The 57,220-nt window shown below is 68.0% G+C and carries 54 protein-coding genes (2 of these 54 running past the window's edge); 14 read left to right on the forward strand and 40 right to left on the reverse strand.

Features of this window, described 5'->3' with window-relative positions; all coding sequences use genetic code 11:
• The 8 genes from RMCN_RS15305 to mqo form a co-directional block, all read right to left on the reverse strand.
• On the reverse strand, positions 1–201 hold the start of the coding sequence (locus RMCN_RS15305; RefSeq protein WP_064414965.1) for an MFS transporter. 1,317 nt of this gene lie to the left of the window's left edge; 201 of the gene's 1,518 nt are visible here — the first part of the coding sequence; its start codon is at positions 199–201; its stop codon lies beyond the left edge, outside the window.
• 125 nt (positions 202–326) lie between these two features.
• Entirely contained in the window at positions 327–1,919 is a 1,593-nt protein-coding gene (locus RMCN_RS15310) for an MFS transporter (protein WP_064349871.1), read from the reverse strand.
• A 32-nt stretch (positions 1,920–1,951) separates the two neighbouring features.
• Positions 1,952–3,157, reverse strand: coding sequence for a uroporphyrinogen-III C-methyltransferase (gene cobA, locus RMCN_RS15315; protein WP_067390547.1), 1,206 nt, complete (start codon positions 3,155–3,157; stop codon positions 1,952–1,954).
• On the reverse strand, positions 3,154–4,557 hold the full coding sequence (locus RMCN_RS15320) for a cobyrinic acid a,c-diamide synthase CobB (RefSeq protein WP_067390550.1): 1,404 nt from the start codon (positions 4,555–4,557) through the stop codon (positions 3,154–3,156). Before RMCN_RS15320 ends, cobA begins: the two co-directional genes overlap by 4 nt.
• 103 nt (positions 4,558–4,660) lie before the next feature.
• The gene (gene cobO, locus RMCN_RS15325; protein ID WP_067390553.1) at positions 4,661–5,275 is read right to left on the reverse strand and encodes a cob(I)yrinic acid a,c-diamide adenosyltransferase; all 615 of its coding nucleotides are present in this window, start codon (positions 5,273–5,275) and stop codon (positions 4,661–4,663) included.
• A gap of 13 nt (positions 5,276–5,288) precedes the next feature.
• Positions 5,289–7,136, reverse strand: a complete 1,848-nt coding sequence (locus RMCN_RS15330) for a magnesium chelatase subunit D family protein (RefSeq protein ID WP_067390556.1) — start codon at positions 7,134–7,136, stop codon at positions 5,289–5,291.
• Positions 7,133–7,579 carry a GNAT family N-acetyltransferase gene (locus RMCN_RS15335; protein ID WP_064414959.1) on the reverse strand — a complete coding sequence of 149 codons (447 nt, stop codon included), beginning with the start codon at positions 7,577–7,579 and terminating at the stop codon, positions 7,133–7,135. Before RMCN_RS15335 ends, RMCN_RS15330 begins: the two co-directional genes overlap by 4 nt.
• Positions 7,576–9,075, reverse strand: coding sequence for a malate dehydrogenase (quinone) (gene mqo / locus RMCN_RS15340; protein WP_067390559.1), 1,500 nt, complete (start codon positions 9,073–9,075; stop codon positions 7,576–7,578). The genes RMCN_RS15335 and mqo overlap by 4 nt, the downstream gene beginning before the upstream one ends.
• A gap of 180 nt (positions 9,076–9,255) precedes the next feature.
• Here mqo and RMCN_RS15345 point away from each other — a divergent pair, with 180 nt between their 5' ends.
• On the forward strand, positions 9,256–10,281 hold the full coding sequence (locus tag RMCN_RS15345; RefSeq protein ID WP_110765842.1) for an alpha/beta hydrolase: 1,026 nt from the start codon (positions 9,256–9,258) through the stop codon (positions 10,279–10,281).
• Positions 10,278–11,693: a mycothione reductase gene (mtr, locus tag RMCN_RS15350; RefSeq protein WP_067390562.1), complete on the forward strand. Its 1,416-nt coding sequence runs from the start codon at positions 10,278–10,280 to the stop codon at positions 11,691–11,693. Before RMCN_RS15345 ends, mtr begins: the two co-directional genes overlap by 4 nt.
• 3 nt (positions 11,694–11,696) lie before the next feature.
• Here the strand turns inward: mtr and RMCN_RS15355 are convergent, their stop codons facing one another.
• The 5 genes from RMCN_RS15355 to RMCN_RS15375 form a co-directional block, all read right to left on the reverse strand.
• Complete coding sequence (locus RMCN_RS15355; RefSeq protein ID WP_067390565.1) at positions 11,697–12,431, reverse strand: energy-coupling factor ABC transporter ATP-binding protein; 735 nt, start codon at positions 12,429–12,431, stop codon at positions 11,697–11,699.
• Positions 12,431–13,201 (reverse strand): cobalt ECF transporter T component CbiQ, encoded by a 771-nt coding sequence (cbiQ, locus tag RMCN_RS15360; protein WP_067390567.1) that lies wholly within the window; start codon positions 13,199–13,201, stop codon positions 12,431–12,433. The genes RMCN_RS15355 and cbiQ overlap by 1 nt, the downstream gene beginning before the upstream one ends.
• Before the next feature lie 2 nt (positions 13,202–13,203).
• Positions 13,204–13,560, reverse strand: a complete 357-nt coding sequence (locus tag RMCN_RS15365) for a PDGLE domain-containing protein (RefSeq protein WP_067390570.1) — start codon at positions 13,558–13,560, stop codon at positions 13,204–13,206.
• A complete protein-coding gene (locus RMCN_RS15370; RefSeq protein WP_067391180.1) occupies positions 13,557–14,234 on the reverse strand; it encodes an energy-coupling factor ABC transporter permease in 678 nt (225 codons plus the stop codon). Before RMCN_RS15370 ends, RMCN_RS15365 begins: the two co-directional genes overlap by 4 nt.
• A 120-nt stretch (positions 14,235–14,354) precedes the next feature.
• A complete protein-coding gene (locus RMCN_RS15375; RefSeq protein ID WP_067391183.1) occupies positions 14,355–15,137 on the reverse strand; it encodes a class I SAM-dependent methyltransferase in 783 nt (260 codons plus the stop codon).
• Between the two features lie 389 nt (positions 15,138–15,526).
• Here RMCN_RS15375 and RMCN_RS15380 point away from each other — a divergent pair, with 389 nt between their 5' ends.
• Complete coding sequence (locus tag RMCN_RS15380; RefSeq protein WP_131808553.1) at positions 15,527–15,931, forward strand: hypothetical protein; 405 nt, start codon at positions 15,527–15,529, stop codon at positions 15,929–15,931.
• Positions 15,932–15,973: 42 nt separating this feature from the next.
• Here RMCN_RS15380 and RMCN_RS15385 read toward each other — a convergent pair whose 3' ends face one another.
• The 7 genes from RMCN_RS15385 to RMCN_RS15415 form a co-directional block, all read right to left on the reverse strand.
• Positions 15,974–18,850 (reverse strand): ATP-binding protein, encoded by a 2,877-nt coding sequence (locus tag RMCN_RS15385; protein WP_067390577.1) that lies wholly within the window; start codon positions 18,848–18,850, stop codon positions 15,974–15,976.
• 197 nt (positions 18,851–19,047) lie between these two features.
• Positions 19,048–19,377, reverse strand: a complete 330-nt coding sequence (locus RMCN_RS15390) for an ArsR/SmtB family transcription factor (RefSeq protein WP_165604444.1) — start codon at positions 19,375–19,377, stop codon at positions 19,048–19,050.
• Between the two features lie 118 nt (positions 19,378–19,495).
• The gene (locus tag RMCN_RS15395; protein ID WP_067390583.1) at positions 19,496–20,245 is read right to left on the reverse strand and encodes a FadR/GntR family transcriptional regulator; all 750 of its coding nucleotides are present in this window, start codon (positions 20,243–20,245) and stop codon (positions 19,496–19,498) included.
• Positions 20,246–20,247: 2 nt separating this feature from the next.
• Entirely contained in the window at positions 20,248–21,021 is a 774-nt protein-coding gene (locus tag RMCN_RS15400; protein ID WP_067390586.1) for a 3-oxoacyl-ACP reductase, read from the reverse strand.
• Positions 21,022–22,389 carry an aldehyde dehydrogenase family protein gene (locus RMCN_RS15405; protein WP_067390589.1) on the reverse strand — a complete coding sequence of 456 codons (1,368 nt, stop codon included), beginning with the start codon at positions 22,387–22,389 and terminating at the stop codon, positions 21,022–21,024. It abuts the gene before it with no gap.
• Positions 22,386–23,144 (reverse strand): gamma-glutamyl-gamma-aminobutyrate hydrolase family protein, encoded by a 759-nt coding sequence (locus RMCN_RS15410; RefSeq protein ID WP_067390592.1) that lies wholly within the window; start codon positions 23,142–23,144, stop codon positions 22,386–22,388. The genes RMCN_RS15405 and RMCN_RS15410 overlap by 4 nt, the downstream gene beginning before the upstream one ends.
• Positions 23,131–24,510 carry a glutamine synthetase family protein gene (locus RMCN_RS15415; RefSeq protein WP_067390595.1) on the reverse strand — a complete coding sequence of 460 codons (1,380 nt, stop codon included), beginning with the start codon at positions 24,508–24,510 and terminating at the stop codon, positions 23,131–23,133. Before RMCN_RS15415 ends, RMCN_RS15410 begins: the two co-directional genes overlap by 14 nt.
• Before the next feature lie 189 nt (positions 24,511–24,699).
• Here RMCN_RS15415 and RMCN_RS15420 point away from each other — a divergent pair, with 189 nt between their 5' ends.
• From RMCN_RS15420 to ngg, 3 genes are all read left to right on the forward strand, one after another.
• On the forward strand, positions 24,700–26,217 hold the full coding sequence (locus tag RMCN_RS15420; protein ID WP_110765864.1) for an amino acid permease: 1,518 nt from the start codon (positions 24,700–24,702) through the stop codon (positions 26,215–26,217).
• A 131-nt stretch (positions 26,218–26,348) separates the two neighbouring features.
• The gene (locus RMCN_RS15425; protein WP_067390598.1) at positions 26,349–28,154 is read left to right on the forward strand and encodes an N-acetylglutaminylglutamine amidotransferase; all 1,806 of its coding nucleotides are present in this window, start codon (positions 26,349–26,351) and stop codon (positions 28,152–28,154) included.
• Positions 28,151–29,920: an N-acetylglutaminylglutamine synthetase gene (ngg, locus tag RMCN_RS15430; RefSeq protein ID WP_067390601.1), complete on the forward strand. Its 1,770-nt coding sequence runs from the start codon at positions 28,151–28,153 to the stop codon at positions 29,918–29,920. The genes RMCN_RS15425 and ngg overlap by 4 nt, the downstream gene beginning before the upstream one ends.
• Position 29,921: 1 nt before the next feature.
• Here ngg and RMCN_RS15435 read toward each other — a convergent pair whose 3' ends face one another.
• From RMCN_RS15435 to dxr, 11 genes are all read right to left on the reverse strand, one after another.
• On the reverse strand, positions 29,922–30,485 hold the full coding sequence (locus RMCN_RS15435; RefSeq protein ID WP_064351009.1) for an alpha/beta fold hydrolase: 564 nt from the start codon (positions 30,483–30,485) through the stop codon (positions 29,922–29,924).
• A gap of 62 nt (positions 30,486–30,547) precedes the next feature.
• A complete protein-coding gene (locus RMCN_RS15440; protein WP_067390604.1) occupies positions 30,548–31,213 on the reverse strand; it encodes a hypothetical protein in 666 nt (221 codons plus the stop codon).
• The gene (locus RMCN_RS15445; RefSeq protein ID WP_263987558.1) at positions 31,210–32,748 is read right to left on the reverse strand and encodes a cobyric acid synthase; all 1,539 of its coding nucleotides are present in this window, start codon (positions 32,746–32,748) and stop codon (positions 31,210–31,212) included. Before RMCN_RS15445 ends, RMCN_RS15440 begins: the two co-directional genes overlap by 4 nt.
• 11 nt (positions 32,749–32,759) lie before the next feature.
• Entirely contained in the window at positions 32,760–33,620 is an 861-nt protein-coding gene (gene map, locus RMCN_RS15450) for a type I methionyl aminopeptidase (RefSeq protein WP_064414944.1), read from the reverse strand.
• A 19-nt stretch (positions 33,621–33,639) separates the two neighbouring features.
• Positions 33,640–34,224 (reverse strand): DUF1707 SHOCT-like domain-containing protein, encoded by a 585-nt coding sequence (locus RMCN_RS15455; protein WP_067390607.1) that lies wholly within the window; start codon positions 34,222–34,224, stop codon positions 33,640–33,642.
• 32 nt (positions 34,225–34,256) lie between these two features.
• Positions 34,257–36,065 (reverse strand): penicillin-binding transpeptidase domain-containing protein, encoded by a 1,809-nt coding sequence (locus RMCN_RS15460; protein WP_067390610.1) that lies wholly within the window; start codon positions 36,063–36,065, stop codon positions 34,257–34,259.
• Between the two features lie 231 nt (positions 36,066–36,296).
• Positions 36,297–36,953 carry a GNAT family N-acetyltransferase gene (locus tag RMCN_RS15465; protein WP_064414941.1) on the reverse strand — a complete coding sequence of 219 codons (657 nt, stop codon included), beginning with the start codon at positions 36,951–36,953 and terminating at the stop codon, positions 36,297–36,299.
• 35 nt (positions 36,954–36,988) lie between these two features.
• Positions 36,989–37,843: a GNAT family N-acetyltransferase gene (locus tag RMCN_RS15470; protein ID WP_067390613.1), complete on the reverse strand. Its 855-nt coding sequence runs from the start codon at positions 37,841–37,843 to the stop codon at positions 36,989–36,991.
• 53 nt (positions 37,844–37,896) lie between these two features.
• Positions 37,897–39,069 carry a flavodoxin-dependent (E)-4-hydroxy-3-methylbut-2-enyl-diphosphate synthase gene (ispG, locus tag RMCN_RS15475; protein ID WP_067390616.1) on the reverse strand — a complete coding sequence of 391 codons (1,173 nt, stop codon included), beginning with the start codon at positions 39,067–39,069 and terminating at the stop codon, positions 37,897–37,899.
• A 15-nt stretch (positions 39,070–39,084) separates the two neighbouring features.
• Positions 39,085–40,308 carry a M50 family metallopeptidase gene (locus RMCN_RS15480; protein WP_064351016.1) on the reverse strand — a complete coding sequence of 408 codons (1,224 nt, stop codon included), beginning with the start codon at positions 40,306–40,308 and terminating at the stop codon, positions 39,085–39,087.
• Positions 40,305–41,501 carry a 1-deoxy-D-xylulose-5-phosphate reductoisomerase gene (gene dxr, locus RMCN_RS15485; protein ID WP_234787672.1) on the reverse strand — a complete coding sequence of 399 codons (1,197 nt, stop codon included), beginning with the start codon at positions 41,499–41,501 and terminating at the stop codon, positions 40,305–40,307. Before dxr ends, RMCN_RS15480 begins: the two co-directional genes overlap by 4 nt.
• A gap of 175 nt (positions 41,502–41,676) precedes the next feature.
• Here dxr and RMCN_RS15490 point away from each other — a divergent pair, with 175 nt between their 5' ends.
• The 3 genes from RMCN_RS15490 (at position 41,677) to RMCN_RS15500 (ending at position 44,851) form a co-directional block, all read left to right on the forward strand.
• The gene (locus tag RMCN_RS15490) at positions 41,677–42,345 is read left to right on the forward strand and encodes a fasciclin domain-containing protein (RefSeq protein ID WP_067390619.1); all 669 of its coding nucleotides are present in this window, start codon (positions 41,677–41,679) and stop codon (positions 42,343–42,345) included.
• Between the two features lie 83 nt (positions 42,346–42,428).
• Positions 42,429–44,177 (forward strand): cytochrome c biogenesis protein DipZ, encoded by a 1,749-nt coding sequence (locus RMCN_RS15495; RefSeq protein ID WP_067390623.1) that lies wholly within the window; start codon positions 42,429–42,431, stop codon positions 44,175–44,177.
• A gap of 155 nt (positions 44,178–44,332) precedes the next feature.
• Entirely contained in the window at positions 44,333–44,851 is a 519-nt protein-coding gene (locus RMCN_RS15500; RefSeq protein ID WP_234787682.1) for a fasciclin domain-containing protein, read from the forward strand.
• 63 nt (positions 44,852–44,914) lie between these two features.
• Here RMCN_RS15500 and RMCN_RS15505 read toward each other — a convergent pair whose 3' ends face one another.
• Positions 44,915–45,325, reverse strand: a complete 411-nt coding sequence (locus RMCN_RS15505; protein WP_067390630.1) for an ester cyclase — start codon at positions 45,323–45,325, stop codon at positions 44,915–44,917.
• Positions 45,322–46,194, reverse strand: coding sequence for a TIGR03619 family F420-dependent LLM class oxidoreductase (locus RMCN_RS15510; protein ID WP_067390633.1), 873 nt, complete (start codon positions 46,192–46,194; stop codon positions 45,322–45,324). Before RMCN_RS15510 ends, RMCN_RS15505 begins: the two co-directional genes overlap by 4 nt.
• Before the next feature lie 39 nt (positions 46,195–46,233).
• Between RMCN_RS15510 and RMCN_RS15515 the strand changes: the two genes are divergently transcribed.
• Positions 46,234–47,526, forward strand: a complete 1,293-nt coding sequence (locus RMCN_RS15515; RefSeq protein ID WP_067390636.1) for a cryptochrome/photolyase family protein — start codon at positions 46,234–46,236, stop codon at positions 47,524–47,526.
• Here the strand turns inward: RMCN_RS15515 and RMCN_RS15520 are convergent.
• Entirely contained in the window at positions 47,519–48,346 is an 828-nt protein-coding gene (locus tag RMCN_RS15520; RefSeq protein ID WP_067390639.1) for a mycofactocin-coupled SDR family oxidoreductase, read from the reverse strand. The genes RMCN_RS15515 and RMCN_RS15520 overlap by 8 nt on opposite strands.
• Before the next feature lie 126 nt (positions 48,347–48,472).
• Between RMCN_RS15520 and RMCN_RS15525 the strand changes: the two genes are divergently transcribed.
• On the forward strand, positions 48,473–48,727 hold the full coding sequence (locus RMCN_RS15525; RefSeq protein WP_064351024.1) for a DUF2631 domain-containing protein: 255 nt from the start codon (positions 48,473–48,475) through the stop codon (positions 48,725–48,727).
• On the opposite strand, the gene RMCN_RS15530 is transcribed toward RMCN_RS15525, so the two are convergent.
• The gene (locus RMCN_RS15530) at positions 48,724–49,278 is read right to left on the reverse strand and encodes a hypothetical protein (RefSeq protein WP_084377424.1); all 555 of its coding nucleotides are present in this window, start codon (positions 49,276–49,278) and stop codon (positions 48,724–48,726) included. The genes RMCN_RS15525 and RMCN_RS15530 overlap by 4 nt on opposite strands.
• Before the next feature lie 105 nt (positions 49,279–49,383).
• Positions 49,384–50,805, reverse strand: a complete 1,422-nt coding sequence (locus tag RMCN_RS15535) for a WS/DGAT/MGAT family O-acyltransferase (protein ID WP_067390642.1) — start codon at positions 50,803–50,805, stop codon at positions 49,384–49,386.
• A gap of 114 nt (positions 50,806–50,919) precedes the next feature.
• Between RMCN_RS15535 and RMCN_RS15540 the strand changes: the two genes are divergently transcribed.
• Positions 50,920–51,609 (forward strand): DUF427 domain-containing protein, encoded by a 690-nt coding sequence (locus RMCN_RS15540; RefSeq protein ID WP_067390645.1) that lies wholly within the window; start codon positions 50,920–50,922, stop codon positions 51,607–51,609.
• A gap of 48 nt (positions 51,610–51,657) precedes the next feature.
• On the opposite strand, the gene RMCN_RS15545 is transcribed toward RMCN_RS15540, so the two are convergent.
• Positions 51,658–52,575 carry an LLM class F420-dependent oxidoreductase gene (locus RMCN_RS15545; RefSeq protein WP_067390649.1) on the reverse strand — a complete coding sequence of 306 codons (918 nt, stop codon included), beginning with the start codon at positions 52,573–52,575 and terminating at the stop codon, positions 51,658–51,660.
• Between the two features lie 99 nt (positions 52,576–52,674).
• On the opposite strand from RMCN_RS15545, the gene RMCN_RS15550 reads away from it, so the two are divergent.
• Positions 52,675–53,601: an LLM class flavin-dependent oxidoreductase gene (locus RMCN_RS15550; protein WP_067390652.1), complete on the forward strand. Its 927-nt coding sequence runs from the start codon at positions 52,675–52,677 to the stop codon at positions 53,599–53,601.
• Here the strand turns inward: RMCN_RS15550 and RMCN_RS15555 are convergent.
• Complete coding sequence (locus RMCN_RS15555; RefSeq protein WP_067390656.1) at positions 53,598–54,761, reverse strand: acyl-CoA dehydrogenase family protein; 1,164 nt, start codon at positions 54,759–54,761, stop codon at positions 53,598–53,600. The two genes, RMCN_RS15550 and RMCN_RS15555, sit on opposite strands and share 4 nt — an antisense overlap.
• A 68-nt stretch (positions 54,762–54,829) precedes the next feature.
• On the opposite strand from RMCN_RS15555, the gene RMCN_RS15560 reads away from it, so the two are divergent.
• Complete coding sequence (locus RMCN_RS15560; RefSeq protein ID WP_067390659.1) at positions 54,830–55,303, forward strand: SRPBCC family protein; 474 nt, start codon at positions 54,830–54,832, stop codon at positions 55,301–55,303.
• A gap of 102 nt (positions 55,304–55,405) precedes the next feature.
• Here RMCN_RS15560 and RMCN_RS15565 read toward each other — a convergent pair whose 3' ends face one another.
• Both RMCN_RS15565 and RMCN_RS15570 read right to left on the reverse strand, forming a co-directional pair.
• Positions 55,406–56,320: an alpha/beta hydrolase gene (locus RMCN_RS15565; protein WP_067390662.1), complete on the reverse strand. Its 915-nt coding sequence runs from the start codon at positions 56,318–56,320 to the stop codon at positions 55,406–55,408.
• 4 nt (positions 56,321–56,324) lie between these two features.
• Positions 56,325–57,220 carry the 3' portion of a flavin-containing monooxygenase gene (locus RMCN_RS15570; protein ID WP_067390665.1) on the reverse strand. It continues 628 nt past the right edge of the window, so 896 of the gene's 1,524 nt are visible here — the last part of the coding sequence; the start codon falls outside the window, past its right edge — the gene reads right to left on this strand; its stop codon occupies positions 56,325–56,327.

The raw sequence follows: 57,220 nt of genomic DNA on the forward strand, positions 1-57,220 counted from the left end.
GCTCTTGCTGGCGTCGGTGAGGCCGAGGTCGGCCTGCATGCGGGGCAGCGCGACGATCACGATGGTGCCGTCGAGCGTCGACATCAGCTGCATGCCGGTGATCGCGATGATCGCCGGGCCCAGAACCGACTTCGCGAGCGGCAGCGCCGCGGGCGGCACGGGTCGGTCCGTCGACTCGGAGGAACCACCGACGGCAGACATGGAAGGCCACCCTACCGAGTGCGATTTCGGTGTAGTCGGTCGCGGCGGATGCGACAGACCGATGTCGAGCTGAAGCTCTCCGGAGTTGGATGTCGAGCTAAAGCTCTCCGGAGTGGGATGTCGAGCTAAAGCTCTCCGGCGTCGATCGCGTCCTTGACTTCCTGGGCATGCGCAACCTGCGACGCGCTGTAGCCGATGAACAGCGACGCGATCCCGACCATCACCGCGACCGCGGCCACCCACAGCAGCCCGTACGTGTAGCCCTGGTCAAGGGCGTGCAGCTGTGCGGCGCTCATATCGTTGACGGGGCCGGTGGTGCCACCCAGATACAGCGTGCGCGACGTGATCACCGCCTGGATGATGGCCAGCACGACGGGCCCGCCGAGGTTCTGCAGCATCAGGGCGATGGCCGACACCGGGCCGATCTGGTCGAAGCCCACCCCGGCGATCGCCGACAGCATCAGCGGCACCACGATCATTCCGATGCCCAGCCCGCCGACGGTGATCGGCAGCACCAGGTTCGGGAAGTACGGGATGTTCGCGTCGAGCGTGGAGCCGTAGATCATCGCACCGAGCACCAGCACGCCGCCAGCGATGACCAGCATCCGCGGCGGGAACATCTGCACCAGCTGCGACGAGAGCCCGAGTCCGATCCCGAGCGCGATCACGAACGGAATGAACCCGATGCCCGCCCGCAGCGGGCTGTAGCCCATGATGTCCTGCACGTACAGCCCGATCAGCACGGTCAGCGTGAACATCACGCCGCCGGCCAGGAACACCGCGGCAAAGGTCGCGACCCGGTTGCGGTCCTTGAACAGGTCGAACGGCATGACGGGGTTGGCGGCGGTGCGCTCGACGTAGAGGAACGCCAGGAAAGCGGCGCACGCGGCGAGACCCGAACCCAGCGTGATCGGCGACAGCCAGCCCTGTTCGGGACCCATCGAGAACCCGAACACCGCTGCGGTACAGCCGAGCGTGGCCAGGATCGCACCCGCCGCGTCCAGCTTGAGCCGTTCGCGGTTCGTCTCCCGCAGCGTCTTGCGGGCCAGGTGGATCATCACCAAGCCGATCGGCACGTTGATCAGGAACGCCCAGCGCCACGACACCTCGGTCAGCGCTCCGCCGACGATCAGGCCCATCACCGAACCGATACCGGTCATCGCGGCGAAGATCGCGGTGGCCGCGTTGCGGGCCGGACCCTTCGGGAACGTCGTCGCGATCAGCGCCAGTGCGGTGGGTGACGCGATCGCCGCGCCGACACCCTGCAGCAGGCGAGCGACCACCAGCGTCGCCTCGTTCCACGCGAGGCCACACAGGATCGAGGCGATGGTGAACAGCGCCACGCCGACGATGAAGGTGCGCTTGCGGCCGATCGTGTCGCCGAGTCGCCCGCCCAGCAGCATCAACCCACCGAAGGTCAGCACGTAGGCGGTGATCACCCAGCTGCGACCGGCGTCGGAGAGGCTCAGCTCGTCCTGGATCTTAGGAAGCGCGACGATCGCGATCGTGCTGTCCATGGTCGCGAGGAGCTGCATACCGCCGATCGCGATGACCGCCGCGATGAACCTCGGCGACGGAAGCCACGTCGCGGACCTGCCGGTTTGCCCGAGCGCAGACCGAATAGAGGTCTTCTGGGAATGGGGTGGAACCGCTCGATTTGCCCCGCCCTCGGCGTCACGGCGCATGGCAGCACGCTCTGCGTCATTGAGAGCCGTCATACGGGTTACCTTACAGTAATCTTAAGAATCCTTTATCCGCCGAAGGCGGCCACGGGCCCGATGACGATGATCGCAGGGGGCCGAATTCCGTCCTCCCGGATGCGTTCTGCCACATCGGCGAGCGTCGCGCGCAAAGTCCGTTGTGCGGCTGTCGTGCCGTGCTGGACCACCAGAACCGGCGTATCCGCAGGTCGTCCGCCTTCCAAAAGAGCCGTGGCGAACAGTTCGATGCGTTCGACCGCCATCAGCAACACGATCGTGCCGGAGAGCGCGGCCAAGGCATTCCAATTCACTAACGATTCGGGATGCCCGGGCGCGACATGCCCGCTGACCACGACGAATTCGTGCGTGACGTGCCGGTGGGTGACGGGCACGCCGGCGAGCGCGGGAACCCCTATGGCACTGGTCACACCCGGTACGACGGTGACCGGGATGCCGGCTTCGGCGCATGCGAGCACCTCTTCGTATCCGCGCGCGAACACGAACGGGTCCCCACCCTTGAGTCGCACGACGAACTTGCCCGCTCTCGCGCGGTCGATCAGCAGGCCGTTGATCGCGTCCTGAGCCATGGCCCGGCCGTACGGGATCTTCGACGCGTCGATGACCTCAACATGCGGTGGCATCTCGGCCAACAGTTCCTGCGGTGCCAGTCGATCGGCGACGACGACGTCGGCATGGGCCAACAGCCGGCGACCGCGAACGGTGATCAACTCGGGGTCGCCTGGTCCCCCGCCCACGAGCGCGACGCCGCCGTGCACGACGTCGGTGGTCGCCGAACTGTCGGGTGCGATGAGCCCGCGCTGCATGGCCTCGCGGATCGCCGACCTGATCGCCGCCGAGCGGCGGTGCTCACCGCCGGCGAGCACACCGACCGACAGCCCCTCGTACTCGAACGATGCCGGGGTGACGGCCGTGCCCTCGACGGCCACGTCCGCACGGACACAGAAGATGTGGCGGTCCTCGGCTTCGGCGACGACGGCGGCGTTGACGGCCGGGTCGTCGGTGGCCGCGATCGCGTACCAGGCGTCCTCGAGGTCGCCGGCTGCAAACGCGCGTAGCTGCAGGGTGATTCCGCTCATCGCCTCGACCGCGGGGGTGGCTTCGCGCGCGATCACCACCACGTCGGCGCCGTTGGCCACCAGGAGCGGCAAACGACGCTGCGCCACGCTGCCGCCGCCGACGACGACAACCTTCCTGCCGGTCAGGCGCAGACCGACGAGATAGGCGTTCTCGGTCACTGCTCCGGATCCTCTTCGCGCGAACTCATCGGCGCGAGCTTAGAGGTTGCGGCCGCGGCCACGAAGCGGCTGATCGCCCGCGGGTGTGCAGCGGGGTGGGTGTGCAGATAGCCGGCATGCACGGCGCCGTCCACGACACCGTCCCTCCTTCGACCGATCGCGTGGCCGGTGAAGATCCACGCCGGTGCGTAGTCGTCTTTGAAAGTGACTGCGGTGCGGTGAAATTCGTGCCCCATCATCCGGTCGCCGATCGAGTGCAACGGCGAGTCGGCCACCACGACGGCTTCTCGGTAGCCGAGTGTGAGGCGGTCGGTGAACGTCGCCGAGCCGGCGATCACCCCACACATCGGATGACCGTCGAGGTCGTCGACGAGGTAGGTCAACCCCGCGCACTCGGCGTGCACGGGTGCCCCCGACGCCGCGAGTTGCCTGATCTGCGTGCGCGCGACCTCGTTGGCCGAGAGTTCGGCGACGAACTCCTCCGGGAAACCACCGGGTACGACGAGGGCGTCGGCGTCCGGTGGCAACGGGTCGGTCAGCGGGTCGAACTCGACGACCTCGGCACCCGCAGCGGCGAGGACCTCGCGATGTTCGGCGTAGCCGAAGCTGAAGGCCCTGCCCGACGCCAGCGCCACCGTAGCGTTTCCGCCGACCGGCGTTGTCTCCTCGGCGTCCCAGGGGTCGTCCATCACCCGGCTGTCGGCCAACGCCGCGATCCCCACCAGATCGACATGGCGGCCGACGAGTGCGGTCATCGCCTCCACGGCTTCGCGCGCCCTGTCCCCGTGTTCGACTGCGGTGACCAGACCCAGATGCCGTGAGGGAACGGACAATTCGTCGCTGCGCGGAATCGAGCCGAAGACCGGGACGCCGGCGTGTTCGCAGGCCTGACGCAACACCTCCTCGTGGCGCAGCGAGCCGACGCGGTTGAGGATCACCCCCGCCACGCGAACCGATGGGTCGAACGTCGAAAAGCCGTGCAGCAGTGCGGCGATGCTGTGACTCTGTCCGCGGGCGTCGACGACCATGACGACCGGCGCGCCGAGCAGCGCGGCGACGTGTGCGGTGGATCCGAACGCGTTGCCGCGCGACTCCTCGGTGATGCGCCCGTCGAACAAGCCCATCACGCCTTCGATCACCGCGATGTCGGCCCGGGCGCTGCCGTGCCGGTACAGCGGGCCGATCAGGTGCTCTCCCATCAGGACGGGGTCGAGGTTGCGGCCGGGCCGCAGCGAGGCCAGCGCGTGATAGCCGGGGTCGATGTAGTCGGGGCCGACCTTGAACGGCGCGACCGCCCGGCCCGCCCGCCGCAGCGCCCCCATCAAACCCGTTGCCACGGTGGTCTTTCCGCTACCCGACGCGGGCGCGGCGATCACCACCGCCGGCGTCGCCCTGCTCACGTCACCCTCCGCGCCGGCCTACACCACAGCTGCGAGCGACCGTGTTTGCACGCCGACACACCGCAAATAGTGTCATTCCGCGGTCGCTCGCGCCGACCGAGAGTCACCACTCGATGCCCTTCTGGCCCTTGCGGCCGACGTCCATCGGGTGCTTGACCTTGGTCATCTCGGTGACCAGATCCGCGGCATCGAGCAACTGCTGCGGGGCGTCGCGCCCGGTGATGACGACGTGCTGCATCCCGGATCGCGAACGGATCGTCTCGACCACCTCGTCCACGTCGATCCAGCCCCACTTCAGCGGGTAGGTGAACTCGTCGAGCACATAGAAGTCGTGGCGTTCGTCGGCGAGCCGTCGCGCGATCTCGGCCCAGCCGTCGGCGGCCGCGGCGGCGTGGTCAACCTCGTCGCCGTGTTTGCGCGACCAGGACCACCCCGACCCCATCTTGTGCCACTGCACCGGCCCCCCGACACCGTGCTCGTCGTGCAGCTTTCCGAGCTCGCGGAAGGCCGCTTCTTCGCCCACCTTCCACTTGGCGCTCTTGACGAACTGGAACACCGCGATGTCGAAACCCTGATTCCATGCGCGCAGCGCCATGCCGAACGCCGCGGTCGACTTGCCCTTACCCGCACCGGTGTGCACGGCGAACATCGGAGCGTTGCGGCGCGCGCGGGTGGTCAACCCGTCATCGGGAACCGTCAGCGGCTGACCCTGAGGCATACGAAAACCCCTTTCAGGCGGCGGTGCGGACGACGTCGGTGAGGCTGTCCGCCCGGAGCTGGGCCAGCCGCACCGCCGGGGCGCCCAGTTGTTCGGCGAGCTCTTCGGCCAAGCCCAGCCGCACATATGACGTTTCGCAGTCCACCACGACGGCGGCGGCGCCTTCGGCCACCAACCGCGCGGCGGCCGATCGCGTACGCCCCAACGGGTCGGCACCGCCGGTGGCGCGCCCGTCGGTCAGCACCACCACCAGGCTGCGCCGCGCGCGGTCGCGGGCCTTCTCCCGGATGACCAGGTCGCGGGCCGCCAACAGGCCTTCCGCCAGAGGCGTCTTGCCGCCGGTGTCGAAGCGGGCCAGCCGCCGGCTGGCGATATGCACCGACGACGTCGGGGGCAGCAGAACTTTCGCGTCGCGCTGGCGGAATGTGATGACGGCGACCTTGTCGCGCCGCTGATAGGCGTCGCGCAGCAGCGACAGCGCCGCACCGCCGACCGCGGACATCCGGTCGCGCGCGGCCATCGAACCCGACGCGTCGACCACGAAGATCACCAGGTTCCCTTCGCGGCCCTCCCGGATCGCGCGCCGCACATCACCTGGCTGCGGCCGGGGCGCTCCTGGCCTCCGTTGCCCCTCCACGGCCGCCAGCAGGGTGCCGAACACGTGCACACCGTGACCGGTCCGACCGTCGGACGTGGCCGAAATCGTCTTGCCGGTGCGGTTACGCGCCCGCGACCGGCGACCGGGCGCCCCCTCGCCCACCCCGGGCACCACCAGAGAGCGGGTGCGGAACACCGCCGAGGGCGCGGCGCTGGGTCGTGAAGCACCACCCGAATCCCGTTGCGACGGTTGCCCGTCGCGGCCGTCACCCTCCGGCGATGACGCGCCACCGCCCGGCGGTTCGGGGTCGGGGTTCTCGTCGGCGGCCTCGTCGGCCTGGGCCATCGCGTCGTCGAGTTGGCCGGGGTCGAGGCCGGGATCGTCGAACGGGTCGCGGCGTCGACGGTGCGGCAGCGCGAGTTCGGCGGCCACCCGGATGTCCTCCTCGGACACCACGTCGGCCCCGCGCCACGCGGCGTGCGCGACCGCGGTCCTGGCGACCACCAGGTCGGCGCGCATACCGTCGACGTCGAATGCCGCGCACAGCGCCGCTATGCGACGTAATTCGCTGTCCGGCAACGAAACCGAATCGACCGACCTGCGGGCCGCCGCAACCCGTTGCGCCAGCTCGGCGTCGGCTTCGGCGTAGCGCTGCGCGAACCCGAAGGGATCGGCCTCGTACGCCATGCGCTGCCGGATCACCTCGACGCGCACGTCGACGTCGCGCGATGCCCGCACGTCGACGGTGAGGCCGAACCGGTCGAGCAGCTGCGGACGCAGTTCGCCCTCTTCGGGATTCATCGTGCCGATCAGAACGAAGCATGCCTCGTGACTGTGCGACACCCCGTCGCGCTCGACGTGCACCCGGCCCATCGCCGCGGCGTCGAGCAGCACGTCGACCAGATGGTCGTGCAGCAGGTTCACCTCGTCGACGTAGAGCACGCCCCCGTGCGCGCGGGCGAGCAGTCCCGGCGAGAACGCGTGCTCGCCGTCGCGCAACACCTTCTGCAGGTCCAGCGAGCCGACCACCCGGTCCTCCGTGGCACCTATCGGCAGTTCGACCAGCTGACCAGTGGCGCCCGACGCCCCGTCCGCTGCGGCGGCCGCTTCGAGCACCTTGGCCAGCCCCCGCACCGCCGTCGACTTCGCGGTGCCCTTCTCCCCGCGGATCAGCACCCCGCCGATGTCGGGTCGGATCGCGCACAGCAGCAGCGCCAGCCGCAGACGGTCATGTCCGACGATCGCGCTGAACGGATAGGTCACGGCTTCAGCATAGGGACGTGCGGAATGCCGTCCTGCATGAACTCCTCTCCGTCGCGGACGAAGCCGAGGCGGGCATACATATCGGCCAGGTACGTCTGCGAGTCGATGCGGCAGGGATAGTCGCCCACCTCGGCCAGCGCGGCCTGCAGCAGCCGGGTGGTGTGCCCATGCCCGCGCGCCTCGCGTTTGGTGCACACCCGCCCGATGCGGAAACCCTTCTGCCCACCGGGATGCTCCTCCATCAGACGCAGCGTCGAAATGACCTCACCGGTGGCGGTTTCCAGCCAGAAGTGCCGCGTCTCGGCGAGCAGATCGCGGCCGTCCAGTTCGGGATACGGAATGGCCTGCTCCACGACGAAGACCTCGACCCGCAGCTTGAGCAGTTCGTAGAGTGTTGCGGCGTCGAGGTCGCGAGACCAACTGCGGCGCAGCGCAACCGTCATCCCGTGGCCACCGCCGAAGACTCGTCAAGACGCAGCACCCGCGTTCCGTACGACCACACCTCGTCGAACAGTGCCGGCTCGGAGGACAACTCGTGTCCCAGCGAAGGCACCATGTCCTTGATTTTGGACTCCCACGCCGAATAGCGCTTGGCGAAACAGCGTTGCAGCACCTCGATCATCGCGGGCACCGCGGTGGAGGCTCCCGGGGATGCGCCGAGCAGCCCGGCGATGGTGCCGTCACCGGAGGTGAGCACCGTGGTGCCGAAGTCCAGCACACCCTTGCCGCTCTTACCGCAGATGACCTGCACCCGCTGCCCGGCCACGTTGAGCTCCCAGTCCGATTCCGTTGCACTGGGCGCGAATTCGCGTAACGCTTCGATTCGCTCGGCATCCGACAGCATCAGCTGGCCCACCAGGTACTTGAGCAGTCCGAACTGGGTGAGTGCGACGTTGACCATGGACGCGACGTTGTTGAGCGTGATGGATTCGGGCAGGTCGAACACGTCGCCCTGTTTGAGGAACTTCGGTGACCAGCCCGCGAACGGCCCGAACAGCAACCAGGACCGGCCGTTGATGACGCGCGCGTCCAGGTGTGGAACCGACATCGGCGGCGCGCCCACCGGAGGTTGGCCGTACACCTTGGCACGATGCGCATCGGTCAGACGCGAGACGTCGGTGCGCAGGAACTTGCCGCTGACCGGGAAGCCGCCGAAGTTCTTGGCCTCCTTCATGCCTGCCTTCTGCAACAGGTTCAACGCCCCGCCGCCCGCGCCGACGAACACGAAGCCGGCCCTGAGCTTGCTGGTGCGCCCGGTGCGTAGATTGGCCAGTTTGAGGGTCCACGAACCGTCGGACTCCTGGCGCAGATCGCGCGCCTCGTGCCCGAAGTATGTGGTCATACCGCGCTGGGCGACGTAGCCCAGCAACTGGCGTGACAGGGCACCGAAGTCGACGTCGGTGCCCTGGTCGGTCCAGTTGAGCGCGACCGGTTCGGAGAAGTCGCGCTTTTCGGCCATCAGCGGCAGTCGCCGCGCGAACTCGTCCTCGTCCTCGATGTACTCCATGCGTGCGAACAGCGGGTTCGTCACCAACGTGTCGTAGCGGCGCCGCAGATACTTCACGTTGTCCTCGCCGTGCACGAAGCTCACGTGCGGGATCGGGTTGAGGAAGCTGCGCGGATCGCTGATCAACCCGTTCTCCACCGCGTACGCCCAGAATTGGCGCGTCATCTGGAACTGTTCGTTGACGCGTACCGCCTTCGAGATGTCGATCGACCCGTCGGGCTTCTGCGGGGTGTAGTTCAACTCGCACAGCGCCGAGTGGCCGGTACCCGCGTTGTTCCACGCATCGCTGCTTTCGGCGGCCGCCGCGTCGAGGCGCTCGATCAGTGTGATCGACCAGTCGGGCTCCAGTAGGCGCAGCATGGCGCCCAACGTTGCGCTCATGATGCCGGCCCCGATGAGCACGACGTCTGTCTTCCTCGGTTCGTCAGACACTCTCAGTTCCCCCGACTGGACTCGGTCTCTCGCGGCGGCCAGTGAGATCCGGCCCCGGGCATGGTCGATCATCAGGTTAGCCCGCAAACGGCGTTCTCAATCCCCGCGATCACCGCCCGCACAACCCCCTCGGCGCCGCTTCACCCGGCGGCACGGGCAGTCGCGACTATCGTTGCTGTCGTGCTCGACTGGAAGCCAGACGTGCTGCCGGGCTACTGGCAACACACGATGGCCCTCGGCGCGGACCCGGACGGGGAGGGCGAGCTCGTCGCCACCCTGGTGCGCCGCGGCGAACCGGATCGGTCGGCCACGCGCGCGGTGCTGTTGGTACACGGCTTCACCGACTACTTCTTCAACACCGACCTCGCCGACCACTTCGCCGGTCGGGGATTCGCCTTCTACGCGATCGACCTGCACAAATGCGGACGTTCGTGGCGCGAGGGCCAGACACCTCACTTCACCACCGACCTGGCCCGCTACGACGTCGAACTCGAACGTGCACTCGACATCATCGGCTCGGTGTCCCCGGCGGAGGTCCTGGTCTACGGGCACTCCGCCGGTGGACTCATCGTGTCGCTGTGGCTGGACCGGTTGCGTCGCGGCGGGCTGACCGGGCGTAGACGCATCGGCGGCCTCGTGCTGAACAGCCCGTGGCTTGACCTGCAGGGACCGTCGATCCTGCGGGCGGCACCGACACGCGCCGCGCTGGGCGCCGTCTCGCGGGTGAGCAAGCGCCTGGTGGTGCGTCCGCCGAGTGAGGGCGGATACGGCTCGTCGCTGCACCGCGACTACCACGGTGACTTCGACTACGACCTGAAGTGGAAGCCCGTCGGCGGCTTCCCCGTCACCACGGGCTGGATCGCCGCGATCCGCCGGGGCCACGCGAAACTTCACCGCGGTCTCGATGTCGGTGTGCCCAACCTCATCCTGCGTTCGGACCGCAGTGTGCGTGAGATCAGGAACCCCGACGCGATTCAGCGGGGCGATGCGGTGCTCGACGTCAGGCAGATCGCCCGATGGGCGGGGTGCATCGGGAACCGGACCACGATCGTGCCCATCGTCGATGCCAAGCACGACGTGTTCCTGTCGGTACCAGACGCGCGGCAGGCCGCCTACGGCGAACTGGACCGGTGGCTGGATTGGTACCTCGACCCGGCCTCCCGCGGCGCCGCCGACAGCCGTTCTGCAGAAAGCTGGTCACCATGACGCACTTCGACATCGCGATCATCGGCACCGGCTCGGGCAACGCCATTCTCGACGAGCGCTACATCGACAAGAAGGTCGCGATCTGCGAGAAGAACGTGTTCGGTGGCACTTGTCTGAACGTCGGCTGCATCCCGACGAAGATGTTCGTCTACGCGGCCGGTATCGCCGAGAACGTCAGGGACGCGGCGCGATACGGCGTCGACGCGCACATCGACGCGGTGCGCTGGCCCGACATCGTCTCGCGGGTGTTCGGTCGGATCGACCCGCTGGCCGTCGCGGGAGAGAACTACCGCCGCTCCTCACCGAACGTGCAGGTGTTCTCCAGCCACACCAGGTTTGCGCCCACCCGGCCCGACGGCCGGTACGCGCTGCGCACCGACGACGGCGACGAGTTCACCGCCGACCAGGTGGTGATCGCGGCCGGATCCCGGGTGGTGGTGCCCGACGCGGTCACCGAATGCGGTGCGCCGTACCACACCAGCGACACGATCATGCGGATCACCGATCTACCCGAGCATCTCATCATCGTCGGCGGCGGTTATGTCGCTTGCGAATTCGCCCACATCTTCTCCTCACTCGGCAGCCGCATCACGCTGCTGATCCGCGGCAGCAGCCTGCTGCGCGGCCACGACGACGAGATCGCGATGCGATTCACCGACATCGCCGCCAAGAAGTGGGAAGTGCGCAACCATCACGAGCTCGTCGATGCGCGCGAGGTCGACGGCGGCGTCGAAGTCACCTGCCAGGACGGCTCGACGCTGCGCGGTGACGCGCTGTTGGTGGCCACCGGCCGCGTCCCCAACGGTGACACGCTCGACGCCGAGAACGCCGGGGTGAAGGTGACCGCGAGCGGACAGGTCGTCGTCGACGAATATCAACGCACAACGGCGCGCGGCGTTTTCGCGCTCGGCGACGTTTCCTCGGACTATCAGCTCAAGCATGTGGCCAACCACGAAGCGCGGGTGGTCAAGCACAACCTGCTGCAGGACTGGGATGACACGGACGCGCTCATGTCGGCCAACCACCGTCATGTGCCGTCGGCAGTCTTCACCGACCCGCAGATCGCCAGCGTCGGATTGACCGAAAACGAGGCGCGCGCACAGGGTTTCCGGATCAGGGTCAAGATCCAGGACTACGCGGACGTCGCCTACGGATGGGCGATGGAGGACACCGTGGGTATCGCCAAGCTCATCGTCGACGACGACACCGGACTGCTCCTGGGCGCCCACATCATGGGCCATCAGGCGTCATCGCTGATCCAGCCGGTCATCCAGGGCATGGCGTTCGACCTGCCCGCGCAGGAGATGGCGCGCGGGCAGTACTGGATCCACCCCGCGCTGCCGGAGGTCATCGAGAACGCCTTGCTGGCGCTGTGCGGTGAGCCGCCCTGGCCGCCCTCGCGCCGGCACTAGTCGCTAGCGGGCCGGCACCTCGAAGCCCCACGGCAGCTCCAGCCGGTGCGCGGCAAGCAGTTCGGCGTCGGCCAGGACATCGCGGATGGAGCCGTCGGCCACGATCACGCCGTGGTCCATCACGACCGCCCGCTCGCACAGCTGGGCGGCGTAGGGCAGGTCGTGGGTGACGATCAGCATCGTGGAGTCCAGCGCGGACAATGTCTCGGCCAATTCCCGGCGGGCGACGGGATCGAGGTTCGCCGACGGTTCGTCGAGCACGAGTATGTCGGGCCGGCATGCCAGCACGGTCGCCAACGCCGCGCGGCGACGCTGGCCCGCCGACAGGTGGGTGGGGCTGCGGTCGGCCTCTTCGGTGAGCGACACCGTCTCCAGCGCTTCTCGCACCCGGTCGGCCAGCTCGTCGCCGCGCAACCCGAAGTTCGCGGGACCGAACGCCACGTCTTGAGCGACGGTCGGCATGAACAATTGGTCGTCGGGGTCTTGGAATACGAGGCCCACGCGCCTGCGCACATCGTGAAGTGTTTTGCGGGACAGCGCCACATCGCCGATCCGCACCGTGCCCGATGTCGCGGCGAGTACACCGTTGAGGTGCAGCATGAGAGTGGTCTTGCCCGCGCCGTTCGGGCCCAGCACGGCGATGCGTTCCCCGCGGGACACGGTCAGGTCGACACCGTCGAGGGCCACGTGACCGTCCGGGTACACGTGGCGCAGGCTCTCGATCGTGATCGCGTCCATCACAACACCCACGCGGCCGTCGCAACCGCGACCGCGGCTACGGCCGGTGTCATCACGATCACCCACTGCGACGCGACCGCCCGTGGTGGCGCGCCGATCACAGCCAGATCCGGTGCGTTGCCGTCGAACCCGCGCGACAGCATCGCGACGTAGACCCGCTCACCCCGTTCATAGGACCGCAGAAACAGTGCGCCGATGCCCTTGGCGATGGCGCCCGCCTGATGCAGGGCGCGCGGCGAATCGCCACGCGAGATGCGTGCCATACGCATCCGGCTCGTCTCGGCGGCCAGCAGGTCGACGTACCGAATCATCAGCACCAGAACCGACGTCGCGACCGCGGGCACACCGAGCCGGCCCAGCGCGGTGGGCAATTCGGTCGTCGAGGTGGTGGCGGCCAGAGTCAAGGCCGCCGCGACCCCGAGGGTGCCCTTGATGACGATGCCCCATGCCGCCCACAACCCGGCAACCGAGAGCTGCATCCCCGCAACGTCGATGCGCTCGCCCCCCTCGGCGAACGGCAGCAGCACGGCCAGGACGAGAAACGGCGCTTCGATCAGCATCCGCGGCAGGACCCACCGCAGCGGAATTCGTGCCAGCCGCCAAACCCCGACGACGATCGCGGCGTAGACGGCGAAGGGCCAGAACATCTCCCGCGGTGTCGCGACGACCGCGAGCACGAACACCAGAAGGCAGACGACCTTCACCTCGGCGGGCGCTCGGTGCACGACAGACTCGTCGTGCCTGTAGAGGGGATGAGCGCCCGCGCCCATGGTCAGCTGGATCCGTTGCGGTCGGTCACTTTGCGGCTGCGCGCAATCAGCCAGAACACCGAGCCGGCGACGACGACCGTCGCGAGCACGCCGATGATCCCGGCGATCCCACCGGTGCCGTCGCGTCCACCGATCGCGTAGTCGGCGAGCGGGGACGACGCCAGGCTGTGTTCCTCGGCGTGCTGCGCGATGCACTCGCCGGTGAGTTGCTCGCCGTCGGCGGTCTCGACGACCTCGCATCCGCGCAGCGTCGTCGAGTCGAGCCCGTCAGGGCTGGAACTGGCGAAGTAGGACACCACACCGGCGATCAAGAGCGTGACGACCGCGAACACCGCCCAGAACTGCCAGCGCGACCTCATACCGCGACCTCCTGCCGGCTCCGGCGCAGCAGGTAGACCAGGTCGGGACGCGAACGGGCGACCGCCATCACGGTGACCGCGGTGATCACGCCCTCCCCGATGCCGATCAGCGCATGTGTGCCGAGCATGTAGCCGCTGACCGCGCCGAGCGACGTGGTGGCCGCTCCACCGATCGCATATTCGACGACGAATCCCATTGCTGCACAAACGGTGCCGATCAGTGCGGCGACGAACGCGATGGTGCCCAGCCCGGCGACCGGGACGTCCCGGCGCCTGCGCGCAACGGAGTACAGGAGCACAGCGGTCCCGTAGCCCGCGACCAAACCGATCACCGCCATGTTGACGATGTTGGTGCCCAGCGCCGTCACACCCCCGTCGGCGAACAGCAGCGCCTGCACGACCAGCACGATCGCGATACACAGCGCCCCGGTGAACGGGCCGACGAGGATCGCGGCGAGCGCGCCGCCGAGCAGGTGGCCGCTGACACCGGGGAGAATCGGGAAGTTGATCATCTGCACAGCGAAGATGAACGCCGCAACGAGCCCTGCCAGCGGCACCGTGCGCTCATCGAGTTCGTTTCGGGCTTTGGCCGCGCAGAACGCGACGGCGGCGACGGCGATGACGCCGAAGACGACGGAGGTCGGGGCGTTGACGATGCCGTCGCTCATGTGCATCGCGACGTACGAATGGGTCACCCCGCGAGCCTAGAGCTCCCACCGAACACCTGTCTAGCTGAACAGGTGTTCAGACGGTTCGTGGTGACCGGTCGCGTGATGCCACGGCCGTTTTGACGTCTATACCTTGATGGCGGTCACCACGAGGTACTCGGCTTCCCAGAACGCCCGTCCGGCACTGCCCCGGGCGCTGCGCTCGAGATATACCAGGAAGTCGCGGTCGAGGGCTTCGACGCGGCTGGGGTCGTCCTCGCTGAACCGGTACGCCGCGATCGTCGGTCCGTAGTTGCGTTTCCAGTACTCGCGGAACTCGAGGGGGGTGGCGCAGTGGTCCATTCGCACGGTCTGACGCCTCAGCGTGAGGTCGGTGACGCGAGCACCCAACAACTCGCGAACGTGCTCCTCGTCGCCCCACAGCGGAGGGGGCGTCGCCGCGGGTGGTGGCGGCGGCGCGTACGGCTTCAGGGTCGCGAAGAGCTTTCCGATGAAGCCTCCGGGTGTCCAGTTCAGCATCCCCATCGTCCCGCCCGCACGGGTGACGCGGAGTAACTCGTCGGCGGTCGCCTGATGGTCCGGCGCGAACATCGCACCGACACACGACATCACGATGTCGAAGCTGTTGTCGGCGAACGGCAAAGCCTCCGCGTCGCCCTCAACCCACTCCAGGTTCAAGCCACGCTCGCCGGCGATTCGGCGTCCGGCGTCGAACAGTTCCGGGGTGATATCGCTCGCAGTCACGACGGCACCGAGCTCGGCGGCCGGGATGGCCGCGTTTCCCGATCCCGCCGCGACGTCGAGGACCCGATCGCCGGGTCGCACGTTGCAGGCCCGAACCAGCTCAGGCCCCAGGGCGGGAATCAGTTCGGCGGCGACGGCCGGGTAGTCACCCGACGCCCACAGCACGCGGTGTTTTGACTTGAGGGCTCGGTTGGCCTCGGACCCGGCAACTCGATCAGAAGCGGATTTCTCGTGAGCGTGGCGCTGACGGCCTGTCCAACCAAGGGTCGCGTGGTCCTTCATGTTCGTCTCCGTGGGTTCAGGTTGCGGTACTTCCAGCGATGACCGAACCGTGCCCTTCGGGCGTGCGGCGAAGATGAAACAACTGTTGAATCGGCAGTTCAGCGCATGATTTCGGTCGTTCAGAGAGCACAGCGTTTTGCCCGCGACCATTGCCTACAGACCGCAGAGCTGGCGATTTCATGAATGCGTCAGAGGTGCCGAAGCGCCGAAACGCAGTGTCTGTCGCCAAGGGGACCACGGACAGGCCGGGCCCCGGAGTGAAGGAGAACATCATGCACCTCAATCAGAAGCCGCAAACCTCGGCGGGCGCGACCATCGCGTCCAGGTGGTACAGGCATGCATCAGCCACCATCTTCGGAGCGGCGCTGATCGCCATGTCCTTCGGCGCCATCGCAGCGCCCGCAGTTTCGCAAGCAGCCTTCAACAAGGGGGAGTACGACCGATGCGCAACCGCGGCGGACAAGAGATTCATGCAAAGTGCCGGAACGGCGGCCGATGTTGCGACCCATGTGGACGACTACAAGTTTTGCTGCATCAGGTCGGGCGGTGTGTGGGTGGGCGGCAACAGCGGGTGCGTGGAGCAAGCGGGTTCAGCGCAGACCGCGCCGACCCCGCTGCCCGGCCAGGTGGCCACCGGACCGGGCGACGCCACGTTACCGGGGACGCGGAAGGACTAGTAGCAAGTCAGTCAGGGTAAGGCCGGATTCGCGTACGACCGCTCACGCGAATCCGGCCAGCGCACGGCGTGCCCTCGCCACCGCCTCATCGCCGTTCAGAGGATGCGCCTCGGACGCGCGGGCACGCAGGCCGAGGGCGGCCACCGTGTTGTCACTGAGCGGCGAAGATTTCCCGGCGCTGACCAGCGCGTGGTGTAGTGCCAGGGCGTCATCGTCCGCGCCAAGACGGGCCAGCAGCCTGGTGACGTAGCGGAGGTTGAGCCATTGCTGGCTCCAGTCCCCCACCCGATTCCAATGGTCGAGGACGTCGATGGAATGCCTTGCCGCAGTTGATGGATCGTGGTGCACTCCGCGCGTCGCCGTCGCCTCCATCAAGGCGATTCCGTACCACCAGAAATTGTGCACGGCCGCGGCGAGGTCAGCTGCCTCATCGAAGAGCACCAGTGCGCGGTCCGGTTCCGACTTCTTCAAGACCAGTCCCAACGCGTAACGGGCCATCGATCGTGCGGTTGGGTTGCCGCTTGCATCGGCGACCTCCACGGCCTCCTGGGCTGCGCCGTGGCCCGCCTCAGGAGTGCGCAACGCGGCCTGGCAGATGGCTACGTAAAACAACGACCACACCAAGCGGATCGGGTCGCCGTCGCGACGGGCCCGTTCCATCTCGGTCTCGTAATGGGTCAGCGCTGTCGCCGGATCGCCTCGGTAGAGGGCGGCGTCGGCGAGCACGTCGCTCGGATAGGCCACGCGGCCACTACCCCTGCCGGGACTGCGTCCGTCGGCCAGCGCGGCCAAGGAGGCCACGCGGTGATCCTCGCCTCGGTTCCACGCACCCCGGGAAGCGAATCCGACGGCCGCTGCGAACAGCGGATGACCGGGATCGGCAAGCGTGAGCGCACGTTCGGCCCATTCCGAAGACTCGTAACCGATGCGCAGGTGCACGAGTTCCGACAGCGAAGTGACCAGACGTAATGCGAGATCGACGTTCCCGCCGGACATGGCGCACTCGAACGCCACGCGGAGATTGTCATAGTCGGGCAGCATCCGCTCGACCCAAGCGCCCTCCTGGGGGCCATGCATGCCGACCGCGGCTCGCTCGGCGAGCTCGGTGAAGTACCTCGCATGACGGGCGGCAACTTCATTCTCGATATCCTTGTCACGCAAGCAGTTCCGCCCGTATGCCCGCAGTGTCTCCAAGACGACGTACCGGGTCCTGATGGAACCGCTGCGAACCTCGACCATCGACTTGTCCACCAGGCCGGTCAGTAGATCGAGGGTGTCCTCTTCGGTGGCACCGTCCTCACCGCACACTCCATGGGCCGCGTCCAGTTCGAATCCACCGGCGAACACCGACAAGCGCACGAACAGCCTCTGCTCGGGTGGCGCGAGCAGACGATACGACCAGTCGATCGTCGCGGCGAGGCTCTGCTGTCGGGGCAGCGAGCCCCGCACACCGCCGCGCAGCAGCCGCAGACTGTCCAGCCGCCGGGCGAGGTCGAGGCTGTTCATCACCCGAATCCTGGCCGCGGCCAATTCGATTGCCAACGGCAGACCGTCGAGCTGCCTGCAGATCTCGGCGATGGCTCCGACGGGCTCCGCATCGGGGTCGAAGTCGGGCCGGCCTGCGCGGGCGCGGTCGGCGAACAGCACAGCGGCATCCTCGGCGCCCAACGGCGGCACCACCACCAGGCGTTCCCCGTCGACTCCCAGCGCCTCCCGGCTGGTGGCCAACACGGTAACGCGCCGGCATCGAGTGACGATCCGCTCGATCAGTGCGGCGGCCGCGTCGAGGAGATGTTCACAGTTGTCGACGATCAGCAACAGCTCGCGCGTGCTCAGGTATTCGATCACGGTCGCGTCGATATCGAGCCCTTGGCGTTGCTGCAGATGCAGCGCAGCGGCGACCGCGTGGCCGATCGCGCTACCGGCGTTGACGGGTGCGAGCTCGCAGAGGACTACCCCATCGCCGAAGCTCTCGCCGATGTGCGCGGCGACCTCGAGCGCCAGCCGGGTCTTGCCAACACCACCCACACCTGTCAGCGTCACGAGCGGGCCGCCCGATAGCGCCTCCCTGATGCCCTCGACTTCCGCCTGACGTCCGACGAATGTGGTCATTCGGCGCGGTAGAGCAGCCGCGGGCGGTTGCGCCGCGGGCGCTTCGGCCGTACGCGCGACGGCGGGCGGGGCGTTTCGGTCACCGTCGAGGATGCGCTGGTAGGCGGCGCTCAGCGGTGGGCTGGGGTCCACGCCCAGTTCCTCGACTAGTCGGTCGCGCATCTGCCGGAAGGTGTCCAACGCTTCGGCTTGGCGACCGCTGCGGTACTGCGCCAGCATCAGCTGCGCGGCGAGGCGTTCGTCGAGTGGGTGGACCCGCAGCGCAGTAGTGAGCTCACCGACGATCTGCGCGTGGTGCCCGGCAGCCAGTGCCGCGTCATTGCGGTCGAGGACAACCGAAAAGCGTTCGACTTCAAGAGAAGTGCGGACGTTGGTAAACCAGGGTGTGTCGAGCGAGGCGAACGGTTCGCCGCGCCAAAGGTTCAGGGCCTCGTCGAACAGCGCCGCGGACTCGGCCGGATCCACCGTTGTACGGGCAATCGAGACCAGCCGGTGGAAGCGGTGCAGATCGACGGTCGATGCCTCTGCCGACAGCAGATACCCACCGGGCTGGCGCAGGATCTGGACCTGGTCGATCCCGGCGAACAGATTGCGCAGCCGAGACATGTAGGCGGCAAGCGCATTACGTGCGTTGTGTGGGGGTTCATGCGCCCACACCCGATCGATCACCTGGTCCGTCGTGACCGTGTGATTGACATCGACCAGCAACGCGACCAGTACACAGCGCTGGCGGACATGGCCGATCTCGAGGCGCCGCCCGTCAACGTACGCCTCGACATCCCCGAGTACGCGGAACTCCACCGCCACGCGCTACAGCTTGCTCCACGTGCCGGCACGGCGTCCGCCGAACGGCACAGCGGGCCTGGCCTGCGCATTGACGCGTCTGCGTGCCACGGACGCCCGCGGGCGCCGCACGGTCGTCGAGAACCAGGCAGCCCTTGCGGGTCCATGCCGGAAAGGTTCTCTTACTGCGACAGAGGAAATCCGGCCCGAACGACGGGGCGCTACCCGTGCCGGGCGCCGATCCAGTGCAGCAGGTCGTGGACGATCTCGTCGTCGAGGCGGTAACTGACGGCCCGTCCCACCCGCGTGGCGCTGACCCAGCCCTGCTGGCGCAACACGCGGAGCGCTTGCGAGACGGCGTTTTCCGACCGGCCCAATGCCGATGCAAGGTCTCCGACGCGGATCCCCGGTACCCGATGCAACGTGAGCAGGATCTCGAGGCGATGCGGGTCAGACAACAGATCGAACCGCTGCGTCCAGCTGGCGGTATCGACGTCGGCCAGCGCGGACGATGCGCGTTCGACGTCCACCTGGCCGACGGGCTCGTTCACGAGACTCAATGTAGCGCCGTTGTGCGCGCTCGCGGGCGCATGACCGTGCGCGAATGCCGAAAAATGACCGGCGTGTCGGCTACCGACGCGCGCGCTCGCGAGGAATGTCGGCGCGGTGCTAGTCGAGGAAGCCGTGTAGTAGCGCGGCCGACCCTTCGACGTGGGCACGCATCGCCGATGCCGCGCCGTCGGCATCACCGGCGAGGATCGCGAGGACGATCGCCTCGTGCTGCTCGTCGGAATGGGCGATGTTGCGCGGCAGTAGGGGGATCTGGTCCAGCAGGGCGTTGAGCCGCATCCTGTTCTCGGCCAGTAGCGGGACCAGCGACGGCGACCCGGCTGCTTCGGCGATGGCCAGGTGCAGGCGCGAGTCGAGACGGCGGTAGTCGTCGGGGGCGGCGGCGCGGACATCGGTCATCCGGGCCCACAGCACCTCGCGTTCGGCAGCGGCGAGGGTCCGGGTGGCCGCCATCCGCGCGGCGCCGACCTCCAGGATCTCGCGCAGCCGCAACGCGTCGTCGATCTCGGCGCATGTGACCGCATCGGCCTCACCCGTGGATCGCGGCAGCTCGTCGGCGAGGAACGTCCCGCCGTACCGTCCACGCCGCGACACCAGGTAGCCCGCGTCGGACAACGACTTGATCGCCTCGCGCACGGTGTCACGGCTGACCCCGAGCCGTGAGGCGAGTTCACGCTCGGGCGGTAGGCACTCACCGGGCGCCAGCACGCCGAGCCGGATGGTCTGCAGGAGCCGGGCGACGGTGTCTTCAAAGGCGTTACCCCCACGCACCGGGCGCAGCAGCGCTTCGGCCGCCGCCTCCGCGGTGAAGCCGACGTGCGCCACCGGCACCTCCGAGTCAGCCGACATGACTACAGCGGGGTGACGTAGTGACCGTTGATGCCGCCGTCGACGAGGAACGACGAGGCGGTGACGAACGACGCGTCGTCGCTGGCCAGAAACGCAACCGCCGCACCGATTTCCTCGGGTTCGGCGAACCGCCCGACCGGGACGTGCACCAGCCGTCGCGCGGCGCGTTCGGGATCCTTGGCGAACAGCTCGCGCAGCAGCGGGGTGTTCACCGGTCCCGGGCACAGCGCGTTGACCCTGATCCCCTGGCGCGCGTACTGCACGCCCAGTTCACGCGACATTGTGAGCACACCGCCCTTGGAGGCGGTGTAGGAGATCTGCGATGTCGCCGAACCCACTACCGCCACAAAGGAAGCCGTGTTGATGATCGAGCCCTTCTGCTGCGGCACCATGTGGCGCAGCGCCGCCTTGCAGCACAAGAACACCGACTTGAGGTTGACGTCCTGCACCCGCTGCCACGCGTCGATGCCGGTGTTCTCGATCAGTTCGTCCTCGGGCGGGCTGATGCCCGCGTTGTTGAATGCGATGTCGACGGATCCGTGCGTTTCGGCGGCCGTGTCGAACAGCTCGTCCACGGCCACCGGGTCGGAGACGTCGACCTGGACGAAGGTGCCGTTCAGATCGTCGGCGACAGTTTTTCCCGCCGTCGGGTCGATGTCGCCGATGACGACGGTCGCGCCCTCGGCCGTCATCCGCTTGGCGCTGGCCAGGCCGATGCCGCTGGCGCCGCCGGTGATGACGGCGACCTTGCCCGCCAAGCGTTGCGTCAGATCCATCTAGGGTGCCTCCTGCACGGCAATGAAGACGTTTTTGGTTTCGGTGAACGACAGCGGTGCATCCGGGCCCAGTTCGCGTCCGAGGCCGGATTGTTTGAAGCCGCCGAACGGCGTGTTGTACCGCACCGAGGAATGCGAATTGACCGACAGGTTGCCCGCTTCCACCGCCCGCGACACCCGCACCGCCCGCGACAGGTTCTCGGTCCAGATCGATCCGGACAACCCGTAGGGGGTGTCGTTGGCGAGCGCGATCGCGTCGGCCTCGTCGTCGAACGGCAGCACGGTGACCACCGGGCCGAAGATCTCCTCGCGCACCGTTCGGTCGGTGCGCTGCGGCGTCAACACTGTCGGCGGAAACCAGTACCCGGGCCCCGAGGGAGCCGACCCGCGGAACGCGACGGGCGCGTCGTCGGGCACGAACGAGGCCACGGTGTTCCAGTGCCCCTGTGACACCAGCGGGCCCATCTCGGTGTCCTTGGCGCGCGGGTCGCCGACCACGACACCCTTGACCGCGGGCTCGAACAGCTCCATGAAGCGGTCGTAGACGGTGCGCTGCACCAGGATTCGGCTACGCGCGCAACAGTCCTGACCGGCGTTGTCGAACACCCCGTAGGGCGCGGTGGCCGCTGCCTGTTCCAGGTCGCAGTCCTCGAAGACGATGTTGGCGCTCTTACCGCCGAGTTCGAGGGTGACCCGTTTGACCTGTTTGGCCGCACCCGCCATGACCCGGGTGCCGACCTCGGTTGAGCCGGTGAACACGACCTTGCGCACGTCGGGGTGCGAGACAAAGCGTTCCCCGACCACCGAGCCCTTGCCGGGCAGCACACGGAACAGGTCGGCGGGGATCCCCGCCTCGACGGCCAACTCCCCCAGCCGGATCGTGGTGAGCGGCGTCCACTCGGCGGGTTTGATCAGCACCGCGTTGCCCGCGGCGAGCGCGGGCGCGAAACCCCAGGAGGCGATGGTCATCGGGAAATTCCACGGCGTGATGACGCCGACCACTCCGAGCGGCTCGTTGAAGGTCACGTCGATGCCGCCCGCGACGGGAATCTGCTTGCCCGACAGGCGCTCCGGTGCGGCGGCGTAGAACTGCAGCACATCGCGGGCATGGCCGGCCTCCCACTCGGCGTTACCGATGGGGTGCCCGGAGTTGGCGACCTCGAGCGCCGCCAACTCGTCGATGTGCGCGTCGACCGTCGCCGCGAACGCACGCAGTGCGGCCGCCCGCTCGGCCGGCGCCTGTCGCGCCCAATCCCGTTGTGCGGCTTTCGCCCTGGCCACCGCATCGTCGACCGCGGCCTCGTCGGTCTGCTCGACGGAAACCAGCAGCTCCTCGGTCGCCGGGTTGATCACATCGGATGTGCTCAAGCATTCGCCCTTTCTCTCGCGTATGCGTCCGCCGCTTCGACGACGGCGGCGAACAGCCGCAGGTCGTCGAGGCGCTCTTCGGGATGCCACTGCACGGCCAGCACGAAATGCTCACCCGGTAGTTCGACCGCCTCGATGACCCCGTCGTCGTCCTGCGCGCTGATCACCAGCCCGTCGCCGAGTCGGTCGATGGCCTGGTGGTGGTAGCACTGCGCGTCCGACGACTCCCCGATGAGCTCGGCCAGCCGCGTGCCCGGCAGGGTGCGGACCGTCGACGTGGTGAACACCGCGTTGCCCTGCTGGTGGCGGGTGTGGCCGATGACGTCGGGCAGGTGCTGGTGCAGTGTGCCGCCCAGCGCGACGTTGAGGACCTGGGCGCCGCGGCAGATGCCCAGCACCGGCATGCCGCGCCGCATCGCGCCGCGCACCAGCGCGAACTCGAACTGGTCACGGCGTCGGTTGTCCTCGGTGTCGGCGTCGGTGGCCGGGTGCGGGTTCTGGCCGTAGTGAGCGGGAACGACGTCGCGCCCACCGGTGATGACGACGCCGTCGAGCCCGTCGAGCAACCGGTCGGCGATGTGGTCGTCAACGCGTTGCGGCGGAAGCAGAACCGAGATGCCGCCGGCCAGTTCGACGCCCTCGAAGTAGATCGCGGGCAAGAAGCTGGCCCGCACGTCCCACACCCCGGTCTGTGCCTGCTGCAGGTAGGTGGTCAATCCGAGCACCGGTCTCGCCGGGATGTCAGAGCCGCTCAAAGCCGCGAACCCTCTCCCAGTCCGTGACGGCGGCGTTGAACGCGGCCAACTCGACGCGGGCGTTGTTGAGATAGTGCTCGACGACCTCGTCGCCGAATGCGGCCCGTGCGACCTCGGACTTCTCGAACAGCGCCGCGGCCTCGGCGAGGGTGGTCGGAAGCCGTTCGACGCCACTGGTGTACGCATTGCCCTCAATGGGATCGGACAACTCGAGTTCGCGTTCGATGCCGTACAGGCCGCCGGCAATCAACGCCGATACGGCCAGGTACTGGTTGACGTCACCGCCCGGGGCCCGGTTCTCCATCCGCATGCCGTGGCCGTGGCCGACGACGCGCAGCGCACAGGTCCGGTTGTCCAGACCCCACGCGATCGCGGTCGGGGCGAAACTGGCGTCGACGAACCGCTTGTAGGAGTTGATGTTCGGCGCGTAGAACAGCGTCAGCTCCCGCAGGGTGGCCAGCTGTCCGGCCACGAAGCTGCGGAACATCGGCGACATGCCGAGCGGATCGGACTCGTCGGCGAACACCGCTGAACCGTCTGGACTGCCGTCGTCGCCCCGCAGCGAGATGTGCACATGACAGCTGTTGCCTTCGCGCTCATCGAATTTCGCCATGAACGTCAGGCTTTTGCCGTGCTGGTCGGCGATCTCCTTGGCGCCGTTCTTGTAGATCGTGTGGTTATCACAGGTCACACGGGCATGGTCGAAGCGGAACGCGATCTCCTGCTGGCCGAGATTGCACTCCCCCTTGACGCCCTCGCAGTACATGCCCGCACCGGTCATGCCGACCCGGATGTCGCGCAGCAACGGCTCCATCCGGGTCGAGCCCAGCATCGCGTAGTCGACGTTGTAGTCCGAGGCCGCCGTCAACCCCCGGTACCCCTTGGCCCACGCCTCGCGGAAGCCGTCGTCGAACACCATGAACTCGAGTTCGGTCCCGACATAGGGCACCAGGCCAAGGTCGGCGAGCCGGTCGATCTGGCGGTTGAGGATGCTTCGCGGGGCCTGCTCCACCGGTTTGCCGTCGTGCCAATTCAGGTCGGCCATCACCATCGCGGTGCCCGGCAGCCACGGGATGCGCCGCAGCGTCGAGAAGTCCGGCGTCATCACCATGTCGCCGTAGCCGGTCTCCCAACTCGACATCGAGTACCCGTCAACGGTGTTCATGTCGACGTCGACGGCCATCAGATAGTTGCAGCATTCTGCGCCGTGCTCGGCGACCTCCTCGAGGAACAGCCGGGACGACACCCGCTTGCCAGTGAGCCTGCCCTGCATATCGCAGAACGCGACGATCACCGTGTCGATCTCGCCGTCTGCGACCATGCGCTCGAGATCGGCCTGCGACAACATGCCCGATGTGACGCTCATCCGTGGTGGGGCCTTTCCTTCGACAGCGCGAGATTGCGGGTAGTCAACCATTGGCTGTGACTCGGTCCGGCGTGCGCGCAAGTCTTTTACCGAGATGTCACTTCCAAAGGTAGGACACCAGACCTTTGCAAGTTTATTCTCCCTATGCCTCGTCACCGCGAGAAGGAGACCAAATCCGTGGCCGACAAGATGAAGAGCTCGGGTGGAGTCACGTACAGCCAAGCGGGCGACGGCTACTTCGAGAAGCGGCAACTCAAACGCACCGCCGGCTTCTGGGGCCTGTGGGGAATCGGCGTCGCCGCGGTCATCTCCGGTGACTTCTCCGGCTGGAACTTCGGCATCGGCGCGGCCGGATGGGGCGGCTTGGCGATCGCCTCCGTCGTCATCGTGATCATGTATTTCGGCATGCTCTTCTCGATCGGGGAGATGTCGGCGGCCATGCCCCATACCGGTGGGGCCTACTCATTCGCCCGCGCCGCGATGGGACCGTGGGGCGGCTTCGTCACCGGGTTCGCCGAAACCATCGAGTACGTGTTCACCACCGCAGTGATCGTCTACTTCTCGGCCTCCTACGCCAACGCCGTCACGACCGACCTGTTCAACCTCTCCCTGCCGATGTGGGTGTGGTGGATCATCCTGTATGCGATCTTCGTCGGGCTGAACTCATGGGGCGCGGAGATCTCGTTCAAGTTCGCCCTCATCGTCGCGATCATCTCGATCGGCATCCTGGTGTTGTTCGGCATCCTGGCCATCGCCAACGGCGCGGTGGACTTTTCCAAACTGTTCGACATCGCGCCGGATCCGGCCGCCGCGGGTTCCTCGACGTTCCTGCCGTTCGGCTGGGTCGCGATCCTCTACGCGATGCCGTTCGCGATGTGGTTCTTCCTGGGCATCGAGGAACTCCCGCTGGCCGCCGAGGAGGCCCACGACCCGGCCCGCGACATTCCCCGCGCCGGCATCTGGGGACTGGTCTCGCTCATCGGCTGCGGTGCGATCGTGTTCTTCCTCAATCCGGCGGTGACCGGGTCGGAGGCACTGGGCAGCTCGGACGAACCTCTGCTCGACGGCTTCCGTGCGTTCCTGCCCGCCAACCTCGCCGCGGTGCTGTCGGCGTTCGCGTTGATCGGGCTGCTGGCCAGCCTGCAGGGCATCATGTACGCCTACGGCCGCAACATGTACTCGCTGAGCCGGGCCGGCTACTACCCGAAGACGTTGTCTCTGACCGGTTCTCGGCAGACGCCGTATGTCGCGCTGCTGGCGGGGGCGGTCATCGGTTTCGTGGCGCTGCTCATCGTCGACTACAACGAGGGTGCCGGAGCAGTGGTCCTCAACATCGCGGTGTGGGGTGCGGTGCTGGCGTACGGGTTGCAGATGATCTCGTTCATCCTGCTGCGCCGCAAGTTCCCCAACGCCCGACGACCGTGGGTGAGCCCGACCGGCAACGGGGGTGCGGTCGTCGCGCTGGTCATCGCGGCGGTGACATTCGTCGGCGTGCTCGTCAACCCGGACTACCGGCCCGCGGTCATCGCGATCGTCATCTTCTACGTCCTGGGACTGCTGGTGTTCGGCTTCTACGGCAGGCACCGCCTGGTGCTGTCGCCCGAGGAGGAGTACGCCGTCACCGGGGGCCTGCACGGTTACGACCCCGGCGCCGAAGGCCTCGGCGGCACCATCGAGGACGAGATTCTCAAGGGCCACACAGACTGAGCCACCGGGGCCCCGCATATTGCCCGGACGGCGAACGGCGATGGCATTTTTGCCGTCCGACCAGCGCTAACTAGACCCACGTCACACCCGTAACAGGTTTCGCTGCCGTCAACAAGGGTAATGTCGAGGGCGTGTGTGGAGCCACCGGCGAGGTGCGTCTCGACGGCCGGGTACCTGATGTAGCAGCTGTCTCGGCGATGGCCGAGGCGATGACACCCAGGGGTCCCGACTCGGCGGGCGCGTGGTCACAGGGCAGGGTCGCGCTAGGTCACCGTCGCCTGAAAATCATCGATCTGTCCGAAGCGGGCGGCCAACCCATGCTCGACTCCGAGCTGGGGTTGGCGATCGCGTGGAACGGCTGCATCTACAATTACAAGCAGCTGCGCCGCGAACTCAGCGAACACGGCTACCGGTTCTTCTCGCACAGCGACACCGAGGTGCTGCTCAAGGCGTATCACCACTGGGGCGACCGGTTCGTCGACCACCTCTTCGGCATGTTCGCGTTCGCGATCGTCGAGCGCGACAGCGGCCGGGTGCTGCTCGGCCGCGACCGGCTCGGCATCAAACCGCTGTACATCAGCGAGAATTCCAACCGCATCCGGTTCGCCTCGTCGCTGCCCGCCCTGCTCGCCGGCGGCGACATCGACACCCGCATCGATCCGATCGCGCTGCACCACTACATGACGTTCCACTCGGTGGTGCCCGCCCCGCGCACGATTCTGCGTGGTGTCACCAAAGTGCCGCCGGCGTCGCTGATCGCGATCGAGCCGGACGGCCGCCGCACGACGAGGACGTACTGGGAGCCCGACTTCACCCGCAACCCCGACCGGGCCGACTGGTCCGAAAAGGACTGGGAGGACGCCGTTCTCGACGCGTTGCGCGTCGCCGTCGACCGACGCCTGGTCGCCGACGTTCCGGTGGGGTGCCTGCTCTCCGGCGGCGTCGACTCCAGCCTGATCGTCGGCCTGCTCGCCGAGGCGGGTCAGCACGGGCTGGCGACGTTCTCGATCGGCTTCGAATCGGTCGGCGGTGTGGCCGGCGACGAATTCAAATACTCCGACATCATCGCCGAGCGGTTCGGCACCGACCACCACCAGATCCGCATCGGCACCGACCGCATGCTGCCCGCACTCGACGGGGCGATCGGCGCCATGAGCGAACCGATGGTCAGCCACGACTGCGTCGCGTTCTATCTGCTCAGCCAGGAGGTGGCCAAGCACGTCAAGGTCGTGCAATCGGGTCAGGGCGCCGACGAGGTGTTCGCCGGATACCACTGGTATCCCCCGCTGGGCGGCCCGGACGCGGCCACGGTCGAGGGAGCGGTGGCCAGCTACCGCAAGGCGTTCTTCGACCGCGACCGCGCGGGCTACGACGCGCTGGTGACACCGGCGTTCGCCGTCGACGGCGACCCGAGCCTGGACTTCGTCACCGAGCACTTCGCGCGGGCGGGCGCCGAGACCGGCATCGACCGCGGTCTGCGCCTGGACACCACCGTCATGCTCGTCGACGATCCGGTCAAGCGCGTCGACAACATGACCATGGCGTGGGGTCTCGAGGGTCGCGTGCCGTTCCTCGACCACGAACTCGTCGAGCTCGCCGCCACGTGTCCACCCGAGCTGAAGATCGCGCACGAAGGCAAGGGTGTGTTGAAGCAGGCCGCGCGCCAGGTGATTCCGTCCGACGTCATCGACCGACCGAAGGGCTACTTCCCGGTGCCTGCGCTCACCCATCTCGAGGGCCCGTACCTGGACATGGTGCGTGACGCGCTGTACGCGCCCGCCGCAAAGGAACGCGCCCTGTTCCGACCCGCCGCGATCGACCGGTTGCTCGCCGACCCGAACGGACGCCTGACGCCGCTGCGCGGAAACGAACTGTGGCAACTGGCGCTGCTCGAACTGTGGTTGCAGCGACACGGCATCACGGGGCCCGCGGCATGACGGCGCTCGGACCCGACGCAGAGCAGACCGAAGCGATCACCCTCGGCTTGCACGACGCGTCACCGCAGCATCTCGTCGACGCGATGGCCGACGACGTCGTCATCGAAATGGGTTGGGGGCGGCTCATTTTCGGCCAGACGTTCACCGACCCCGGCAAGCTGGCCGAGGTGCTCAGGCATGAGGGACACGGCAGACGCGACATCTGCATCTACGCCCGCGAACCCCACGTCCTGGTGTCGATGGCGCCCGCCGAACTGTTCATCGACCCCAGCCACACCTACCGGCTCCGGTTCACCGAGGACCCCGACCCCGGCAAGTCGCCGACCGGGTTCTCGGTGCGCTCCCTGCAGAGCGCCGACGACGCCGACGAGATGAACCGCGTGTACGTGCGCTGCGGCATGGTGCCCGCGCCCGTCGACGTGCTGTGGAACAACCACCAGACCCAGGACGCCCTCGACTACCTGGTCGCGGTGCGTGACGACGACGGCTCCGTGCTGGGCACCGTGACCGGTGTCGACCACAAACGGCTGTTCTCCGATCCGGAGAACGGTTCGAGCCTGTGGACGCTGGCCGTCGACCCGACGACGAGCCTGCCCGGTGTCGGCGCCGCGCTCACCCGGGCGCTGGCCGCGATCTACCGCGAACGTGGCCGCGCCTACATGGACCTGTCGGTCAGCCATGACAACGCCGCGGCGATCTCGCTTTACGAGAAGCTCGGTTTCGAGCGGGTGCCGGTGATGGCGGTCAAGCGGAAGAACGCGATCAACGAACCGCTGTTCACCCATCCACCCGAAACCGTGGAAGACCTCAATCCGTACGCGCGGATCATCGCCGACGAGGCGATGCGCCGCGGCATCTGGGTCGAGGTGCTCGACGCCGAAGCCGGCGAGATGCGCCTGTCGCACGGCGGCCGCACCGTCATCACCCGGGAATCCTTGTCGGAGTTCACCTCCGCGGTGGCGATGGCGCGCTGCGACGACAAGCGACTCACCAGGCGACTGGTGGCCGAGGCCGGCATCGCGGTGCCCAAGGGCAGGTTGGCGACCTTCGACAAGCGGGATCACGAGTTCCTCGAGGAGGTCGGTGACGTCGTGGTCAAACCGACCCGGGGTGAGCAGGGCAAGGGCATCACCGTCGGTATCAGCAGCGCCGAGGACTTGGATGCAGCGCTGGCTCGCGCCCGCCAGGAACACCCGCACGTGCTGATCGAGCAGCGGGCACCGGGCGACGACCTGCGGCTGGTGGTCATCGACGGCAAGGTGGTGGCCGCAGCACTACGCAGGCCCGCCGAGGTCGTCGGGACCGGACACCACACGGTGCGCGAGCTGATCGAGGCGCAGAGCCGGCGCCGGGCGGCGGCCACGGGCGGTGAATCCCGCATCCCGATCGACGCGGTCACCGAGTCAACGGTCACCGAAGCGGGTTGGTCGTTCGACGACGTACTTCCCGAAGGTGAGCGGTTGCGAGTGCGGCGCACCGCGAACCTGCACCAGGGCGGCACCATTCACGACGTCACCGCGAAGGTGCACCCTCACCTGTGTGACGTCGCGGTGCGGGCCGCGCACGCGATCGGCATACCCGTCACCGGGATCGATCTGCTGGTCCCCGACGTCACCGAGCCGGAGTACGTCTTCATCGAGGCCAACGAGCGCCCCGGGTTGGCCAATCACGAACCACAGCCCACCGCAAAGGCTTTCGTCGACTTCCTGTTCCCGGGGAGCCCCGCGTTGCCGCAGGCGTGGACGCCCGAGGAGTCGCCCGCCTGACTCACCAGGTGCTGGTGCGCATCACGATCTCGGCGGCCAGCTGCGCCGTGGACTCCGCGGCGTTGCGCCTGCCCAGCAGGTCGACCATCCGGTAGTCGCCGTACACGTAGCGCTGACTGGCCTTGGCGACCGCGCGCGCGGCGGGGGTGCTGACCAGAGCCGTGGTGTTCATCTCCACCGGCGGGCAGTGCTCGTCGCGGATCACGCCCGCGGCGTCGGCGACGCGCGGATGGCCGCGGTCGATGACGACCAACCCGATGAACCGGTCGAGCCGGGTGGCGGCCAGTTCCCACGCCAGCTCGCCTCCGACGCGGTCCCCCACCAACAGCGCCCATTTCACGCCGAGAGCGTCGAGGATGGCAACGACCGACTTGGCGGTCAGCCGAGGATCGGGCGGGACGACGACGGTCCGCAACGACGCGGTGTGCAGCCGCTGACACACGGCGTCATAGGCCGCGGCCGGTTGATGACCCGCCCCGAGCACCACCACCACCGATCCCTTGTCGGGACCGGAGACGTCGACGGGCACGCTGAAACCCTCGACGGCGACCGTGGTGGATGGCATTGGGCCACGCTACAGCGGTCCACGGGCCGACGCGGTCGTTTCGCCGGGAGTGAACGGGCGATTCAGAGCGCAGCGACGCGCTCGGCCTGCTCGGTCGCGATGTCCAGAAAGGTCTGGGGCAGCGTGGCTTTGACCGGAATCGTCGGATTCGGAGTCGGGAACGCGACGCCGTACACCGCCATGGTCCCGATGTTCTCGAAGGTGAAGTAGACGCTGCTGTCGACCCCGCCGAGTTGCATGGTCTGCTCGTAGACGAGCGCGTCGGCGCGAGGTGGATCCATCCTGGTCGTCGTCATCGGGATGCCCGGCGAGGACTCGTCGAAGAACGTCTCGAAGCGCGAGCACCGCTCGGCCGTCGCCGCCAGTTTGTCCAGATCCAGACGCCATGTCAGCACGGTCATCACAATGCGGGCGCCGTCGTAGCCGACGACGTACTCTTTCGCGCTGCCCGGACCGCGCTCCCCGGACTGGGCGATCACCCGGGTGAGTCCCTCAGAGCACCCCGCCGGTCGGGACAGCATGGCCGGAGGGGCGCCCGCCCCGTCACCACCCCGGCCGGGTTCGCGGACGACATGGTCGAACTGCACCCCCTGCGGGAAGTCGGCCGCGGTGAGCAGCGCTCTGTCCAGGCGGGCGCCGGGCCAGGTCGGCGAGCCCTCGATCGCGTGCGCGCAACCGGTCGATGTCAGCGCGGTGAGCACCACCGCCACGGCGAGTCGCCGGTTCATCGCCGCAGTCCCGTCACGATGTCGGGCCGGGCCGGGGCGCCGTCCTCGAGCAGGGTCAGCACCGCGTCCACGTCGAGGTGGCTGGTCAGCAGGTCGGCCATCAGATCCAGTTGCGCATCGCGGCGAGCACCGACGTCGACATCGTCGGTCACGACGAACCCACTGCGGCCGGCGGCCGCTGCGACCTCGACCAGCCAGGAGCGCCGCACGTCGTCGTTGTCGAGCACACCGTGCCAGTGGGTGCCGTACACCGCCTCGCGCCGCAGGCCGACCCCGAGCCACTGTTCCTCCGTCGAGCGGACGATCTGACCGTGGTGAATCTCATAGCCGGACAACGCTTCTTCGTGACGGCGCACGGTCTTTTCGGCTGCGAAGACGACGTCGGCGTCGAGCAGGTCCAGGCCCGCCACGACGCCAGCACCGGACTCCACCGAATCGTCGATGTGCGCGCACAGCATCTGGAAGCCGCCGCACACCCCCAGCACCGGCAGGCCGCGCGTGGCGTGTGCGCTCACCGCGTCGGCAAGCCCGCTGCGGCGCAGCCAATCCAGGTCGGCGACGGTGGCCTTGCTGCCGGGGATCACGACCACGTCCACGTCGACGAGATCGGCGGGTTCACTGACCCAGCGGACCAGCACACCCGGTTCGCACGCGAGGGCTTCGACATCGGTCGAGTTCGAGATGCGGGGCAACCGGATCGCGGCAACCCGCAACCACTGCTCACCCCGCGGGGGTTGCGGTTCACCGACCACGCGACGGGCCACCACCGAGACAGAGTCCTCGGTGTCCAGCCACAAGCCCTCGGCATACGGGATGACGCCGTAGGTCGGCCGCCCCGACAACTCCTGCAGTTGCGCCAGGCCGGGCGCAAGCAGCGACGGGTCACCGCGAAACTTGTTGACCACGAAACCGGCGATCAACCGCTGGTCTTCGGGTTCCAACACCGCGACGGTGCCGTAGAGGTGTGCGAGCACACCGCCGCGGTCGATGTCGCCGACCACGATCACCGGAAGCCCCGCGGCGCGCGCCAACCCCATGTTCGCCAGATCGGTTGCCCGCAAGTTGATTTCGGCGGGCGAGCCGGCACCCTCGCAGATGACGGCGTCGAATTCGGCGCGCAGCTGCTCCAGTTCGCCTGCGACGACCGTGCCCAGGCGGTCGCGGTGGTCGATGTAGTCGCGCGCGCTGACGGTGTCGACCACCCGACCGCGCACCACCAGCTGTGAGGTGCGGTCGCTGCCGGGTTTGAGCAGGATCGGGTTGAACCGGGTGTGCGGCGCCAGACCGGCGGCGCGGGCCTGCATCGCCTGGGCCCGGCCGATCTCGCCGCCGTCGACGGTGACCGCGGAGTTGTTCGACATGTTCTGCGCCTTGAACGGTGCGACGCGAATACCCTTGCGCGCCAACAGCCGACACAGGCCGGCCACCACCATCGACTTGCCGGCGTCCGAGGTGGTGCCTGCCACCAGCAGGGCGCCGCCCGCCGGTTGTGAATCAGGCGACGCGACTGCGTGTCTGGGCGTCGTCGGATTCACAGTCGAGCGTTCTAGTCGGCGACTGTCAGGATCTCGGCGCCGTCGTCGGTGACCACCAGCGTGTGCTCGAACTGCGCGGTCCACCTCTTGTCGGTGGTGGCGACGGTCCAACCGTCGTCCCAGATCTCGTAGTCCAGGCCGCCGAGGTTGATCATCGGCTCGATGGTGAACGTCATACCCGGCTCCAGGACTGTGTCCACCGCGGGCTGGTCGTAGTGCAGGACGACCAGGCCGTTGTGGAACGTGGTGCCGATGCCGTGGCCGGTGAAGTCGCGAACCACGTTGTAGCCGAATCGGTTCGCGTAGGACTCGATGACCCGCCCGACGACCGACAGCTGCCGTCCGGGTTTGACGGCCTTGATCGCGCGCATGGTCGCCTCGTGCGTGCGCTCCACGAGCAGGCGGTGTTCCTCGGAGACGTCGCCCGCCAGGAAGGTCGCGTTGGTGTCTCCGTGCACACCGTCGATGTAGGCGGTCACGTCGATGTTGACGATGTCGCCGTCCTCGATGACCGTCGAGTCCGGGATGCCGTGGCAGATGATCTCGTTGAGCGAGGTGCAGCAGGACTTCGGGAAACCCTTGTAGCCGAGGGTCGACGGGTAGGCGCCGTGATCGATCATGTACTCGTGGGCGATGCGGTCCAGCTCGTCGGTCGTGACGCCGGGTGCGACGGCTTTACCCGCCTCGGCCAGCGCACGCGCCGCGATGCGGCCCGCGACGCGCATCTTCTCGATCACCTCGGGCGTCTGCACCCACGGCTCGCTGCCCTCGTCGACGGTCTGCTTCCAGGCGTACTCCGGCCGTGGAATCGACGCGGGCACCGGCAGCGTCGGCGAGACCACGCCGGGGCGGAGTGCGGTACGAACGGGCATGTCAACAGGGTAGACGAGGTCAGCGCCGGTCGAACGGGGTGAGCCGCCAGGACCGGCGCGGCCCGCGGACGTCCACCGAGCCGCAGACCACCTTGCCGGTCAGGATGACGTGCGGGTTGCCTTCGGCCGGCGCGTCCCTGCGGTGATCGCGGGCGCTGCCCACGTTGACCTCGACGTCGTCGATGGAGGCGCTGGCCCCGTCGGGCAGCCGCAGTTCAAGCCCCCCGAACTTGAGGTCGAGCTCGATGACGACCATCGGCCCGGCAAAGCGCGCCCGGGTCAGGTCCAAGTCCACCGAACCCATCCGCCGGTGCAGGGCCAGCCGGCTCGGCACCGTCCATTCGCCGTGCCGCTTGAGGGAGCCGAGCACACCACGCAGCTCGACGCGATCGGCGGCCGAGGTGACGATGGCACCCGGGCCGGGCAGGTCGCCCACCAGCGCGTCCAGGTCCGAGTGCAGGCGCGCCCGCGCCACCGCCGCCGAGCGCTCCTCGAACTCCTCGATGTCGATCAGGCCCAGCGCGACGGCGTTGTGCAGTCGTCGCAGCGTGCCGTTGCGGTCGGCGTCGGAGACGCGCATGGCGTCGTGGTTGATCTCGGTCATCGCACGTTCCACGGTACGGCGACGACGCCCGATCAGGCCAGGTAGTCCGGCGGCAGCCCGTCGAGCATGCCCTTGAGCATCCGCACCGCGTACTCCGAGGACCCGCCCCCGACGATCATCGCGGCGAAGGCCATGTCGCCGCGGTATCCGGCGAACCACGAGTGCGATCCGCCCGCGAACTCGGCCTCACCGGTCTTGCCGCGCACGTCGCCCGCACCCTGTAGATCCTCGGCGGTGCCGTTGGTCACCACCAGCCGCATCATCGGCCGCAGCCCTTCGACGATCTTCGGGTCCATCGGCGCCGGGCCCTCGGCGATCTCCGTTTCTTTACCCTGAATCAGTTGCGGGACAGGGGTTTTCCCGGCCGCGACGGTCGCCGCGGCCAGCGCCATACCGAACGGGCTGGCCAGCACCTTGCCCTGACCGAAGCCGTCCTCGGTGCGCTCGGCGAGGTCGACGGTGGGGGGCACGGAACCGGTCACGGTCCTCAGGCCGGGGATGTCGTAATCGGCGCCAAGGCCGTACTTGGCCGCGGCCATCGTCAACCCGCGCGGCGGCATCCGGCTGGCCAGCTCGGCGAAGGTGGTGTTGCAGGAACTGGCGAACGCCCGCGACATCGGCACGGTGCCGAGGTCGAAGCCGCCGTAGTTGGGCACCGTGCGGTGGCCGATGTCCATCGTGCCGGGGCACGGAAGCATCGTGTTGGGAGTGGCCATATCGCGCTCGATGGCCGCCCCGGCGGTCACCATCTTGAACGTCGAACCGGGTGGATACAGGCCGGTGGTGGCGATGAGGCCTTCGGTGTCGGCGGCCGCGTTCTGCGCGACGGCCAGGATCTCACCGGTCGACGGTTTGATCACGACGATCATCGCCTTCTTGCCGGTGAAGTTGACCGCGTTCTGCGCGGCGTTCTGCACCGAACGGTCGAGGCTGATCCGGATCGAGGGCGCGGGATCACCCGCCACCTCGTTGAGCACGTCGACGTCGACGCCGTTCTGGTTGACGGTGACCACCCGCCACCCCGCGTTTCCGCCGAGTTCACCCGCGACCGCCCGCTTGACCTCGCCGACGATCGCCGGCGCGAATTTCTCGTCGGTGGGCAGCATTTCGGCAAGCGGCGTGATGACCACACCGGGTTGCGCACCGATCGCGGCGGCCACCGGGTCGTGGTCGGACTTACGTAGCGTGATCAGGTTCAGCGGCTGCTTGGATGAGCTGGCCTGCTCGGCGAGCCGCTGCGGGTCGAGCGTGTTGTCGAATGGCCGCAAGGCATCCACGACGGCCCGGGCGGTCTGCATCAGCGACCCGCCCGCCGCCCGGGCGTCCAGCGAGTAGCTGTACAGGTATCCGGGCACCAGCACCTCGGTACCGCCGCGTTCGATCACCGACGCCCGCGGTGGCGCGTCGGCGCGCAGCGCGAAGGTCTGGTTCTCGCCGAGGCGCGGGTGCAGGCCGGTGGCGCTCCACCGCACGATCCAGCGGCCTTCGTCGCGGACCATGTTCAGCTGTCCGTCGTAGGTCCAGGTCCGGTCCTTGGGCAGATGCCATGTGTAGCGGTAGGTGACGCTGCCGGTGTCCATCGCGTACTTGGAGCCCAGGATCTGCGTGTCCACGTGGGTGGCTTGCAGCCCGGCCCACGCCTCGTTGAGGTCTTCGCGCGCATCGGCGGGCCGATCGCTGAGTTCGGCCGCGCCCGCGGTGTCCCCGGTCGCGAGCGCCGCGAAGAACTTCTCGGCGGCGGTCTCGGGCCCGGCGGGCTTGGGCGTACAGGCGCTGTTGAGGCCGGCGGCCACGATTCCGACCGCGGCCAAGCTCATGATGCGTGTTACTGAAGATGCCATTGGGGCAGATGTTACGAAGTCGAGACCTGCAATCCCGGTAGGCGCACCGATTTTTGCGAGTCGGTTCTCCGATTGGGCGGCTTAACGGGTTGATTGCACGCACCTGGCGCGTGAGATCAACCCCTTAAGGGCGAATCGGCGCCTGGGGCCGTCTGCCGGTCGGCGCGCCCGCGGCCGTCTGCCGGTCGGCGCGCCTGGCGCCTCAGCCCGCGGTCGGCCCGGCGCCGAATGTCAGCCCGCGGCCGGTGCCCGCACCACCAGCGGCACTCCCGGGAAGTAGGCGGCCATCTCCGAGCGCGACTTGCGCAGCGCCGCGGTGCCGTAACCCTGCTTGCGATGGTCGGGGTGGATCCAGATCCGCACGTTGACCTCACCGGAGACCAGGTCGCCGAACACCATCCCGATCTTCTCGGAGCCGTGCACCGCGACCAGCCAAGCCGCCTCTTCCGCGTCGACGCGTCGCAGGCCGGCGCGGATCTCGTCGTCGAGGTCGCCCGCGGGGGCGCGCGACCCGTCGCCCGCCTCGCGCACGTCCTGGGTGCGTGCGGCGAAGATGTCGCGATCGGCGTCGGCGAGGAACGGGCGCAGCGCCATGCTGTCCGCGCTGCGTGCCGGCTCACCCATGGTGAAGCTGAGCTGGTTGTTGAGGTCCTCGAGTTCGGCGGCGATCCGGCGCCGCGACACCTTGGTCAGCCGATCGAACGACAGCCGCAGCACCGCCTCGGCGGCCGTGTGCGATGCGCCGAGCATGCTCGCGATCGCCTCGATCGCGGCGTCATAGTCCTCGGAATCGACGATGACGTCGAGCAGTTCGTGCCGCCGTTCCAGCGCGCGAACCATCGTGTCGGCGATCTCCCTGCGCGCGATTGTCCGGTCGTCGTCAGCCATGCCGTGAGCGTAAATGAGTCGGGCGCCCGGAACGGTCAGTCGAGCAGAACGGTCGCGAACGTTCCCACCTGTTGGAAGCCGACGCGCTCATAGGTGGCCCGCGCGACGGTGTTGAAGTCGTTGACGTACAGGCTCGCCGTGCGCCCGGACCGGACCACCGCGTCGGCCAGCGTGGCGGTGCCCGTGGCGCCCAGACCATGCCCGCGCCAGTCGGGGTGCACCCACACGCCCTGGATCTGTCCGACCGTCGGCGACTGCGAACCGACCTCGGCCTTGAACACCACCTCGCCGCGCTCGAAGCGGGCCCACGCCCGGCCCGCAGCGATCAGACCGGCGACCCGCCTGCGGTATCCCCTGCCTCCGTCGCCGAGCCGCGGGTCGATGCCGACCTCACCGATGAACATGTCGATCGAGGCGACGAGGTAGGCGTCGAGTTCGTCGGCACGCACCTGGCGTACGGCGGGATCGGTCGCACACGACGGCGGTGTGCTCAACGCCAGAAGCGGCTGATGCTCACGCACATCGCGGGCGGCACCCCAGGCGTTCTCGAGGCGACGCCACATCGGCAGCACCAACTCGGCCCGCCCGACCAGCGAGGAGCAGCGACGCGCGGTGCTCATCGCCTTCTCGGCGAACGCATGAAGGTCAATCATGTCCCCGCGCAACGGAATCAGGTTCGCACCGGCGTAGCACAGCGATTCGGTGGGTCTGCGCCGCGTCCACAGCTCCCCGCCGATCGCCGAAGGTTCCACACCGTATTCGGCCACCCGGCAGGCGACCATGCATGAGCCGATCGGATCCTCGTCGAGCACCCGCATCACGGCGCCGACGTCACGCACCACCGAGACCCGTCGTTCGTCAACGTGACGAAACAGCGGCGGTGCCGACATGGGATCTCTTTCTCGCCGACACCGGGCGGTCTACCCGGTGTTTGGGATCACATTCAGCTTACGGTCACGACCGGCGAACCGCTGGCATCTGTTCCCCGCTCTGTGTTGATTTCTGAGGCCAACCTCATTGCCTCTTCGATCAGCGTCTCGACGATCTGGGCCTCGGGGACGGTCTTGATGACCTCGCCCTTGACGAAGATCTGACCCTTGCCGTTGCCGGACGCCACCCCGAGGTCGGCCTCGCGCGCCTCGCCGGGACCGTTGACGACACAACCCATCACGGCGACGCGCAGCGGAACGTCCATCCCCTCCAGTCCGGCGGTGACCTCGTTGGCCAACGAGTAGACGTCGACCTGGGCGCGCCCACACGACGGGCACGACACGATCTCCAGCGACCGCGGACGCAGGTTCAGCGATTCGAGGATCTGGTTGCCCACCTTGACCTCTTCGGCGGGCGGCGCCGACAGCGAGACGCGGATGGTGTCGCCGATGCCCTTGGACAGCAGTGCGCCGAACGCGACCGCCGACTTGATCGTGCCCTGGAACGCCGGGCCCGCCTCGGTGACGCCCAGATGCAGCGGGTAGTCGCACTGCGCGGCCAGCTGTTCGTAGGCGGCCACCATCACGACGGGGTCGTTGTGCTTGACGCTGATCTTGATGTCGCCGAAGCCGTGCTCCTCGAACAGCGACGCCTCCCACAGCGCGGACTCGACCAGCGCCTCGGGTGTGGCCTTGCCGTACTTCTCCATGAAGCGCTTGTCCAGCGATCCGGCGTTGACGCCGATGCGGATCGGGATGCCCGCCGCGCCCGCGGCCTTGGCGACCTCGCCGACCCGGCCGTCGAACTCCTTGATGTTGCCGGGGTTGACGCGCACGGCCGCGCAGCCGGCGTCGATGGCGGCGAAGATGTACTTCGGTTGGAAATGGATGTCGGCGATCACCGGAATCTGGCTGTGCCGGGCGATCTCGGCGAGCGCGTCGGCGTCCTCCTGACGCGGGCACGCCACCCGCACGATGTCGCAACCCGACGCGGTCAGTTCGGCGATCTGCTGCAACGTGGAGTTGACGTCGTGGGTCTTGGTGGTGCACATGGACTGCACCGCGATCGGGTGGTCGCTGCCGATGCCGACATCGCCGACCATCAATTGACGGGTATTTCGTCGGGGCGCCAGAACCGGCGCCGGGGGCGCCGGCATGCCCAGTCCGATTTGTTGGCCGGAGGCCATTTACTCTCCTACTGCTTACTGGAAGATTCTGATGGGGTTGACGAAGTCGGCGGTCACGGTCAACAGCATGTAGCCGGCCACCACGACGAGGATCACGTACGTGGCGGGCATCAGCCGCAGATAGTTGACCGGAGCCGCGGCCACTTTGCCGCGTGCCGACCGGATCGTGTTGCGGATCTTCTCGTAGAACGCGATCGCGATGTGGCCACCGTCGAACGGCAGCAGCGGTACCAGGTTGATCGCGCCGAGCACGAAGTTCAACTGCGCCAAGAAGAACCAGAACGCCACCCACAGCCCCTGGTCCACGGCGTCGCCGCCGATGATGCTGGCGCCGACGACGCTGATCGGTGTTTCGGGGTCACGCTCCTCACCGCCGATGGAGCGCACCAGCGCGCCCATCTTGGTCGGCAGCTTGGCCAGCGACTTACCGATCTCCACGGCCAGGTCGCCGGTGAACGCGATCGTCGCGGGTGCCGCCGACAGCGCGTTGTACTGCGTGGGCCCGAACTGCGCCGCGGTGATACCGACCGTGCCCACCGGAACCGGTTCGGCCACCTCGCCCTTGGCGACCCAGCGCTGGGCGGGGACGACGTCGACGAGGGTGGTGAACTCATCGCCGTCGCGCTGCACGGTGAACTCGGTCGGACCGTCGAGCGCGCGGACGGCGGTGACCAACTCGTCGAAGTTCGCCACGGGCGTATCGCCGATCTTGACCACCGTGTCCCCGGCTTGGATGCCCGCGGCCGCGGCCGGCGAGGGCGCCAGGCAGTCACCGAGCTGACCCCTGCTGACTTCGGCCTTCACGCACGACGTCTCACCGACGATCGCCGTGGTCGGCGCGTGCAGGTTGGGCAGGCCCCACACCACGGCGATGCCGTAGATCAGCACCAGGCCGATGACGAAGTTCATCCCCGGCCCGGCGGCCAACACCGCGACGCGCTTCCACGTCTTCTGCTTGTACATCGCGCGGTCCTGCTCGTCGGGCGCGAGTTCCTCCACCGAGGTCATGCCCGCGATGTCGCAGAATCCGCCCAGCGGGACCGCCTTGACGCCGTACTCGGTGCGGTCCCCGAGTTTGTTCGCCCGCCACGTCGCCCACAGCGTCGGACCGAAGCCCACGAAGTAGCGGCGCACCTTCATTCCGGTGGCGCGCGCCACCCACATGTGGCCGCATTCATGCAGCGCCACCGAAACCAAGATGGCCAGTGCGAACAGCACGACACCGGTGAGCCACATCATCTGGTGCTGATTACCTTCCGCTCGACCGCGCGCGCGGCACGGTCACGCGCCCACTGCTGGGCGTCAAGTACGTCATCCACGGTAGCTGGTTCGGCGGCCCACTGGTCGGCAGCGCGCAGCACGTCGTCGATGGTGCGCACGATCTCCGGGAAGCGGATACGCCCGTCGAGGAACGCCGCGGCCGCCTCCTCGTTGGCGGCGTTGTAGACCGCCGTCAGGCAGCCACCCCCTTCCCCGGCGTGACGGGCCAGCGCCACGGCGGGGAAGACCTCATCGTCGAGCGGCTCGAAATCCCAGGTCGAGGCGGTGCTGAAGTCGCAGGCCAACGCCGCCGCGGGAACCCTCTGCGGCCACCCGAGGGCCAGCGCGATCGGCAGCTTCATATCCGGCGGGCTGGCCTGCGCCACCGTCGAACCGTCGGTGAACGTGACCATCGAGTGCACGATCGACTGCGGGTGCACCACCACCTCGATGCGGTCGTAGGGCACGCCGAACAGCAGGTGCGTCTCGATCAGCTCCAGCCCCTTGTTGACCAGCGACGCCGAGTTGAGCGTGTTCATCGGCCCCATCGACCAGGTCGGGTGGGCGCCGGCCTGCTCGGGGGTCACTGACTCCAGCCGCTCGGCGTCCCAACCGCGGAAGGGACCGCCCGATGCGGTCAGCACGATCTTGGCCACTTCGTCGGGGCCACCTGCGCGCAGGCACTGCGCCATCGCCGAGTGTTCGGAGTCCACGGGCACGATCTGACCTGGTCGGGCGGCCTTGAGCACCAAGGGGCCACCGGCGACGAGCGACTCCTTGTTCGCCAGCGCCAGGCGTGCACCGGTCCCGAGCGCGGCCAGCGTCGGCTGCAGCCCCAGCGCGCCGACGAGCGCGTTGAGCACGACGTCGGCATCGGTGTTCTCGACGAGCGCGGTGACGGCGCCGGGTCCTGCGTACGTGACGTCTCCGACGCGGGCGGCGGCCACCTGGTCGGCGACCGCGATATTGGTCACACCGGTCGTTGCACGCTGCCGCGCCAGCAGGTCCGGGTTGGCGCCGCCGGCGGCCAGGCCGACCACCTCGAAGCGGTCGGGGTTGGCGGCGATGACGTCGAGCGCCTGCGTCCCGATCGATCCGGTGCTGCCGAGGATCAGAACGCGTCGCCGGCCTGACGCCCCGTCGCCGCGCTCGGCTCCGCCGGAAATACTCACCGAACCATTGTGCCGCCTGCCGGCGCCCACTCGTCAGCCCTGCCGAGGGAGGGCGTCATCCGCCGTCGAATTGTGACGCGAATCTGACGGGACCCATCCGCTCACCGCCGCGGTCCGAATTCCCGGTGTCACAGCAGAGGACGGCACCAACCCGTCCACGACAAGGGAGCAGCGCATGAAGATCAACTTCGGCAAGTCCGTATCCGCGGCGGGGGTGGCCGCGGCCGCGATCCTGACCCTCTCGGCGTGTTCGAACGACGCCACCTCCGCGGCGCCCTCAGCCGCGGTGGAGTCGACGCCGACCAGCGTCGCGCCCGCACCGATGGAGCAGTCCATGGACCCGGCCGCCGATTTGGTGGGCGCCGGTTGTGCGACGTACGCCGAGCAAGTGCCCTCGGGTCCGGGCTCGGTGGCCGGAATGGCGCAGGACCCGGTGACTGTCGCCGCGTCGAACAACCCGATGCTCACGACGCTGACGCAGGCGCTGTCCGGACAGCTCAACCCGAACGTCAACCTCGTCGACACGCTCAACGGCGGGGAGTTCACCGTCTTCGCCCCGACCGATGAGGCGTTCGGAAAGATCGATCCGGCCACCATCGAGACCCTCAAGACCGACAGTGAGCTGCTGACCAGCATCCTCACCTACCACGTGGTGCCCGGGCAGGCCAGCCCGGCGCAGGTCCCCGGCGACCACAAGACCGTCCAGGGCGCCAACGTCTCGGTCACCGGCGAGGGCGCCGGTCTCAAGGTCAACGACGCAGGCCTGGTGTGTGGCGGGGTGTCGACCGCCAACGCGACGGTGTACATGATCGACACCGTCCTGATGCCCCCGGCCGCCTCATAGGCCAACCGACCGCGAGCGGGCGCGGAATCGCTTGAACTCCACATGCGCGATTCCGCGTCCGCTCGCCTCTTGAAGGACCGCGAATGTTCACCCTCGTTCTCATCGGCTTCCTCGGCGGGCTGATCACCGGCATCTCGCCGTGCATCCTGCCCGTGCTGCCGGTGATCTTCTTCTCCGGCACGCAGACCGCTCGCCTCGAGGCGGGTGCAACCGCGGCCCCCGGGGCAGCCACCGCCACCGCAACACGGCCTTCCCTCGTCGAGCGGCTGCGGCCCTACCTGGTGATCGCCGGGCTGGTGGTCAGCTTCTCGACCGTGACGCTGCTCGGTTCGACGGTGCTGTCGCTGCTTTCCCTGCCGCAGGACGCGATCCGCTGGGTCGCGCTGGTCGCGCTCACCGCCATCGGCGCCGGCCTGATCTTCCCCAAGTTCGAGGCGCTGCTGGAAAAGCCGTTCACGCGACTACCGCAGAAGCAGTTCGGTTCCGGCCGAGGCGGGTTCGGTCTCGGTTTGGCGCTCGGCGTCCTGTACGTGCCGTGCGCGGGACCGGTGCTGGCCGCCATCATCATCGCGGGGGCCACCGGCAGCATCGGCATCGCCACCGTGGCGTTGACCCTGTCCTTCGCCGTCGGTGCCGCGCTGCCTCTGCTGTTCTTCGCACTCGCGGGCCGTCGCGTCGCGGAACGGGTCGCGGCCTTCCGAAACCGCCAGCGCCAGATCCGCATCGCCGCCGGGGTGGTCACGATTCTGCTGGCACTCGCGTTGGCGCTCAACCTGCCGGCCGCGCTTCAGCGTGCCATCCCGGACTACACGAGCACCCTGCAGGAGCGGGTCGGCGGTGACGAAAAGATCCGGCAACAACTCAACCTCGGCGGGCTGGTCAACGACCAGAACAGGCTGCTGTCCAACTGCAGCAACGGCGCTCCCGAACTCGAGAGTTGTGGGCCGGCGCCGGACCTGACGGGCATCACCGCCTGGCAGAACACGCCCGGGGCCGGCCCGGTCGATCTGAAAGCGTTGCGCGGCAAGGTGGTTCTGGTCGACTTCTGGGCGTACTCGTGCATCAACTGTCAGCGGGCGATCCCGCACGTCGTCGACTGGTATACCGCGTACCGGGAGGCCGGGCTGGAGGTGATCGGTGTGCACACCCCGGAGTACGCCTTCGAACGGGTACCGGACAACGTCGCAAGCGGTGCCCGAGACCTGGGCATCACCTATCCCATCGCGCTCGACACCAACTACTCGACCTGGACGAACTACCGCAACCGCTACTGGCCGGCCAAGTACCTGATCGACGCCGAGGGCACGGTGCGCCACATCAAATTCGGCGAAGGTGACTACGCCAGGACGGAACAGTTGATCCGCCAACTGCTTTCGCAGGCCAATCCGGAGGCCGCCTTGCCACCCCCGACCGAACAAATCGACGCCACACCCCCGCGCGGGCTCACTCCCGAGACCTATCTCGGTGTCGGCAAGATGGTCAACTACGGCGGGAGCGGTACCTACGACCAGGGCACCTTCACCTTCGCCGATTCAAAACTCCTGTCGGAGGACACATTCGGGCTTCGAGGGCGCTGGAAGCTCGACTACCAGGGCGCCACCGCCGAGGGCCCGGACTCGACGATCCGGCTGGACTACCACGCCCGCAACGTGTATCTCGTGGTCGGCGGGACCGGCACGGTGACGGTGACGCGCGACGGTGAATCGCGCCGGATCCCGATCGACGGCCCGCCGAGGTTGCGACAACTCGTCGGTGACGACGCCGTCCGCGGCGGGACGTTGGAGGTTCAGCTGAGCCGAGGCCTGCAGGCGTACTCCTTCACCTACGGCTGAAATCCGACCCATCTGGAAACCGGCCGGCTCCGAATAGCCATTGCAAGCAAGTTCCGGCGGCACCTGCCGTCCCGTCCAGAAGTGGAGTGCGAGTGATGAATACCAGGAAGAAGATCGTCAGCGCGGGCGTGGCCGCACTGTCGGCCACCGGCCTGATGCTGGGCACAGCGGCCACCGGGCATGCCGAGATGGTGGGCCCGGGTTGCACCGCGTACGCGCAGCAGGTGCCGGCGGGCCCGGGCTCGGTGATGGGCATGGCCCAGGACCCGGTCGCGGTCGCCGCCTCGAACAACCCGCTGCTGACCACGTTGACGAAAGCCGTTTCGGGGCAACTCAATCCGCAGGTCAACCTCGTCGACACGCTCAACGGAGGCCAGTTCACGGTGTTCGCGCCGACCGATGACGCGTTCGCCAAGCTGGACCCGGCCACCATCGAGACGCTCAAGACCGATGCCCCGCTGTTGACGAGCATCCTGACCTATCACGTGGTGCCCGGTCAGGCCGGCCCGGCCCAGGTGGTCGGCACGCACAAGACCGTTCAGGGCGCCGACGTCACCGTGACCGGACACGGCAACGATCTGAAGGTCAACGACGCCTCGGTGGTCTGCGGCGGTGTACAGACGGCCAACGCGACCGTCTACCTCATCGACTCGGTGCTGCTGCCGCCCAACTGACCAGTCCCGCCACCGGAATCGGAGGGCAGCCCGTGCCACCCCCAGCCGGGCTGCCCTCCCCGGCTAGAGGCTGCCGAGTTGTTGCAGCAGCCCGTGCAGGTCGAGCTGGCCGCGGTGCGCGACCAGCGTGTCGCCCTGAAACCGGTCGATGTGGATTCCGGCGACCGCGACCTTGGTGCCCGTCGCCGGGATGCCGCGGAACTCACCGTCATGGGTGCCGGTGAACGTGAATCGCGTGATGCCGTGCGAACCGTCGACCAGAATCTCTTCGATCGCATGCCGGCCGTCGGAGAACCCCCGGGTGAACTCTTCGAGGTGCGCCTGCCACTCCTGCCACCCCAGGACGGGTGGGCCGGCGACCTCGACGACCAGCCGGGGTGAGACCAGGGTCTGCACCGTCGCCCAGTCCCGGCGGTCGATCGACGTGTAGAGGCACTCGACCAGATCGCGAATCTCGTCCTCGCTGAACGTCATGGCCGCACCTTGGCGATGATGGTCTCGGCGAACCGCTCGATCGGCTCCCGGTACCGCTCCACCCCGCCGGGTTCGAGGTCCATCCCCATCCAGGGACTGCACATCACCGCGGTGATGCCGGCGTCTTCGGCCCGCTTGTACAGATCCGGCGTCGGAGGCTCGAGCAGCGCCAGCATGATGTCGAAGCGTTCGTTCTCGCGGCCGTACTCGCGCAGCAGCGCGCGCAACTTCTGGCAGTAGCCCACGGCGTCGTCCCACCGGTAGGCGTAGCCGACCCAGCCGTCACACAGTCGTGCCGCGCGGCGCAGCGCGGCGTCGGACTCCCCTCCGCACAGGATCGGCACCGGGGCCACCGGATGGGGTTCGATCATCATCTCCGGCACCTGGTAGTACTGGCCGCTCCACGACACCCAACCGCCGCGCCACAGTTCGCGCAGGGCGGGGATCATCTCGTCGAGCCGCTTGCCGCGGGTTGCGAAATCCTGCCCCATCAACTCGTATTCCTCGCGCATCCAGCCCACGCCCGCGGCCAGCGACACCCGGCCGTCGGACAGCACCGACGCGGTCGCGACCTGCTTGGCCACCTCCAACAGCGGGCGTGCCGGCGCGATGTAGACGGCGTTGGAGAACCGCAGCCGGGTCGTCACCGCGGCCATCGCACCGATCTGCACCCAGCAGTCCGGCCAGGCGGTCTCCGGTGCCCACATCGGCTTTCCGGTCGGCGAATCCGGATACGGCGAACTGAGTTCGCGAGGATAGATCATGTGGTCCGAGCACACCATCCCGTCGTAGCCGGCCTCGTCGAAGGCGCGTGCGAGCCCGAGGATCTCTGACGTTTTCATGAACGCGGTGCCCGACCAGAACTCCATCCTGTTTCTCTATCGCGAATTCCGGGCAGCATCAATGCCATGCCCACATTGTTGTGGTTTCGTCGCGATCTGCGGCTGAGCGATCTGCCCTCCCTGCTGGCCGCGGCCGCCGGTGACGGTGAGGTGCTCGCCTGTTACGTCCTCGACCCCCGGCTGGAAGCCTCGGCCGGTGCCCGTCGGCTGCAGTACCTCTACGACGCGCTGCGCGATCTGCGCGACGGCCTCGGCGGCAGGCTGTACGTCACGCGAGGCCGGCCCGAAAAGCGAATACCCGCTGTCGCCAAGGCGATTGGCGCGTCGGCGGTGCACATCTCGGCGGACCACTCGCCATTCGGCCGGCGGCGCGACGACGCCGTGGAGGCCGCACTGGGTGATATCCCCCTCGAGGCATCGGGCTCGCCGTACCTCGTCTCCCCCGGCCAGGTGACCAAACCCGACGGAAGCCCGTACAAGGTGTTCACCCCGTTTTATCGGGCCTGGCGTGAACGCGGCTGGCGTGCGCCCGCGAAGTCGGGCCCGAATTCGGCGCGCTGGCTCGAGCCGGCGCATGTCGGGGGCACGGTGGACATCCCCGATGCGGGGGTCGACCTCGACCGGCCCGCCGGTGAGACCGCCGCCCGCAAGCAATGGAAGTCGTTCGTGGCCGACGGCCTCGACACGTATGCCGATGACCGCAATCGCCCCGATCTGGACGGCACCAGCCGCATGTCGGCGCATCTGAAGTTCGGCACGATCCATCCGCGCACCATGGCCGCCGACCTCGGTCGAGGTGAGGGCGCGCAGGCGTACCTGCGGGAGTTGGCGTTTCGCGACTTCTACGCCGCGGTGCTCAACGAATGGCCACGCAGCGTCTGGTGGAACTTCAATCGGTCGTTCGACGGGATGAGCCTCGATGAGGGCCCCGAGGCGCAGAAGCGGTTCGAGGCCTGGAAAGAGGGCAGGACGGGTTATCCGATCGTCGACGCCGGTATGCGCCAACTCGCCGAGACCGGCTGGATGCACAACCGGGTCCGGATGATCGTCGCCTCCTTCCTGGTCAAAGACCTGCACCTGCCGTGGCAGTGGGGTGCGCGCTGGTTCCTCGAGCAGCTGGTCGACGGCGACATGGCCAACAACCAGCACGGCTGGCAGTGGGCCGCGGGCACGGGCACGGACGCCGCGCCGTTTTTCCGCGTCTTCAACCCGACCACGCAGGGTGAGAAGTTCGATCCGGACGGCAGTTACGTGCGGCGCTGGGTGCCCGAGGTCGATGACGACAGCTATCCGGAACCCATCGTCGACCACGCCGCCGAACGCAAGGAGGCGCTGCGGCGGTACGCCGAGATCACTTGATGATCTGGCCCCCGTCGACCGGCAGCGCCACCCCGGTGACGTAGCGCCCGGATTCGCCACACAGGTACACCATCGCGTCGCTGATCGCCTCCGGCTCGACCGGCGGGACGTTGAGCAGCGGTTGCTGGCTGACGCTGAACGCCGGATGCTCTCCCGACCATTCGGCCAGCGCTTCGTTGTAGATCATCGGCGTGGCCACCCCGCCGGGGTGAACCGAGTTGACGCGAATGTTCTTCTCCGCCAACGCCCGCGCGAAGTGGCGCATCACGCCGATGACACCGTGCTTGGCGACGGTGTATCCGGCCGCGCCGTGGTTCATGGTGCCGAAGTCGACGGTGACGGGCTTGAACGCGGCCGCCGAACTGGTGATCACGATCGCGCCGCCGTCGCCGTGGGCGAGCAGGGCGGGCAGCGCCGCGGTGATCGTGTAGTAGACGCCGTTGAGCATGACGTTGACCGCGTCGACGAACGCGGAGATCTCGCGGCCCTGCTCCCCCGCGGCGGGCAGGATCCCCGCATTGGCGAGCACGAAGTCGATGCGGCCGAGCTCTTGGGCTCCCTTGGCCGCGATCTCCTGCATCCGCTCCAGATCGCGGACGTCCCCGCGTTCGGCGATGATCCTGCGGCCGGTCTTCTCCACGAGGTTGACGGTCTCGTCGAGGTCCTCCTGCGTCGCCATGGGGTAGGCGACGCTGTCGATCTGCTCACACAGGTCGACGGCGATGATGTCGGCGCCCTCCTCGGCGAACCGGACGGCGTGCGCCCGGCCCTGGCCTCGCGCGGCGCCGGTGATGAATGCGACCTTGCCTTCGAACTGCATGTGCCGTTCTGCTCCTCGCCTCGGCGGTGTCCTGCCGCATCACCCTACGGCCGGCGTAGTAGGCGCCCTGTTTTGGGCATATGCCAGAATGTCGGGCAGTACCGAGCCCGACCATGAGGAGCAGCCGTGGCCAACACCGAGGTGCAGCGACACAGCGGGGTCGACGTCGAAGACGTGCCGTCCGCCGAGTGGGGCTGGTCCAAGGAGAACCCCAAGTTCTTCCACATCGGCGGCATCATCGCGGCGCTCTTCTTGCTTTCTCTCATCCATGGCAACCACACCGGGCGCGTCGAGGACCTGTTCCTGGTCGGATTCGCGGTGCTGATTCTCGCCGCGGTCGCGCGCGACTGGTGGCTGCGCAAACGCGGCTGGATCCGCTAGACCGGATTCAACGGCCGGAAAGAATCGATCCCGAGGTCGAACAGCGTCTCGGTGGCGCCGACGGAATGTGTCAATCCGGCCGCGGCCACGGCGTGGGTCTTGAACGCGCGGGCCGCGACGCTGAGCTGGTGCTCGACCATGTGGACGGGATCACCGAGCGCACCCGGCCGGTCGTCGCCCCAGGCCATCACCTCGGCGCCGCGCTTGGCCAGCTCGAAGACGCGGGCACGAACCCCCGGATCGTCGCGCAGCAGCGCCGCACTGACCGCCAGCACGCCGTTGCGTGGCACGGCGCGCAGCACGGCCTCTGAGGTGTCGCCGACGGTGTTGGCGCCCAGGATCGTCAGCGGCCGCTCGTCGGCGCAGTGCGCGACCCAGACGTCGACATCCCACCCGGCCCGGGCCCGGTCGAACAGCCAGCCGCCCGCAGCCCCGATGACGTCGGCCAGGTCCGTCGCCAGGACCGTCAGACGATGGTGGTTGGCCGGGCCGTCGGCAGCCGAAGCACCGTCGACCGACACGACGTCGTCGGGAAAGGGTCGAGTTGCCATAGTTCCTATCCGATCGGGTCAGCGACGCCGGTCGAGGGGGGTGTCACGGCGCCCCTAGAGCGTGACACTCTTGGCGCGATCTGTAAAGGTCCGCGTCTGTGTCGATCAGTGGGCGGCCAGCGGCAGGGTTGCCGCCACAGTGGCCAACTCACCGGGCAGTCCGGCCGCGCGGCGGATCTCGGCGAAGGATTCGAGCAGAGCGTCGGTGGCCTCATGCGGGTCGTCGAGCGTGCGGTCGTCGGTCAGCACCGAGATGGCGAGTTGGTCGACGTAGCTCCACACGGTGATGTTCATCCCGCTGCCGGTGACGACCGGCCCCACCGAGTAGATCTCGCTGAGCACACCGCCCGCGATGTGTCCGCGGTCGCGGGGTCCCGCCACGTTGGAGATCGTCAGGTTCATCACCGCGCCGGACTCCATGCGGCGTGCCTGCAACCGAAAGAACCTGGGCGCCAACGCCGGCGGAAGGTATGACATCCACGCCGGAAGCACCGTCGGCCCGAGCAGCTGGTGGCTCTCCTTGGCGATCTTCGTCGCCACGGCGGTGAGCCGGACCCGTTCGAGCGGATCGGCGACGTGCACCGGAAGCGACGGCATCATGTAGGTGAACTCGTTGCCCGTCAACCGATCTGGCGAGGGGTTGGTGCTGACCGGGACGCCGGCGATCAGCGGTGCGTCGGCGCGCCCGTCGTAGCGCAGCAGCAGCGTGCGCAATGCCCCGGCCGCGGTGGCCAGCACGATGTCGTTGAGCGTCACACCCAGATGCCTGCCGGTCTCCTTGACCTCCGCCAACGACAGCGGCGCCGTCGCAAAGCGCCGCCCGGGGGACACGACGTGGTTGATGAAGGTCTTCGGCGGCGCGAAGTTGCGGGCCAGGTCGGGATGGCGGCCGCGCTCCTTGGCGCGCTTGCGCACCCGCGCGACACCGGACGCCGTCTCGTTGACGAGCCTGGGCAGCCGGCGGATGAGATGGCCGTGATCGCGGCCGGCGGCCTTGAGCAACTGCGCGGTGGACCGCATCGCCGGATCGGCGACGGCGCGAACCGGGGACGGCGTCTCATCTTCCAGGGCCTTGGCCAATTGGTTGGCCGAGGCGACGCCGTCGGCCAGGACGTGATGGACCTTGTGGATGATCGCGACGCGGCGGTCGGCCAGGCCCTCGGCGACGTACATCTCCCACAACGGCCGGCTGCGGTCCAGCGGCGTACTGGCGATCTGGCCGATCAGGTCGTCGAGCTCGCGCCGTCCACCCGGCGGCGCGACGTGCGTGCGGCGCAGGTGGTAGTCGAGATCGATGTCGTGGTTCTCCCACCACATCGGATGGTGGAGTCGCAGCGGGATGTCGACGAGTTGGTAGCGCAGCGCCGACAGCGCCAGCAGGCGCGGATAGGCGACCTCCCGGAACATGTCGAAGCTGTAGTTCTCGACCCCCGACACGTCGAGGATGCCGATCTTGAGGGTGTGCATGTGGACCTCGGGCGTCTCGCTGTACAGCATCAACGCGTCCACGCCGTTGAGTCGCTTCATTCCCTCCCCGCATCCCTCACCCGGCCGACGCGTACCGGTTTCCCAATCGTGCTCTTTCTCAAGCACGTTCGCTCAAGAGGTGACGATGTGCGCGAAATTTGTAAGGCTGACGGCATGAGTCTCGTCGCCGCCCGCGGACCGCTGAGCAACGATCCGGCCGGCTGGTTCACGCCGCCACTGCCCGCCGACGTGGTGTTCATCGAGCCGCATCCGCGCCGCGTGCAGGCCTTGCGCGGCGGGCACACGGTGCTCGACACCGAGCGCGCGCTGATGGTGCACCGACGCGACCATCCGCTCAGCTACGCCTTTCCCGTCGACGAGGTCGACGAGCTTCCGTGGGAGCCGGTGGTCGAGGCGCCCGGATACGTCCGCGTGCCGTGGGATGCCGTCGACACCTGGCTGGAGGAAGGCCGCACGCTCGTGCACTATCCGCCCAACCCGTACCACCGCGTGGACTGCCGCCCGACGCGTCGCGCGCTGCGGGTGACGGTGGGGGGCGAAGCACTGGTCGACACGACCGAGACGGTGATCGTCTTCGAGACGTCGCTTCAGGCTCGCCTCTACGTCGACCCGTCGCACGTGCGAACCGACCTGCTGCGGCCCTCACCGACCACCAGCTACTGCAACTACAAGGGCTACGCGTCGTACTGGTCGGCCGCCGTCGGTGACACGGTGGTCGAGGACGTCGCCTGGAGCTATCCGGACCCGCCGCCCGAGACGTCGCCGATCGCGGGCTTCTTCAGCTTCGACCCCGCACGCGCCGATGTGCTGGCCGAGTTGCCGTCGCCCGACCCCCGCAGCTGAGCGTGCGCGAAATCCCGCCGAGATCTCGCGCACAGGCTCGGTCCGGCGTCAGGCTTCGGCGATCACCGACTCCCCGAACTCCTCGATGGTCTCGAGCACATGTGCCAGGCTGTCGCCCGGAAGGCCGACCTGAACCCACGTCACCCCGATCTTGGCCAGCTTTTCCAGGCCGGACAGGTACGCGTCGGCGTTGAAGTCGTCGCCGCCGGGGCTGCCGCCCTCGGGGTTGGTGAACGTGATGTCGATGCGCGACCAGTCGCGTCCTGCCTCATCGAAGCGGCGGCGAAGATCCTCGACACCGGATGCGAGTGCGTCGACGTCCATCGGCGCCGTGCGCGCGGTCTGGGCCAGTACGGCCGGTGCCGGGAACGGGCACCACCCGTCGCCGTGGGTGACGACGCGCTTGCGCGCGGCGGCGGTGTTGCCGCCGATCCAGATGGGGGGATGGGGGTCACTGACGGGTCGGGGGTGTGCGGTGATCCCGCTGGCGGTGAAATGGCGCCCCTCATACGAGTAGTCGTCGGTGGTCCAGATGCCGCGAATGACCTCCAACGCCTCCTCGAACAAGGCGGCTCGCTCCTCGAAATCGACTCCCAGCGCCGCGAATTCGCGTTTCAGGTAGCCGACACCCACGCCGAGCGTGAACCGTCCCTGCGACAACAGGTCCAACGTGGCACCCGCTTTGGCGACGACGAACGGATTGCGGTACGGCAGCACGACGATATTGGGAATGAGTCGCAGGCTCGTTGTCACCGCGGCCGCGTAACCCATCGCGACGAACGGGTCCACCGCGTCGTGCCCCCCGGCATTCAACCAGCGCTCGGTCGGCGCCGGGTGGTCGGTGAAGCCGAAGCCGTGAAACCCCGCGGCCTCGGCGGCGGCCGCGACGGACGTGATCCCCGTGCCGGTGACCAGCTCCGGGTTGTAGGGGTGGGTGTGCATCGGGTGGGTAAAGGTGAACCGCATGTCCTGGTGTCCCGTCTAGAACATTCTTCTCGTTTTCCGAGAATGTCGTTACCATGCGAACCGCGGAAAGTACAGCTTCGACAGGGATGGAACTGCGATATGGGGAAGCCCGAGATCGGCGTCTACCTGCCTCAGATGGGCTTCACCTACGAGCAGATGCTGGATCGCACCCGGCGCTGCGAGGAACTCGGCATCGACTCGCTGTGGCTCTACGACCATCTCTACGGCCCGGGCGTGCCGGATTATCCGTCGCTGGAGGCGTGGACTCTGGCCACCGCGCTGCTGAGCAACACCGAACGCATCCGCGTCGGACACATGGTGCTGTGCAACCAGTTTCGCCACCCCGCCGTCCTGGCCAAGATGGCCACCACGCTCGACCAGATCTGCCCGGGCCGGCTGCAACTCGGGCTCGGCAGCGGCTCGATCGAGGACGAGCACAACAGGGTGGGGCTGCCCTGGGGGTCGTTTCGCGAACGTTCCGAACGCCTCGGCGAGACGCTGGAGATCCTGACCCAGGCCTTCGCCGACGAGCGGATCGACTTCAGCGGCAAGCATTTCACCGTCACCGACTTCCCGGTCAAACCCGGCGCGGTGCACAGGCCGCCCATCGTGGTCGGCGGTGTCGGCGAGAAGTACACGCTGCCGCTGGTGGCGCGGTACGCCGATGTGTGGAATGTGCCGACGTACGCACTGGGGGAACTGCACCACAAGGTGTCGGTGCTGCGCGCAATCTGTGAGGACGTCGGCCGGGATCCGTCGAGCATCGTACTGTCGGTCGAGGCGGTGATGGCGCTGGCACCCGACGACGCAACGCTGCCCGACGTCCGGCGGCTCGCCGAGAAGCGTTTCGGCGCACCGGCATTCGGGCTGCGCGAGGGCGGCCTCATTGGGACGCCTTCGGCCGTCGTCGACCGGCTGCACGAATTGCAGGAGCTTGGTTTCGGCCAGATCGTGCTGTTCACCCACGATCGCGGATCCGACCAGACGTTGGACCTGTTGGCCTCCGAGGTGATCGCGCGACTCTAGGCGGGACGCTTCGCCGGCGGTGAGTAGTTCGGCCGCCCGAGTCCGAGCGCGTGCTGGGCGATCATGTTGCGGAACACCTCCAGCGTGCCGCCGTAGATACCGGCGGGCCCGGCCAGGCGGAAGGCGTACTCGACTCCCCCGTCCCCCGCCGCGCCTTCGGCGCCGGTCGGCAGGCCGCCTGCGGCGCCCAAGAGGTCCATCAGGTCCGGTGCGACGTCCCGCATCGTCTGTGCGTTCGCCACCCGGCCGTACATCTCCGGCGTGCTCATCGCCGCCTCCATCCTGGCGATCGCGCGACCGAGCCGATACCGGGCCGAATCCTCCTCGCTGACAACGGCGGCGACGTGGTCGACCGCCTCGGCAAGCAGCAACAGGTGCTCGGTCATCGTCGCCAGCTTCTGCAGACCCTGATCGTCGCGTTCGATGGTGCCGTGCTCGGCGTTGAGCGCCTCCCGCAACACCGACCAGCCGCCGTTGACGGCGCCGACGCGGTACCTGTCGTCGACGCGGACGTCGCTGTAGTAGGTGATGTTGGTGCGGTCGCCGTCGACGGTGCGGATCGGCTGGATCTCGATGCCCGGCGAAGACAGCGGCACCAGAAACATCGTCAGGCTCTGGTGTTTCGGCGCATGGGGGTCGGTGTTGGTGATCAGGAAGACGTAGTGCGCGTTGTGCGCGTTGGACGTGAACATCTTGGAGCCGTTGATCACCCAGGCGTCGCCGTCGCGCACCGCCCGGGTTTTGCAGGTCGCGACGTCCGAGCCGCCCTCGGGCTCGGTGTAGCCCAGGCACAGTCGGTAATGCCCCGAGAGAACCTTGGGGAGTATCTCCTGCTGCAGTTCCGCCGAGCCGAACTGCTGCAGGCTGCGCGCCACCATCATCGTCGTGGGCCAGTGGAACCACGGTGCGTGGGAACGGCCGATCTCCAGCTCCCAGATCCGTCGGCGAACAGCGTTGAACCCGCCCTCGGCCTCGGACTTGAAGTCCGCGGCGAGGTATCCCCGTGCGGCGAGCGCCAGATGGACGCCCTCGTCGAAGTTCTCGCCTGTTTCGCGGTCCCGCTGGATGACCTCGTCGGTGACCACGGAACGCAGGAACGCCCGGAGCTGGTCCTGGAACGCCCGGTCGTCCTCGCTCAGCGCTACACGGGAGAAGTCCACCCGGACACCGTGACACTATTGCGGTCGGTTGTAAAGTCTCAAGCGGTTCATCCACGGAAGGCAGCACATTGGGCATCGTCACCACCAGTTCGGAGACCGCGTTTCGACAACCGGCCGAGGCGATCTACGACTTCGTGACCAACCCGGCGAACTGGCCCAAGACGTACCCCACCAGCGCCCACATCGGCGGATTACCCGACCACCTGCCGTTGCGCGTCGGCGACACCTGGACCGAGACCGGTCCCGACGGTGATCGCATCTTCACGTGGCATCTCGCCGTCGCCGCGCGTCCGACGATCTGGGTCTTCACCTCGATCGGCCGGCTCGGTCACGACCGCGACGGCAACGGCGGCATGGAGGGCCGCATCACCGTCGAATACCACTTCACCCGCCCCGGCGAGGACATCACGCTGTTCACCCGGACGATGACGGTCGAGGCACCCAAGCACGCTCCGATGTCCGACGGTTTCTTCCGGGCGGTCAACCCGGCGCACATCGACGCCTACCACTCCGCGATCGCCCGAGAACTCGACAACTCCTAACCCCTCAACCCCGCGAGCGACCGTGTCTGCACTCGACACGCCGCGACGTCACGACAATTTGCGGTCACTCGCCGGCATCGAGCGCACCCCCGGGACGCGCTATCAGCCTCCGTGCAACGCACGCCGCAGGGCCGCGCCCTGGAGTTCGAACAGCCGGATACTGGTGTCCCACTCCGGAAGCAGCGAGTCGAAGCCGTGGCAGGTGCCCGGAAACACGTGTAGTTCGGTCGCGACACCGGCGCGCATCAGCCTCTGCGCATACTCCATCGCTTCGTCACGCAACGGGTCGAGCTCCGAGCAGCTGATGAATGCGTCTGCCACACCGGACAAGTCGGCGCCGCGACCCGGAACCGCGGACGCGTCGGCGGCGGTATCGCCAAGGTAGTGCCGCCACATCATCTCGGTGGCTGGCCCGTCGAAACCCGGCGTCGTGGTGAACTCCGCCTTCGATTCGGTGGGCCGGTCGTCGAGCACCGGTTGGTGCAGCAGCTGAAACACCACCGGCGGCGCCGACGAGTCCGCCGAACGCTGCGCGAGTCCCGCCGCCAGCGCGCCGCCAGCGCTGCTTCCCGCAACCGCCAGCCTGGCGGCGTCGAGCCCGAGTTCGGCCGCACACTCGTTCGCCCAGTTCAACACGGTCAGCGCATCATCGAGCGCCGCCGGGAACGGATGTTCGGGCGCAAGCCGGTAGTCGACCGAGAGCACGGTACAACCACCGCGCCTGGCCAGCTCGACGCACTGCAGGTGGTCGGTGTCGAGGTTGCCCAACACGAACGCCCCCGCGTGGCAATAGATCACCGCCGGTGATGGTGCGGCCGCTCCGCGATAGATCCGCACCGGAACCGAGTGCGCCACCTGCTCCTCGATCTCGACGACGATGTCGTTGACCGCCCTGGCCGTTTCGGCGCGGCGCTGGTTGAGCGAATCACGCACGACGCCAAGCAATCCCGGCGACAGGTCGGTGCGGGCCTCCGCCAGGTGGCGCAGCGCGGGGTCGAGCCGCTCGACGATGGTCACGACGTCAGCGCCTCGCAGCGGTCGGGGTCTCTGTGGTGGCCGCCGAGTCCCGCCGTGACGGGTCGAAGGTGTAGTCGGAGGCCTTGAATCGACGCGTCATCCCCCAGAACGCGCGGGCACTGCGCGGCCACTGCGTGACGACCCGGCCGTTGGCGGCGCGGAAGTAGTTGCTGCAGCGCGTCAGCCAGACGGTGCCTTCCATCCAGCGGTCGATCTTGGCCAAGAACGCCGCCATGGTTTGCGGTTTGACCTCGATGTACGACTTGCCCCGGCGCCGAAGGTGTTTCAGCGCCCGTACGATGTAATGCGCCTGTGCCTCGAGCATGAAGATCACACTGTTGGATCCGACGTTGGTGTTGGGGCCGTAGAGCATGAAGAAGTTGGGAAAGCGCGGGACGGCCATGCCCAGGTAGGCGTAGGCCCCGTCGCTCCAGGTCTCGCGCAGCGTGACCCCGCCCTCGCCGACGACGTCGATCTGGCCCAGGTAGTCGGCGGCGGCATAGCCCGTCGCGCAGAGCACCACGTCGACGTCGAGTTCGGTGCCGTCCTCGGTCACCAACGATCGCGCCCGCAACGCTCGCGCCGGGCTCGCGACGACCTCGACATGCGGCTGTGTCAGCGCCTGCAGATAACCGGTGGCGAACACCAACCGCTTACAGCCCAGCGGATGGTCGGGGGTCAGCTTGTCGCGTAACTCCTCGTCGGGAATCGTCGCCTCGAGCATCTTGAGCGCGATGCCCTTGAACTCCTGCGTCTTGTCACTGCCGTTCTCGATGACCGAGATGTTCGACTCGCTGCGCAACCACAACCGGGTCCGGTAGATCTTCTTGGCCAACGGGATGTGGCGGAACATCCACTTCTCCCGCTCGGTGTAGGCACGATCGGGTTTCGGCAGAACCC

This window comes from Mycolicibacterium novocastrense (assembly GCF_001570485.1).
Lineage (GTDB): Bacteria > Actinomycetota > Actinomycetes > Mycobacteriales > Mycobacteriaceae > Mycobacterium > Mycobacterium novocastrense.

Bases quoted from the DNA above. Each gene is read 5' to 3' on its own strand.
- ispG (WP_067390616.1), bottom strand. From the start codon at position 39,069: ATGGCCTCCGGCCAACAAATCGGACTGGGCATGCCGGCGCCCCCGGCG.
- RMCN_RS15550 (WP_067390652.1), top strand. From the start codon at position 52,675: ATGGGGAAGCCCGAGATCGGCGTCTACCTGCCTCAGATGGGCTTCACC.
- RMCN_RS15395 (WP_067390583.1), bottom strand. From the start codon at position 20,245: ATGTCGGCTGACTCGGAGGTGCCGGTGGCGCACGTCGGCTTCACCGCG.
- RMCN_RS15545 (WP_067390649.1), bottom strand. From the start codon at position 52,575: ATGCGGTTCACCTTTACCCACCCGATGCACACCCACCCCTACAACCCG.
- RMCN_RS15380 (WP_131808553.1), top strand. From the start codon at position 15,527: ATGCACCTCAATCAGAAGCCGCAAACCTCGGCGGGCGCGACCATCGCG.
- RMCN_RS15540 (WP_067390645.1), top strand. From the start codon at position 50,920: ATGAGTCTCGTCGCCGCCCGCGGACCGCTGAGCAACGATCCGGCCGGC.
- RMCN_RS15365 (WP_067390570.1), bottom strand. From the start codon at position 13,560: ATGAGGTCGCGCTGGCAGTTCTGGGCGGTGTTCGCGGTCGTCACGCTC.
- RMCN_RS15465 (WP_064414941.1), bottom strand. From the start codon at position 36,953: ATGGCTGACGACGACCGGACAATCGCGCGCAGGGAGATCGCCGACACG.
- cobO (WP_067390553.1), bottom strand. From the start codon at position 5,275: ATGCCTCAGGGTCAGCCGCTGACGGTTCCCGATGACGGGTTGACCACC.
- RMCN_RS15505 (WP_067390630.1), bottom strand. From the start codon at position 45,325: ATGACGTTCAGCGAGGACGAGATTCGCGATCTGGTCGAGTGCCTCTAC.
- RMCN_RS15520 (WP_067390639.1), bottom strand. From the start codon at position 48,346: ATGCAGTTCGAAGGCAAGGTCGCATTCATCACCGGCGCCGCGCGAGGC.
- RMCN_RS15480 (WP_064351016.1), bottom strand. From the start codon at position 40,308: ATGATGTGGCTCACCGGTGTCGTGCTGTTCGCACTGGCCATCTTGGTT.
- RMCN_RS15400 (WP_067390586.1), bottom strand. From the start codon at position 21,021: ATGGATCTGACGCAACGCTTGGCGGGCAAGGTCGCCGTCATCACCGGC.
- RMCN_RS15455 (WP_067390607.1), bottom strand. From the start codon at position 34,224: ATGACCGAGATCAACCACGACGCCATGCGCGTCTCCGACGCCGACCGC.
- RMCN_RS15515 (WP_067390636.1), top strand. From the start codon at position 46,234: ATGCCCACATTGTTGTGGTTTCGTCGCGATCTGCGGCTGAGCGATCTG.
- RMCN_RS15535 (WP_067390642.1), bottom strand. From the start codon at position 50,805: ATGAAGCGACTCAACGGCGTGGACGCGTTGATGCTGTACAGCGAGACG.
- RMCN_RS15310 (WP_064349871.1), bottom strand. From the start codon at position 1,919: ATGACGGCTCTCAATGACGCAGAGCGTGCTGCCATGCGCCGTGACGCC.
- cbiQ (WP_067390567.1), bottom strand. From the start codon at position 13,201: ATGGGCGCGGGCGCTCATCCCCTCTACAGGCACGACGAGTCTGTCGTG.
- RMCN_RS15355 (WP_067390565.1), bottom strand. From the start codon at position 12,431: ATGGACGCGATCACGATCGAGAGCCTGCGCCACGTGTACCCGGACGGT.
- mtr (WP_067390562.1), top strand. From the start codon at position 10,278: ATGACGCACTTCGACATCGCGATCATCGGCACCGGCTCGGGCAACGCC.
- RMCN_RS15420 (WP_110765864.1), top strand. From the start codon at position 24,700: ATGAAGAGCTCGGGTGGAGTCACGTACAGCCAAGCGGGCGACGGCTAC.
- RMCN_RS15370 (WP_067391180.1), bottom strand. From the start codon at position 14,234: ATGCACATGAGCGACGGCATCGTCAACGCCCCGACCTCCGTCGTCTTC.
- RMCN_RS15490 (WP_067390619.1), top strand. From the start codon at position 41,677: ATGAAGATCAACTTCGGCAAGTCCGTATCCGCGGCGGGGGTGGCCGCG.
- RMCN_RS15435 (WP_064351009.1), bottom strand. From the start codon at position 30,485: ATGCCATCCACCACGGTCGCCGTCGAGGGTTTCAGCGTGCCCGTCGAC.
- RMCN_RS15460 (WP_067390610.1), bottom strand. From the start codon at position 36,065: ATGGCATCTTCAGTAACACGCATCATGAGCTTGGCCGCGGTCGGAATC.
- RMCN_RS15510 (WP_067390633.1), bottom strand. From the start codon at position 46,194: ATGGAGTTCTGGTCGGGCACCGCGTTCATGAAAACGTCAGAGATCCTC.
- ngg (WP_067390601.1), top strand. From the start codon at position 28,151: ATGACGGCGCTCGGACCCGACGCAGAGCAGACCGAAGCGATCACCCTC.
- RMCN_RS15530 (WP_084377424.1), bottom strand. From the start codon at position 49,278: ATGGCAACTCGACCCTTTCCCGACGACGTCGTGTCGGTCGACGGTGCT.
- RMCN_RS15500 (WP_234787682.1), top strand. From the start codon at position 44,333: ATGCTGGGCACAGCGGCCACCGGGCATGCCGAGATGGTGGGCCCGGGT.
- RMCN_RS15470 (WP_067390613.1), bottom strand. From the start codon at position 37,843: ATGTCGGCACCGCCGCTGTTTCGTCACGTTGACGAACGACGGGTCTCG.
- RMCN_RS15335 (WP_064414959.1), bottom strand. From the start codon at position 7,579: ATGACGGTTGCGCTGCGCCGCAGTTGGTCTCGCGACCTCGACGCCGCA.
- RMCN_RS15415 (WP_067390595.1), bottom strand. From the start codon at position 24,510: ATGAGCGTCACATCGGGCATGTTGTCGCAGGCCGATCTCGAGCGCATG.
- RMCN_RS15495 (WP_067390623.1), top strand. From the start codon at position 42,429: ATGTTCACCCTCGTTCTCATCGGCTTCCTCGGCGGGCTGATCACCGGC.
- map (WP_064414944.1), bottom strand. From the start codon at position 33,620: ATGCCCGTTCGTACCGCACTCCGCCCCGGCGTGGTCTCGCCGACGCTG.
- RMCN_RS15440 (WP_067390604.1), bottom strand. From the start codon at position 31,213: ATGAACCGGCGACTCGCCGTGGCGGTGGTGCTCACCGCGCTGACATCG.